The 57671-nt window shown below is 56.4% G+C and carries 45 protein-coding genes, 1 tRNA gene and 4 pseudogenes (1 of these 50 running past the window's edge); 27 read left to right on the forward strand and 23 right to left on the reverse strand.

Annotated features, from left to right (window positions below; translation table 11 throughout):
* Positions 1 to 316: 316 nt before the first annotated feature.
* Complete coding sequence (locus GHO42_RS07120) at positions 317 to 1417, reverse strand: FUSC family protein (RefSeq protein WP_153326105.1); 1101 nt, start codon at positions 1415 to 1417, stop codon at positions 317 to 319.
* 315 nt (positions 1418 to 1732) lie between these two features.
* Here GHO42_RS07120 and GHO42_RS07125 point away from each other — a divergent pair, with 315 nt between their 5' ends.
* The 8 genes and pseudogenes from GHO42_RS07125 to GHO42_RS07160 all read left to right on the forward strand — a co-directional run.
* A complete protein-coding gene (locus tag GHO42_RS07125) occupies positions 1733 to 2641 on the forward strand; it encodes a LysR family transcriptional regulator (protein ID WP_095018077.1) in 909 nt (302 codons plus the stop codon).
* 218 nt (positions 2642 to 2859) lie between these two features.
* Complete coding sequence (locus GHO42_RS07130; protein WP_095039068.1) at positions 2860 to 4398, forward strand: MFS transporter; 1539 nt, start codon at positions 2860 to 2862, stop codon at positions 4396 to 4398.
* On the forward strand, positions 4395 to 5459 hold the full coding sequence (locus tag GHO42_RS07135) for an HlyD family secretion protein (RefSeq protein ID WP_095000473.1): 1065 nt from the start codon (positions 4395 to 4397) through the stop codon (positions 5457 to 5459). Before GHO42_RS07130 ends, GHO42_RS07135 begins: the two co-directional genes overlap by 4 nt.
* Positions 5456 to 6886 carry an efflux transporter outer membrane subunit gene (locus tag GHO42_RS07140; protein WP_095000472.1) on the forward strand — a complete coding sequence of 477 codons (1431 nt, stop codon included), beginning with the start codon at positions 5456 to 5458 and terminating at the stop codon, positions 6884 to 6886. The genes GHO42_RS07135 and GHO42_RS07140 overlap by 4 nt, the downstream gene beginning before the upstream one ends.
* Before the next feature lie 182 nt (positions 6887 to 7068).
* Positions 7069 to 8388: an MFS transporter gene (locus GHO42_RS07145; protein WP_095018075.1), complete on the forward strand. Its 1320-nt coding sequence runs from the start codon at positions 7069 to 7071 to the stop codon at positions 8386 to 8388.
* 84 nt (positions 8389 to 8472) lie between these two features.
* Positions 8473 to 8967 (forward strand): sigma-70 family RNA polymerase sigma factor, encoded by a 495-nt coding sequence (locus tag GHO42_RS07150; protein ID WP_095000470.1) that lies wholly within the window; start codon positions 8473 to 8475, stop codon positions 8965 to 8967.
* Between the two features lie 23 nt (positions 8968 to 8990).
* On the forward strand, positions 8991 to 9968 hold the full coding sequence (locus GHO42_RS07155; RefSeq protein WP_095018074.1) for a FecR family protein: 978 nt from the start codon (positions 8991 to 8993) through the stop codon (positions 9966 to 9968).
* 228 nt (positions 9969 to 10196) lie between these two features.
* Positions 10197 to 10865, forward strand: a pseudogene (locus tag GHO42_RS07160) (secretin and TonB N-terminal domain-containing protein); the annotation flags it as partial.
* 336 nt (positions 10866 to 11201) lie between these two features.
* Here GHO42_RS07160 and GHO42_RS07165 read toward each other — a convergent pair.
* Both GHO42_RS07165 and GHO42_RS07170 read right to left on the reverse strand, forming a co-directional pair.
* Positions 11202 to 11585, reverse strand: a complete 384-nt coding sequence (locus GHO42_RS07165; protein ID WP_043864217.1) for a hypothetical protein — start codon at positions 11583 to 11585, stop codon at positions 11202 to 11204.
* Positions 11586 to 12526: 941 nt separating this feature from the next.
* Positions 12527 to 13441 carry a replication initiation protein gene (locus GHO42_RS07170; protein ID WP_048365704.1) on the reverse strand — a complete coding sequence of 305 codons (915 nt, stop codon included), beginning with the start codon at positions 13439 to 13441 and terminating at the stop codon, positions 12527 to 12529.
* A 442-nt stretch (positions 13442 to 13883) separates the two neighbouring features.
* On the opposite strand from GHO42_RS07170, the gene GHO42_RS07175 reads away from it, so the two are divergent.
* Positions 13884 to 15512, forward strand: coding sequence for a methyl-accepting chemotaxis protein (locus tag GHO42_RS07175; RefSeq protein WP_153326107.1), 1629 nt, complete (start codon positions 13884 to 13886; stop codon positions 15510 to 15512).
* 58 nt (positions 15513 to 15570) lie between these two features.
* Here the strand turns inward: GHO42_RS07175 and GHO42_RS07180 are convergent, their stop codons facing one another.
* Together GHO42_RS07180 and GHO42_RS07185 are read right to left on the reverse strand one after the other, a co-directional pair.
* The gene (locus GHO42_RS07180) at positions 15571 to 17409 is read right to left on the reverse strand and encodes a hypothetical protein (protein WP_153326109.1); all 1839 of its coding nucleotides are present in this window, start codon (positions 17407 to 17409) and stop codon (positions 15571 to 15573) included.
* A gap of 522 nt (positions 17410 to 17931) precedes the next feature.
* Positions 17932 to 19605 carry a recombinase family protein gene (locus GHO42_RS07185; RefSeq protein ID WP_017736445.1) on the reverse strand — a complete coding sequence of 558 codons (1674 nt, stop codon included), beginning with the start codon at positions 19603 to 19605 and terminating at the stop codon, positions 17932 to 17934.
* A gap of 46 nt (positions 19606 to 19651) precedes the next feature.
* On the opposite strand from GHO42_RS07185, the pseudogene GHO42_RS07190 reads away from it, so the two are divergent.
* Positions 19652 to 21391, forward strand: a pseudogene (locus GHO42_RS07190) (TonB-dependent receptor family protein); the annotation flags it as partial.
* A gap of 114 nt (positions 21392 to 21505) precedes the next feature.
* On the opposite strand, the gene GHO42_RS07195 reads toward GHO42_RS07190, so the two are convergent.
* Positions 21506 to 22657 (reverse strand): MFS transporter, encoded by a 1152-nt coding sequence (locus tag GHO42_RS07195; RefSeq protein WP_153384140.1) that lies wholly within the window; start codon positions 22655 to 22657, stop codon positions 21506 to 21508.
* Positions 22658 to 22803: 146 nt separating this feature from the next.
* On the opposite strand from GHO42_RS07195, the gene GHO42_RS07200 reads away from it, so the two are divergent.
* The gene (locus GHO42_RS07200) at positions 22804 to 23226 is read left to right on the forward strand and encodes a RidA family protein (protein WP_095024768.1); all 423 of its coding nucleotides are present in this window, start codon (positions 22804 to 22806) and stop codon (positions 23224 to 23226) included.
* Positions 23227 to 23339: 113 nt separating this feature from the next.
* On the opposite strand, the gene uvrB is transcribed toward GHO42_RS07200, so the two are convergent.
* Positions 23340 to 25355, reverse strand: a complete 2016-nt coding sequence (gene uvrB, locus GHO42_RS07205) for an excinuclease ABC subunit UvrB (protein WP_153326111.1) — start codon at positions 25353 to 25355, stop codon at positions 23340 to 23342.
* A gap of 323 nt (positions 25356 to 25678) precedes the next feature.
* Between uvrB and GHO42_RS07210 the strand changes: the two genes are divergently transcribed.
* The 3 genes from GHO42_RS07210 to GHO42_RS07220 all read left to right on the forward strand — a co-directional run bounded on the left by GHO42_RS07210 (position 25679) and on the right by GHO42_RS07220 (position 27764).
* Positions 25679 to 26875, forward strand: coding sequence for an amino acid aminotransferase (locus GHO42_RS07210; protein WP_095023547.1), 1197 nt, complete (start codon positions 25679 to 25681; stop codon positions 26873 to 26875).
* A 65-nt stretch (positions 26876 to 26940) separates the two neighbouring features.
* Positions 26941 to 27016, forward strand: a tRNA-Asn gene (locus tag GHO42_RS07215).
* Between the two features lie 73 nt (positions 27017 to 27089).
* Positions 27090 to 27764, forward strand: coding sequence for a hypothetical protein (locus GHO42_RS07220; protein ID WP_153326113.1), 675 nt, complete (start codon positions 27090 to 27092; stop codon positions 27762 to 27764).
* A gap of 74 nt (positions 27765 to 27838) precedes the next feature.
* Here the strand turns inward: GHO42_RS07220 and GHO42_RS07225 are convergent, their stop codons facing one another.
* From GHO42_RS07225 to GHO42_RS07235, 3 genes are read right to left on the reverse strand one after another with little or no spacing between them, the layout of a single operon-like run.
* Complete coding sequence (locus tag GHO42_RS07225) at positions 27839 to 30001, reverse strand: DEAD/DEAH box helicase (protein WP_368668062.1); 2163 nt, start codon at positions 29999 to 30001, stop codon at positions 27839 to 27841.
* A gap of 43 nt (positions 30002 to 30044) precedes the next feature.
* Complete coding sequence (locus tag GHO42_RS07230) at positions 30045 to 31340, reverse strand: ATP-binding protein (RefSeq protein WP_153326118.1); 1296 nt, start codon at positions 31338 to 31340, stop codon at positions 30045 to 30047.
* A complete protein-coding gene (locus tag GHO42_RS07235; protein ID WP_153326120.1) occupies positions 31337 to 33535 on the reverse strand; it encodes a TerB N-terminal domain-containing protein in 2199 nt (732 codons plus the stop codon). The genes GHO42_RS07230 and GHO42_RS07235 overlap by 4 nt, the downstream gene beginning before the upstream one ends.
* Positions 33536 to 33945: 410 nt before the next feature.
* On the opposite strand from GHO42_RS07235, the gene GHO42_RS07240 reads away from it, so the two are divergent.
* From GHO42_RS07240 to GHO42_RS26035, 9 genes and pseudogenes are all read left to right on the forward strand, one after another.
* Positions 33946 to 34713, forward strand: a complete 768-nt coding sequence (locus GHO42_RS07240; protein WP_165446477.1) for an aldolase/citrate lyase family protein — start codon at positions 33946 to 33948, stop codon at positions 34711 to 34713.
* A gap of 17 nt (positions 34714 to 34730) precedes the next feature.
* Entirely contained in the window at positions 34731 to 36818 is a 2088-nt protein-coding gene (locus GHO42_RS07245) for a TonB-dependent siderophore receptor (RefSeq protein WP_153326122.1), read from the forward strand.
* Positions 36819 to 36892: 74 nt separating this feature from the next.
* Complete coding sequence (locus GHO42_RS07250; protein WP_153326125.1) at positions 36893 to 38092, forward strand: acetyl-CoA carboxylase biotin carboxylase subunit family protein; 1200 nt, start codon at positions 36893 to 36895, stop codon at positions 38090 to 38092.
* Positions 38089 to 39201: pseudogene (locus tag GHO42_RS26025) on the forward strand (IucA/IucC family protein); the annotation flags it as partial. The gene GHO42_RS07250 and the pseudogene GHO42_RS26025, both read left to right, overlap by 4 nt.
* On the forward strand, positions 39199 to 39870 hold the full coding sequence (locus GHO42_RS26030) for an IucA/IucC family C-terminal-domain containing protein (RefSeq protein ID WP_371926128.1): 672 nt from the start codon (positions 39199 to 39201) through the stop codon (positions 39868 to 39870). The pseudogene GHO42_RS26025 and the gene GHO42_RS26030, both read left to right, overlap by 3 nt.
* On the forward strand, positions 39855 to 40997 hold the full coding sequence (locus GHO42_RS07260) for an MFS transporter (protein WP_095020058.1): 1143 nt from the start codon (positions 39855 to 39857) through the stop codon (positions 40995 to 40997). The genes GHO42_RS26030 and GHO42_RS07260 overlap by 16 nt, the downstream gene beginning before the upstream one ends.
* A complete protein-coding gene (locus GHO42_RS07265; protein ID WP_150628392.1) occupies positions 40994 to 42754 on the forward strand; it encodes an IucA/IucC family siderophore biosynthesis protein in 1761 nt (586 codons plus the stop codon). Before GHO42_RS07260 ends, GHO42_RS07265 begins: the two co-directional genes overlap by 4 nt.
* Positions 42751 to 43935 carry a type III PLP-dependent enzyme gene (locus tag GHO42_RS07270; RefSeq protein ID WP_153326126.1) on the forward strand — a complete coding sequence of 395 codons (1185 nt, stop codon included), beginning with the start codon at positions 42751 to 42753 and terminating at the stop codon, positions 43933 to 43935. The genes GHO42_RS07265 and GHO42_RS07270 overlap by 4 nt, the downstream gene beginning before the upstream one ends.
* Before the next feature lie 95 nt (positions 43936 to 44030).
* Positions 44031 to 44138 (forward strand): annotated as a pseudogene (locus GHO42_RS26035) (GNAT family N-acetyltransferase); the annotation flags it as partial.
* Between the two features lie 58 nt (positions 44139 to 44196).
* Here the strand turns inward: GHO42_RS26035 and GHO42_RS07275 are convergent.
* The 3 genes from GHO42_RS07275 to aroE all read right to left on the reverse strand — a co-directional run bounded on the left by GHO42_RS07275 (position 44197) and on the right by aroE (position 47151).
* Complete coding sequence (locus GHO42_RS07275; RefSeq protein ID WP_095000458.1) at positions 44197 to 44574, reverse strand: DUF1640 domain-containing protein; 378 nt, start codon at positions 44572 to 44574, stop codon at positions 44197 to 44199.
* Positions 44575 to 44831: 257 nt separating this feature from the next.
* Positions 44832 to 46274, reverse strand: a complete 1443-nt coding sequence (locus tag GHO42_RS07280) for an MFS transporter (RefSeq protein ID WP_095000457.1) — start codon at positions 46272 to 46274, stop codon at positions 44832 to 44834.
* 61 nt (positions 46275 to 46335) lie between these two features.
* Complete coding sequence (aroE, locus tag GHO42_RS07285; protein ID WP_153326128.1) at positions 46336 to 47151, reverse strand: shikimate dehydrogenase; 816 nt, start codon at positions 47149 to 47151, stop codon at positions 46336 to 46338.
* 204 nt (positions 47152 to 47355) lie between these two features.
* On the opposite strand from aroE, the gene GHO42_RS07290 reads away from it, so the two are divergent.
* Positions 47356 to 48045: an HAD-IA family hydrolase gene (locus GHO42_RS07290; protein ID WP_095000455.1), complete on the forward strand. Its 690-nt coding sequence runs from the start codon at positions 47356 to 47358 to the stop codon at positions 48043 to 48045.
* A gap of 26 nt (positions 48046 to 48071) precedes the next feature.
* Here GHO42_RS07290 and GHO42_RS07295 read toward each other — a convergent pair whose 3' ends face one another.
* The gene (locus GHO42_RS07295) at positions 48072 to 48542 is read right to left on the reverse strand and encodes an FAD/FMN-containing dehydrogenase (RefSeq protein ID WP_095000454.1); all 471 of its coding nucleotides are present in this window, start codon (positions 48540 to 48542) and stop codon (positions 48072 to 48074) included.
* Positions 48543 to 48692: 150 nt separating this feature from the next.
* On the opposite strand from GHO42_RS07295, the gene yghX reads away from it, so the two are divergent.
* On the forward strand, positions 48693 to 49577 hold the full coding sequence (gene yghX / locus GHO42_RS07300) for a YghX family hydrolase (protein ID WP_095000453.1): 885 nt from the start codon (positions 48693 to 48695) through the stop codon (positions 49575 to 49577).
* A gap of 5 nt (positions 49578 to 49582) precedes the next feature.
* Here yghX and GHO42_RS07305 read toward each other — a convergent pair whose 3' ends face one another.
* Both GHO42_RS07305 and GHO42_RS07310 read right to left on the reverse strand, forming a co-directional pair.
* Positions 49583 to 49765, reverse strand: a complete 183-nt coding sequence (locus tag GHO42_RS07305; protein ID WP_095018063.1) for a DUF1289 domain-containing protein — start codon at positions 49763 to 49765, stop codon at positions 49583 to 49585.
* A 3-nt stretch (positions 49766 to 49768) separates the two neighbouring features.
* Positions 49769 to 50140 (reverse strand): hypothetical protein, encoded by a 372-nt coding sequence (locus tag GHO42_RS07310; protein WP_095000451.1) that lies wholly within the window; start codon positions 50138 to 50140, stop codon positions 49769 to 49771.
* A 411-nt stretch (positions 50141 to 50551) separates the two neighbouring features.
* On the opposite strand from GHO42_RS07310, the gene mqo reads away from it, so the two are divergent.
* Positions 50552 to 52198 carry a malate dehydrogenase (quinone) gene (gene mqo, locus GHO42_RS07315; RefSeq protein WP_153326130.1) on the forward strand — a complete coding sequence of 549 codons (1647 nt, stop codon included), beginning with the start codon at positions 50552 to 50554 and terminating at the stop codon, positions 52196 to 52198.
* A gap of 80 nt (positions 52199 to 52278) precedes the next feature.
* Here mqo and GHO42_RS07320 read toward each other — a convergent pair whose 3' ends face one another.
* The 7 genes from GHO42_RS07320 to GHO42_RS07350 form a co-directional block, all read right to left on the reverse strand.
* Positions 52279 to 53130: a CAP domain-containing protein gene (locus GHO42_RS07320; protein ID WP_153326132.1), complete on the reverse strand. Its 852-nt coding sequence runs from the start codon at positions 53128 to 53130 to the stop codon at positions 52279 to 52281.
* 49 nt (positions 53131 to 53179) lie between these two features.
* A complete protein-coding gene (locus GHO42_RS07325) occupies positions 53180 to 53860 on the reverse strand; it encodes a GNAT family N-acetyltransferase (RefSeq protein ID WP_138738058.1) in 681 nt (226 codons plus the stop codon).
* A 191-nt stretch (positions 53861 to 54051) separates the two neighbouring features.
* A complete protein-coding gene (locus GHO42_RS07330) occupies positions 54052 to 54606 on the reverse strand; it encodes a UPF0149 family protein (RefSeq protein WP_095000447.1) in 555 nt (184 codons plus the stop codon).
* Positions 54607 to 54653: 47 nt separating this feature from the next.
* Entirely contained in the window at positions 54654 to 54998 is a 345-nt protein-coding gene (locus GHO42_RS07335) for a hypothetical protein (protein WP_095000446.1), read from the reverse strand.
* A 126-nt stretch (positions 54999 to 55124) separates the two neighbouring features.
* Positions 55125 to 55526 (reverse strand): hypothetical protein, encoded by a 402-nt coding sequence (locus GHO42_RS07340; RefSeq protein ID WP_095000642.1) that lies wholly within the window; start codon positions 55524 to 55526, stop codon positions 55125 to 55127.
* 26 nt (positions 55527 to 55552) lie between these two features.
* Positions 55553 to 56008 (reverse strand): GNAT family N-acetyltransferase, encoded by a 456-nt coding sequence (locus GHO42_RS07345; protein ID WP_095023559.1) that lies wholly within the window; start codon positions 56006 to 56008, stop codon positions 55553 to 55555.
* 15 nt (positions 56009 to 56023) lie between these two features.
* Positions 56024 to 56989: a threonine dehydratase gene (locus GHO42_RS07350; RefSeq protein ID WP_153326134.1), complete on the reverse strand. Its 966-nt coding sequence runs from the start codon at positions 56987 to 56989 to the stop codon at positions 56024 to 56026.
* An 85-nt stretch (positions 56990 to 57074) separates the two neighbouring features.
* Here GHO42_RS07350 and GHO42_RS07355 point away from each other — a divergent pair, with 85 nt between their 5' ends.
* Positions 57075 to 57671, forward strand: the start of a protein-coding gene (locus GHO42_RS07355) for a PLP-dependent aminotransferase family protein (RefSeq protein ID WP_095000443.1). Its footprint extends 777 nt past the window's final position; the window shows 597 of its 1374 coding nt (coding positions 1–597); its start codon is at positions 57075 to 57077; its stop codon lies off the right edge, out of view.

Below are 57671 nucleotides of genomic sequence, written 5' to 3' on the forward strand. Positions count from 1 at the left end.
CAACAAGTTTTGCGGCGATGGTCTCATTGGCCTGCGCTATGCGGTGCTTGCGACAATACTTTACGTACAGAGCCTAGACCATAATTTCAGGCAGGCCAGGTGTTGCAGGCGTGCGGGTCAGAGGCTGTTGACACGAAATGAAATCCAAGGATTTGTTAAAAACTTCATATAAAACAATTTGTTATATGTTTTGAGTTTGCGGTTTAAGCATCGTTAATCGCTGAAAATTCCATGTTTATGTACGAAGAATCTTCATCTTTAGTGCGATAAGTCATCTAAATGAGTCGGAAGTAACTTTTTTGCTGTGGGTGTTACGTTATTTTTCGTCGGGCAACTTGTCGTTTTTAAACAAATGCCGATGGCCGCAGTGGTACAGCGCGGCATGCAACTGGTCATTGAGTTCGGTCAATTGCCTGAGCATCTCCAGGCTTAGCCAGACATAGGCATAAAAGGGTGTCTCGGTGATCTTGCTGTCCAGGCTCTTGAGCACAAGCTCCTTGAGATCGTGGGCTTTCTGGCGCAGTTCGCCGCTGATCTGGTTGTTGGAAATGCCCATACACAGCTTGTTCTGCAGCGATTCGAGCGCTTGCGGGATCAACTGGTGCAGACCGTTCAAGGCGGGCTCGCTTTCGATCAGCAGGTGGCTTTCCCGTGATGACCAATACGCATCGATCATCAGGCTCATGGTGGCCAGCAGGTTGCGGTGCAGGGTTTGCAGGGACTCGAACACTTGTGGCTTGAGGTTGCTTTCGTTGCTGGCAGGGGTGATGTAGTTGCGCAACTTGATGACCGCGTCCAGTTCGTTCTTCAGTTGATCATCCAGATTGGGGCGTTCGGGGATTCGCGGGGAGAAGTATTGCGAGTACAGGGTATTGATCTTGCCCAGGCTCTCGCTGAACTTGATCCGCAGGTCGGTATAGGCCCGCTGTGGGTAAATGCTGGTGTAGAGCATGGCCAACAAAGAACCTGCCAGCACATAGCCGCTGCGGGTGAGTGCCGACTCCATGTCATTGGGCGGGGCGCAGCTGACCACCGCCAGGGTTGCTCCGATCAGCAGGGCCATATAGGGGTGTTTGCCCAGGGTCAGGTAGCCGGCAATAAACATCATCACCGCGCACCAGAGCAGCATCAGGCTAAAAGAGTGCATCTCCAGATACAGCGCCACCAGCCCGGACAGCGCGCCCAGTACTGTGCCGCCGGTACGCTGCAGGGCCCGGGAGAATACGTTGCCCCAGTAGGGCTGTGGTCCCATGACAATGAGCATGGTGATCAGGGCATAGGAGGCGCCGTCGAGCTTGAAGAAGCGGATGACAACAAAGGTAATCAGGAACGCCAGGCTGATGCGGGTGGCGTGGATCCAGCGGTAATTTTTGCAGACCAACTGTTCCAGATTCGAAATCTTTTTACCCAGCCGCATAAAGTCCCCAATTGCTGTAGTGGATTGGGCTGGCAGCGTAGTTCAGGTCTGGCGGGTCCACCACTGGGGATGGCTCTATCGTGGGGCAGGAAAAGCGGCAGGCGTAAAAAAGGCCATTACCATCATGGGGATCCGGTAATGGCCAAAAATCTCAACCAAAGAGAGCGTCAGGCGCAAACCTGACGAGCGGCAATGTATCAATGCCACTCTTAGTTAGCTAGCTAAGAGTGAGCGAAACTGTTTTACCTGCTGCGCAACAATGGTGCATTGCTGGTTGGCTAGGCAGGGGGAGCGTTAGCCGATACCCTTTGCTCCATGCAAATACCTGACTTGAATCTACTGGTTACCTTGAATGTCTTGCTCGAAGAGGGCTCTGTGGTGGGTGCTGCCCGACGCATGAACCTGAGTGCCCCGGCCATGAGCCGCACCCTGACCCGGATTCGCGAGGTCTTGAACGACCCCATTCTGGTGCGTTCAGGGCGTGGCCTGGTGCCCACGCCCCGTGCACTGGAGTTGCGTGAACAGGTGCGCGGTGTGGTGGAGCTGGCGCACGGGGTGTTCACCCAGAGCCAGAACAGTGATTTGCGTGAGCTGGAGCGTACGTTCAGCATTCGCGCCAATGACGTGTTTTTTGGTGTGTATGGCGCAGCACTGCGCCAGCAAATGGCCCTGGAGATGCCCAAGGCTACGTTGCGGGTGGTACCTGAGGGTTTTACTGATGACGAGGCACTGAATGAAGGTCGCATTGACCTGACTATCTGCGCCACTAACCGCTTCAGCCCGGATATCAAGGTCCAGAGGCTGTTTACCTGTCCGTTTGTGGGGTTGGCACGGGAAGGGCATCCGATTTTCGATGAGCCTGTTACGGCCCGGCGCTTTGCCAGTTTTGACCACATCAGTGTGTCCCGCAGGGGCCATGCCCGCGGGCCGATTGATGCGCTGCTGGCCGAACTGGGGCTGGAGCGTCGGGTGTCGTTTACCACGCCGACGTTCTACTCGGCGATTTTTGCCCTGGCAGGGGAGGATCTGATCCTGCCGCTGATGCCCCAGGTGCTGCTCAAAAACCTGGAGCCACTGGGCCTCAAACTGCGCCCGTTCGAGCTGCCGATCACCCTGCAGCCGGTGGATATTGTCCAGGCCTGGCATCCGCGGCTGGACAACGACCATGCCCACCGCTGGCTGCGTCGTACCCTCAAGACCTTTTGCGACAACGCGGTGATTTGACCGCAACCTCTGTAGCCGCTGCCGAAGGAACGAGGCAGCTGCTACGGGGAGGGAGTCAACATTACAATGGTTGCGTCTGACGCACTCCACAGTTAGTTATTTATCAATTTTTATAGCTATGCCGGCTGATTAAACTTTCTGTCATCTATCAAGACGACGGAGTCAGCCATGTATTGGCGGTTTGACCATGGGCGCAGTCTGGCGCCTGGAGCTGCGCTGTGACGGCGCTGGTTGCGGGTGCTGTGGCTCCCACCCCGGCCCCGGCCAGCAGTGCGGCGTTTGGCCTGCGGATTTTTACCGGTCTGCTGGGCGTTTTGCTCGCCGTGCTGGTGTCGGGGTTCAACGAGAATGTCACCAAGGTGGCCATGCCCGATATCCGCGGGGCGATGGGTATCGGCTATGACGAAAGCACCTGGCTGCTGGCGGTGTATTCGGCCACGTCCATCAGTGCCATGGCCTTTGCGCCGTGGTGTGCAGCCACCTTTTCCCTGCGCCGTTTTACCCTGTGTGCCATCGGCGCCTTTTTACTGTTGGGCATTCTTTGCCCTCTGGCCCCGAATGTTGATGCGCTGATGCTGCTGCGCACCTTGCAAGGCTTTGCCGGTGGGGCCTTGCCGCCGATGTTGATGTCAGTGGCGTTGCGCTTCCTGCCGCCGGGCATTCGCCTGTATGGCCTGGGCAGTTATGCGCTGACGGCCACTTTCGGGCCCAGCTTCGGCACGCCGTTATCGGCCTGGTGGGTGGAGTACGCCGGGTGGCAATGGGCGTTCTGGCAAATCATCCCCCTGGGCCTGTTGTCGATGGCCTGCGTGGCCTGGGGCTTGCCGCAAGACCCGTTGCGTCTGGAGCGTTTCAAGCAGTTTGACTGGCGCGGCCTGCTCCTGGGTTTGCCGGGGTTGATCATGCTGGTACTGGCGCTGGAGCTGGGTCAGCGCCTGAACTGGTTCGAGTCGCCGATGATCCGTTTTTTTATCGTCGCCGGCACGGCCCTGATGGTGCTGTTCTTTATCAATGAGTGGTCCCATCCGCTGCCGTTTTTCAAGCTGCAACTGCTGAAAATCCGCAATCTTGCCCATGCATTGTTGACGCTGGGCGGGGTGTTGTTTGTGTTGCTGGCAGTGATCAAGATTCCGTCCAGTTACCTCGCTCAGGTGCAGGGCTATCGCCCCCTCGAAACCGCGCCGGTGATGTTGCTGGTGGCCTTGCCGCAATTGATTGCGCTGCCACTGGTCGTTGCGTTGTGCAATCTGCGCTGGGTCGATTGTCGCTGGGTGCTGGCCATTGGTCTGGGGTTGCTGGCGCTGGCCTGCGGCATCGGTTCGCAAGTTACCTCGGTGTGGAACCGGGAAAATTTTTACAGCTTGCAGGCGATACAGATCATCGCCCAGCCCATGGCAGTGATTCCTCTGCTGATGCTCGCCACCGGCGGCCTGAACCCGGCGGATGGCCCGTTTGCATCGGCCTGGTTCAACACCGTCAAAGGGTTTTCGGCGGTGGCAGCAAGCAGTGTGCTGGGGGTGCTGACGCTCAATCGCGAGCACTACCACTCAACCATGTTGCTCGATCGGCTGGGCAACTCGCCGCTGGTCAATTCCGGCACAGACCTGGCGCGCCGGGTTCATCAGCAGGCCGTGGTGCTGACCAGTTCCGATCTTTATCTGTACATGGCCGTCCTGGCGCTTTTTCTGATTGTGTTAATTCCTTTTGGCCCCACGCGGATCTACGCGCCGGGCACAGCTGCTGGAGTTGTGAAATGAGTACAACAAACGGGCGCAAGCCCTGGGTTCTGGTCGGCGCAGTCGCGTTGGCAGTGATCGTGCTGTACGGGTTGTGGCGGTTGGTCTTTGCCACGGGCACCGTGCAGAACACCAATGATGCCTTTGTCAGCGCCGATTACACCTTGATTGCGCCAAAAGTGGCGGGGTTTATCGACGAGGTGCTGGTGCAGGATAACCAGCCGGTCAAGGCCGGTCAGTTGCTGGCGCGGATCGATCCGCAGGACTACCGCGCTGCCGTGCAGGCCGCGCAAGCCAGCGTGGCGACGGCACAGGCACAACGGGTCAATGCCCTGGCGATGCTGGAACGCCAGCGTTCGTTGATCGAGCAGGCCAAGGCCACGGTCGATGCGGATCTGGCGCAGGTCGAATTTGCCGAGCATGAGTTGCAGCGTTATCAGCATCTGGCCGGGCAGGGCGCAGGCACGCTGCAGAACTCCCAGCAGGCGAAAAACCGTTCGCTCACCGCGCGTGCCGAGTTGGCACAGCACAAGGCTGCACTGGAAGCTGCTCGCCAGCAAACCCGGGTACTGGCCGCCCGGGCTACGGCCGCGCAAGCCTCGGTGCAGTATGCCGAGGCCTTACTGGCACGGGCCGATCTGGACTTGTCGCATACACAACTGCTGGCACCGTTTGACGGTGTGGTGGGGCGTCGCAGTGTGCGCCTTGGCGCTTACGTCAAACCCGGCGACACCGTGCTGGCGGTGGTGCCGCTGGCCGACGCCTATGTGGTGGCCAACTTTCTCGAGCACCAGCTCACCAACATGCAGGCAGGGCAGCGTGTGACGATCAAGGTCGACAGTTTTCCGGGGCAGACCCTGCAAGGCACCGTGGACAGCATCGCCCCGGCCACGGGGGTGACGTTCTCGGCGATTGCTCCGGATAACGCCACGGGCAACTTCACCAAAGTGGCGCAACGTATTGCGGTGAAAGTCACTCTGGATCACGGGCAGTTACTGGCCAGCCAATTGCGCCTGGGGATGTCGGTGGATGCCTCCATCGACACGGCAATGGCTCACGATCAGCAGGTCAGCACTCGATGAACAAAACTGCAGTGGCCCTGGCTGTGGCCTGTTACAGCGTACTGAGCCTGAGTGGTTGCGTGGTCGGCCCGGACTTCAAGGCTCCCGTGCCCAAGTTGCCTGCGAACTGGGCGTCGGTACCCACTGAGGCGGGGCACAACCATGCGCTGCAAACAGCGGTGGACCTGCACTGGTGGGACCGTTTCGGCGACAGGCAATTGTCGGCGCTGGTGCGCGAGGCGCAGCAGCGCAACTTTGATGTGCAACTGGCTGCAAGCCGCTTGCAACAAAGCCTGGCTATCCGCCGTCAGATCAACGCCGACACCTTGCCCGAGGTCGGTGCAACGGCGGCTTACAGTCGGAGCCGTAACAGCCAGAAAGGTTTGAGTGACCCTTCCGGGCACAGTGGCAAGCAGGCTTTCAACCTGTGGAATGGTGGCCTTGGGTTCAGTTGGGAGGCTGACCTCTGGGGCCGGGTCAAGCGTTCGGTGGAAGCGGCTGATGCCTCGGTACAAGTGGCGGTGCAGGACCGCAACGCGGTGCAACTGTTGGTGATCGTGCAGACCGCGCAGCACTATATTCAGTTGCGCGGCACTCAGCAGGCATTGGCCGTGGTGGAGCAAAACCTGCAAATCGCCCGCCGCAGCCTGGAACTGACCCGGTTGCAGCTGCGGGAGGGCGTGGCTACGGATTTGCAGGTGTCTGAAGCTGGCGCCCAAGTGGCCGAGATTGAAGCACGTCAGGCCCCCTTGCAGCAACGCAGTGCACAGTTGATCAATGCTCTCGGCTTGCTGCTGGCCCGCGAGCCAAGAGCCTTGCAGGCGCAATTGAGCGCAGCGGCAGGGGTGCCGGCCTATGGCGCCGATGTGCCGATCGGTCTGCCCAGCGAATTGGCGCAACGGCGGCCCGATATTCGTCGTGCCGAGGCCCGATTGCATGCAGCCACTGCAGCGATCGGCATGGCCGAGGCGGACTTCTATCCGCGGATTACCCTGTCCGGCAGTATCGGTTTTCAAGCCACGCAGCTGTCGGATCTGGGCAGTTGGGGCTCGCGCAATTTTGCATTCGGCCCGGGCTTGAGCGTACCGGTGTTCGAGGGCGGGCGTTTGCAGGGGGCCTTGCAGTTGCAGGAAGGGCGCCAGCAGGAGGCGGGCATTGCCTACCAGCAAACCGTATTGCGCGCCTGGCATGAGGTGGACGATACGCTGGTGGCGTATCAGGCCAGCCAGCGCCGGCGCGACAGCCTGCAGCAGGCGGTGATGCATAGCCAGCGGGCGCTGGACAGCGTGCACCAGCAATATGCCCAGGGTACGGTGGACTTTCTCAACGTACTCACGGTGCAAAACGCGTTGCTGGCCAACGAAGCGGCGCTGGTGGACAGCACTGCGCAGGTCTCGTTGTCCCTGGTGGATGTGTTTGCGGCGCTGGGTGGGGGGTGGCAGGGGTAGTTGCTTGCAGATTCTGGTGGGAGCGGGCGCATCGACCAAGTTATCCCGGCAAACCGCAGTGCCGGCATCGCAGGCAAGCCAGCTCCCGCAGGTAATGAGTGATTGCCCACAGGTTTTGCTATGCTCGCGCCTTCGATCGCAAACGCCAATATAGGCGTGCCCCGTTCATATTGAGCCTATTTATGTCTGCCGATACCCAAGCCACAACGGTGCGTTTTTCCCGTTCCGACTACAGAACCCTGGGCCTTGCTGCCCTGGGCGGGGCGCTGGAGATCTACGATTTTATCATTTTCGTGTTCTTTGCCCTGACTCTCAGCCAGCTGTTTTTTCCCCCGGACATGCCCGAATGGCTGCGTCTGCTGCAAAGCTTCGGGATTTTTGTGACCGGCTATCTGGCGCGTCCGCTGGGCGGGATTCTGATGGCGCATTTTGCCGATCACCTGGGGCGCAAACGGGTATTCAGCCTGAGCATCCTGATGATGGCGCTGCCCTGCCTGCTGATCGGCATCATGCCCACTTACGCCGAAATCGGTTACTTCGCCCCGCTGATCCTGCTGGCTCTGCGCATCCTGCAGGGCGCAGCGGTCGGTGGCGAAGTACCCAGTGCCTGGGTGTTTGTGGCCGAACATGCGCCGGCCGGTCGCCGCGGCTTTGCCCTTGGTTTTTTGCAGGCCGGGCTGACTTTTGGCTACTTGATCGGGGCCTTGACCGCCACACTGCTGGCACAGCTGTTTACCCCGGCAGAAATCCTCGATTACGCCTGGCGCTTTCCGTTCCTGCTCGGTGGCGTGTTCGGCGTGATTGGCGTGTGGTTGCGCCGTTGGCTCAGTGAAACGCCGGTGTTTCTGGCCCTGCGTGAACGCAAAGAGGGCCGGGCCGAGTTCCCCTTACGCACAGTATTGCGCGAGCACCGGGCTTCATTGCTGCCGGCAGCGCTGCTGACCTGCGTGCTCACCAGTGCCGTTGTGGTGTTTGTGGTTATCACGCCGACCGTGATGCAGCAGCGCTTCGGCATGACTGCCAGCCATACCTTTGCGTTGAGCAGCCTGGGTATCGTATTTTTGAATATAGGCTGTGTGCTGGCCGGGTTGATCGTTGACCGTATCGGCGTATGGCGCAGCATCGCACTGTACAGTCTGCTGCTGCCGCTGGGCATTGGCGTGTTGTATGCCAGCCTGGTCGGGGAGTGGGTTTTGCCCGGCCTGGCCTATGCGTTCGCCGGCTTGACCTGCGGGATTGTCGGGGTGGTGCCGTCGGTGATGGTCGGACTGTTCCCGGCCCCGATCCGGGTTTCGGGGATTTCCTTTACCTATAATATCGCCTATGCGCTTTGGGCCAGTACCACGCCGTTGCTGCTGATCGCGCTGATGCCGTGGAGTCCCTGGGTGTGCCTGGGGTTTTGTGCGCTGATGGGGCTGGTGGGCCTGTCAACTGCATGGCGTTACGGTTTCAGCGGTGTTACAGCGGTTGAGAGGCGTTTGCTGGCCAAGGCCGAAATGTAGTGCGAAGACCTTCTGTCATCCGGGTGATTGCTGGCTCTAATAGGAAGCATTACTATTCGCGCCCCACCTGTGCAGTCCTGTGCGATGACTCAGAAAGTGCCCCGCAGAACGGGCTTCTTTGAACACTACGAAGAGTTGATCGGCACCTGGACCCGGCGCCTGCGCAATCGGCAGCAGGCGCAAGACCTGGCCCATGACACCTTTGTCCGCGTGCTTGAATCCAACCCGGATGCGGTTGAGCAGCCACGCGCCTATTTGCATCAGACTGCACGCAATATTGCGGTAGACGGTTTTCGCCGCCAGGAGTTACGCGACGCCAAGGAGCTGGCTGCCGTTCCCCCAAGTTCGTCGCAAACCGGCGATCCGGAGCAGTATATGCGCGCTATCCAGTTGGCTGAGTCGGTCGAAAGGGCTTTGCAGGAACTGCCGCTCAATTGTCGCAAGGTTTTCGTCTGGCAGAAAATCGAAGGCCTGACCCAGGCCGAGATTGCCGAACGCCTGGGGCTGTCCAGGAACATGGTGGAAAAGTATATGATCCGCACCCTGCGCCATCTGCGTGAACGGGTGGAGGCGCCGTGATGACATCGGTAAAGGATTGCAGGATGGATACACGAGACTGTACCTGTGGCAGCGCCAACGTGCGTGATGCGGCGGCCACCTGGTTTACCCGCGTGCAAGCACAAACCCTGGGTGCGTGCGAGCAGGCCGAGTTTGAAGCCTGGCGTACGCAGCATGCCAGCCATGAGGCGGAGTATCAGTGGCTGGCCAGCCTGTGGTCAGCCGCCGATCTCTTGCCCCGGGCCCGCATGCGGGCGCTGTGTGAAGTGCCGGTGGCGAAGCCGACACGCCTTTCGTTACTGGCTTGCGGGCTGGCCGCAGGTATTGTGGCCGTGGCGGCGGGGGCGGGTGTATGGATGCAACTGCAGTCGTCGGCGGGTTATCACGCCGAATTTGCCACGGTGTTGGGAGAGCACCGCACCCTTGATTTGCCTGATGGCTCGAGCATTGAACTCAATGGTCGCAGCCGTGTGCGCGTCAGCTTTGCGCGTGAGCAGCGCAATGTTGAACTGGAGCAGGGCGAAGCCATGTTCAGTGTGGCCCATGATCCGGAGCGGCCATTTGTGGTGCAGGCCGGGGCCGGCAGGGTAACGGTGACCGGTACCCGTTTTGATGTGCTGCGCGAAGCCGAGCAGACGCGGGTTGCGGTGGAATCAGGGCATGTGCGGGTCCAGGGAGGCAATCCGGATGCACAGGTCAACCTGACTGCCGGGTTGGGTACCGTGGTCGATGCCCGGGGCCATGTAGCGGCCGCGCAGGCAGTTAATACCGGGGCGCTGACGGCCTGGCGCAAGGGGCAACTGGTATTTGAAGATGCCAGTCTGGGCGAGGTGGCCGCCGAGGTCTCGCGCTATCGCGACAAGCCGCTGCACGTCAGCACCCCAGCGCTGGCGCAAATGCGGCTTTCCAGCGTATTCAAAACCGATGACACCGATGCCCTGCTCAAGGCGTTGCCGCAGATCCTGCCGGTGGCTATCAAAACCCGCGCAGATGGCAGCCAGGAGATCATTGCCAGAAAATAATTGCGCTGGGGATTCAGGTTTTTTTCGAGTTCTTCGTCTTCTTGATCAACTGCAACTGGTTTGTATTAACAGTTGCACTCAAGTGCGATCCATAGGGCAAGACTCGACGTGAAAAACAACAATCTTCGTGGGCGACTATCCTCGCTTGAAACACCCCTGAGCATTCCATCTTCTGTCGCCCGGACGCGCCTGCTACCGCTGGCGTTGGCCCTGGCGGTGAGCGCGGCAATGCCCTGTGCTTTTGCTGGCGAATCTGCGCCGGCTGTGATCCATATTCAATCTCAGCCCCTGGGCTCGGCCCTGAGCCAACTGGCGCAGCAAACGGCATTGCAAGTGTTTTTCAGCCCGCAGCTGGTGGCTGGCAAGCAGGCTCCGGCGGTGAATGGCAACCTGTCGCCAGAACAGGCGCTGGCCCGACTGCTGCAGGACAGTGGCTTGAGCTACGAGCTTGACGGTGATGCTGTAACCCTGCGTGCGGCGCCCACGGTCAGTGCAGCTGCGCCAGCGTCCGGGCCGCTGGAACTGGGGCCGGTGGATGTAAAGGTGGTCGGCAACTGGCTGAGCGATGCCAATGACGCGGTGGTGCAGAACCACCCGGGGGCGCGGACAGTGGTGCGTCGCGAAGCGATGGTCGAGCAGGGCACGATGAACGTCAGTGATGCCCTCAAGCGTATCCCGGGTGTTCAGGTGCAGGAGTCCAACGGCACGGGCGGCAGTGATATCTCGCTGAACGTGGGGGTGCGGGGTTTGACGTCGCGTCTGTCACCGCGCTCCACCGTCCTGATTGACGGTATTCCGGCAGCGTTTGCACCCTACGGCCAGCCACAATTGTCGATGGCACCGATTTCACAGGGTCTAGCTGTTTCTAATAATTGTGATCTAGGTCGCCAAGCGGGTGGAGGCTCTGCATCCGCCTGATTGGGGGCCGGATACGGAAATAGCCAACGGAGTGATAATGGAAGGGGGGGTGAGGCTGTGGGTGATAGCTAATGGTTTGGAGATATATCCTTGAACCTATGGCTGCTTAGCTCAACGAAAAGATAGGCGGTATTTTCTACTCTGTGTGAGTAGGATATATGTCCGTGAAGGTCATTATTTGGTTTAAAGATACAAGTATGTATCGTGGCAGGATACATAGTGGTTGTAAATTCCTACGGTGTAGGAATGTGTATATCCGCAAAGCGAAAAATAGCTTCACGGGTATAAGTATGTAAAGTGGGGCTTTACATGTGTTTATAGTTTAATGTCCAGCTTTTCGATAATAGATTGCTTGTATTCGTCGGCTTCAATGTCTATTTTTATTTTTGCTTCTTTCCACTGTTCTTCATAAAGGTCTTGCCATCGTGCTACTAATGAATGGACAATCATATCAAGGTTTTGTTGTTTTACACTGTTCCCGCTTCTTGCAAACTCCTTGATTAGAACATCATTGGATATTGATTTGCAGCCTGAAAATGCTGCTATTAGCTTTTTAGCGAGGTTTGAGGTCATTCGGATATCATGAAGCTCATCCATTTCTACTATCTTTACGAACATGATTAAAAATTTTTGACGCTCACGTCTTTTAAATCCACCAACCATACCGCCTATTTTTCCTGCATATTCCATCCTGTTCATAATTAGAACTCCTATGTTGTTATAATACCAATACCATAGGGTTTTGATATGTCAATGCTTCAAGGTCATATCTCCGAACCTTCAACTATTTCAGGTTTTGCTTCCGGGATATGTATTGTAGGAAATTGGCTACTTTCGATTTTTTTGAAATTTTAACGTCACCAATCCCCCACATTTTTTTGTGAAATTAATTTGAGAGCGATTTTTGAGTTTTTGCAGTGTCGTTTTTTGTTCTGCTTTGTGGCAAATTTCAACTAAGTGATTTGCTTAGGGTTGAACCCTATTTGCTCATTAACGTCCGACCTTATATTTATTTTCGTTTTGCTATTGACAAGGTTTTTTGCTGCAAATAAGCCATAATTCAATGGTTAAAAAATTAAATATCTAAAAAAATTCGATGAAAACGTTAAATTTTCACGGCAATTTTTTCAAGAAAATAATTTTTGTAAAAAGTCGATTTTTGGTTACTGCCCCAAATCGCTTTCGGGATATTTAGGCTTATCAGCCCAGTGAATGATATTCACCCATGTTGATGAATTTTGAAAAGTGTGAAATTTTCATCAGGAGAGAAATTTGATATGTATGTATACATACATATAGGTTGGGGGGCATATCTCCGAACCTATGGAAGTATTGGGTTGAGTGGTTAACGCTGTTTTGGACTGTTTTTGATATAGGCTTTTTACACTACCCATAATGCTGCGAGGTATAACGCATTTGGCTATTTTAGGCGTGTAGTGGTGTGGCTTGGTGTCGTTGTATCAACGGAGTGGAAGAATGCCGATTTTGACCAATTCCGTGCGTTATATCGATATCGGTGGGGCGGTGTATGTATATGTGGGGCATACGGGGAGGAAAGGGAGGGGATGGGCGGGAAAGGAAGAAGAAACACCCTCACCGGGTGCTATTATCTGATATAGGCTTTTGCACTAATTATAATGCTAGGGTTGCTTTCTCCAATAAAATACAGTTCTACGGCTTACATTTAACTCCTTCATGACTTCCTTAATGGTTGCTCCTGCTTCAAGTAAGATAATACCTCGTTCTCTCTTGGTCTTGCCCTTCTGTTTACCCCTGAAAGCCTGTATCTCGCTTGTATGGGTTCTTGCGACATAATCGTCAAAGGTGCCCCGGTTAAAGTTTCTATGCGTCCACTTCGCCACGCTTTTGGCCGTGTGCTTTACTTCGGAAATGTCCAACGGCGTAGTAAAATTAACGTTGTAGCCGGTGGCACGGTCTAGGCAAGCGTTTAGCCATTGTTCATAGGTCGGCCAACCCTGACGAATCGCCTTGTATGCCCACGCTCTTAATTGGTCAAAAAGCATACAGTTACGACCCAAGCCATAATCCTCTATGGGCTTTTCTTTGGCCTTTTCAGGGGTTAGGTCGATGTAGTCGGCCAAGTCGTCCAACGTGTATGGATCGGCCTGCCATTGGTGGACGATCCAGTGGGAATTGATCGGGTTCTTGCAGATCAACCCGGAATAGCCTCTGTCGGCTCCCAGACGACTACGCAAGCCTGCCTCAACGGCTGCAGCGTATCGTAAAGCGGCGGTTTTGCCGTCGATTGCGGTTCGGACAGGTGTTTGTAGGAGGTAAAGCAAATGAGCGTGCCCATTGGCCGGATTTCGAGCTATTAGGTTTGGGGCTGGTGCTCCCACGTCATCCCAGTGCATCCCTGCATTAGATTTATCGAGGTCAAAAACCATCCAATATCTATGTGTAGGCCCATTGGGCTGAACTAGTCTTGCAAGTTTAGCTTTTTCTTTTTTGTTGATTTTTAAGCCGCTGATTAAATCATCGGTGTGATAAGGTCTCTTTGGTAAGTAGTCCTCAAATAGTTTTATACATCCCATTGTTTTCCTCTTCTAATTGGTTGTTTAGAAAAAGAAAACCTTGGAAGATGACTTGACAATAAACTTTTTGATGATTAAATGAGTGTGTTGATTAAAGTTTTTTAAAATTTTATTGTAGTATCCTTAGCCACCTTGCCGGGTGGTTTTCTTTTTCTGCTCCTTTCAAGTTGCCACACTTTCGAAGTTTGTCAAACTTAGATGGTAAAAAACCCGCTTAGTCGCGGGTTTTTTATTGGCATAAAAAAGCCTGCACGATGCAGGCAAAGGGAAATGGAAATTACACTACCGCCTGTAAGTGGTGAGTTTGTACTGTGGTTTGTGTTGAAAATCAATGCTGCCTATCAATTAGACTGAAGGATATGAGTTTTTTCATTCAAGAAATTATTTTTTTTGCCGATACAGCAAGTACTGATTTATTACGTCTTGGGTTTAGGAGCGGTCGATGAATATTAGAAGTATGAACATTGGTAGTCGAGCCGGTATTGGGTTCACAATTATCGCATTACTCGTTTTGGTTATGGGAGGGATCGCTTTATTCCAAGCATACCAAATGGACGATGCAGCTGCCGAAATTCGTAATGAGTGGTTGCCAGCAGTCGAGGCTGTGGGAGAGGTTGGGAGTAGTTTAGGGCGAGCCAGAGCACTGACTTTACGAACGTTGATGTTGGAGGAGAAATCCGAACTAAATACTACCGTTGATCTGGTTAGAAGTATAAACCAAGATGTTGCTATGAGCTTGAAAGGTTATGAAAAGGAAATAGATGACTCTGAGGATCGTCAGATTTTCGAGAAATTTAAAACCTCATACGAAAAGTACCTTTCTGTTCAGCGTCAGATTTTAGAAGGAGTTTTGTCTTCACCTGAAAGGGCTGACGAAATTAAGATGGCAAATGGACCTTTGGCTGATGATGCTGATCAAATGATGGTTTTTTTAAATCAGTTGATTAAGTTTAATAAGAAAGGTGCTGTTTATGCTGCTGATCAAACAAATAAAGTATTTAATGCTGCTGTTTTCATGATTGTTGTCGCGTTGATTATTATTTTGATACTGATGATTGTAATCGCGGTGGTTCTTACTCGGAGTATCGTTTCTCCTTTGGCTGAAGCGGTGGTAGTTGCAGATAGAATTGCCGATGGTGATTTAACTCAACGAATCAAGATAAATGGTTCTGACGAGCCTGCACACCTGCTAATTGCATTGAAAAAAATGCAGATTAGCTTGCATGATACGATTAAAAGAATCTCCGAATCATCAAATATGCTGGCTTCTGCTTCTGAAGAGTTACATGCGGTGACGGAGGATACTAATCGAGGACTCAACCAGCAAAGTGCAGAAATCGACCAAGCCGCTACAGCGGTAAATGAGATGACAGCGGCGGTTGAGGAAGTGGCTCGTAACGCTGTAAATACTGCCGATGATTCTAAAGCTGCTGATAAAAGCACCTATCAAGGCCGTGAAAAGGTTAGTCAGACTTTGGAGTCCATTAATAAACTCGTTGGTAATATCTCTGATACTTCGTCTGAAGTTAAAATTTTGGCACAGAGTGCCGGTGAAATTAGTCAAGTACTGGTAGTAATTCGCTCAATTGCTGAGCAAACAAACTTGCTGGCACTTAATGCTGCCATCGAAGCTGCTAGGGCTGGCGATGCTGGTCGTGGCTTTGCTGTTGTAGCGGATGAGGTACGTGCGTTGGCTCATAGAACCCAACAATCGACAGCTGAAATAGAACAAATGATTGAAGGTATTCAATCAGGTACAGGCCGTGCAGTTGATGCTATGAATGAGAGCCAAGACCGTGCTAATGGCACGTTAGTGGTTGCTCGGGAAGCTAATGATGCTCTTGAGGTAATTAGTGAAGCAATTACCTCAATCAACCAGAAAAACTTGGTTATTGCCAGTGCTTCGGAAGAGCAGGCACAGGTTGCCCGTGAAGTTGACAGAAATTTGGTTAATATTAGGGATTTGTCAATGCAAACGTCTGCGGGGGCTAACCAAACCAATGCGGCTAGTCAAGAGCTTTCGCGTCTTGCGGTAGATTTGCATTCTATGGTTTCAAAATTTAGGCTTTAAAAGCAAGATGACGCTCGCAAATTATTTATAAGCCCCTTTTAGGGGCTTTTTTTATGAATTAGCTATATGGGTCATAAGGGTCTTGAAATGGGCTTGGTGGCTTGAGTTTTAGCAGTCTTCTCTTTCTGGCTTCTTTCGCCTGCAGGGCTTCCTCCTTGTCGAACTCAACAACTTGTTTTCTTGTGAACGTGTCGGATGCCAAAAGTTTCACTTTATCTGTAAATCCTAACTCCACTTTGGCATGGTCTAATCCTTGTTCTTTTAGTTGTTCCCCAACGTTAAATAGGTAATCCTTTCGTTTCTCTGAATCCAAGCGGCTTGCCATTTTATATGTGTTTTCTCTTAATCTCTTATAGAATTGCTCTGGATTTTCATCAAGCCTTTTGGCTTCAAGTATTCGATCAACCAGAATGTCAAATTTTTTGATTAATGGTTCAAGCTCTTCCTCGTAGACCTTAATCGCTTTTTCTAATACTGATTTTCTTTCGGTATCCTCTTCTATTTTCTTCCTTAGCTCGCGTAGTTCTTTGGTCATTTTTTCTTTGGTGGATTTGAAATTTATCTTTAGCTGTTCGGTTTTGTTCGTCTTCTCGGTTATGTCCTCGGACAGTATTTGCCTATGGTGGTCGAGCTTCGCATTTTCTTTTTGCTGCTCTGTGGCGTGCATCTCTAAGTTTTGGATTTTATTCTGGTATGTTGAAACAGTATTTTGAAGCTCGCTTATCGTGGTGTTAAGAGTGACGACATTCGTTTTTTGCTCGGTCAGCTCTTCTTTCTTCTGTGTAAGCTCCTGCTCAAGTTTCTCTACTTGTCTGGTGTAATAGTTATGGCTTCGCTCGCTCTTGGGCTTCTTGGCCTCCTGCTCAATCTTGCTTAGGAATTCTTTGTTATCCTTGGTTTTAGGTAGGAATTTGGCTTGTAAGCCATATGGAGCGGCTAAGCTGTTAAAGTGCTCGTAAAAGGCCGCCTGCATTACTTTTGACTTCCATGACTCGCGTTCTCGGATAAACCTATGGTTTTGCTTTTCTTCGCTACGGTTGGGAAGTTTGAAGTCTTCTAATGTTGGCGGTTCGGATATATTATCAAGGTGAGCTTTATTCTTCGCGTAGTATTGTGATGCGAATTCAAATTCTTGGGCTGAAAAATCATATTTTCCGGTCTTTGTGTTTTGAAGGTCAAGGAAGGCGTGAACGTGGTTGGTTGTCTCGTCCAAGTGGCTGAATGAAAAAAGCATCTTGTTGTTGGGGAAATTCTTTTGATAGAACTGGTGCATGGCTTTCTGCAAAAGGTCTGTGTATCCCTTTGTGATTGCCAATTTATTGGGTTCAGGTATCACAAGGATGATTTCTTTAACCCTGTTGACCGTCCTTGATACGGCTCGATCTGGTGCGTTTTGCTCGATCTCTCGCTTTTTGGTGGTGTAGTTCTCTAGAAGGTCGATACGCTGAGCTACACGGCTGATTTTGTGCTGATTGAGTAGGGCGGCGTAGTCTCCGACTACCAACGGCCTTTCTCCCTCCATTACCGATGTGACGTATTCTTTTATTTGGGTGGGTTCGGTTGCGTTGATGAATTTGACCAGCTTCGATTTTAGTTTTCGGAGCTTTTCTTTTTCTGCTGCTATCTCGTCAGTCGCTTCTGTTGCTTTGAGTTTGGTTTGTAGTTGGTCGTTGAAGTCGGCCAGCAATTGCTCTGCCAGTTCCCTTGTTAATACCTGTTCAACACCACCAATAATGGCTATATTGGGGTGCGGTGGGTTGGGGTTGAATTCAAAGTCGTCATACTCGTTTTGGTCCAGCCTAAGCGAGTGTTTCAACGAGCTATCCAGCCCATTCAGGTTGGAATAGTTTCTGTCTCTTTTAGTCAGCGTAATTATCTGCAAATTGGTATCATTCATTTTATCCTCAGTGGTGGGTTGGTTTTTGCTCTTGGCTTTTGCTTCTGTCCTGCCGACTAGGCACCTGCGTTAACCGTCACATCTTTTGCGTAGCAAAAGTGGGATGGTTAACATAGCTGGTATGTTTCTAAGGGCTTCTTTGAAAACTTGAACCATATGCATATATTGAACCACATAAAAAATGTATATCAAGCATGATGGTGTGGGTGGTTTTGTATAGTGGTGTTGGTTGGGTATGTGCGTGCGGTGTAGTAATCTTTATTATAGTTATCTAGTGTATATGATATCTATATATAGATAACTAAAGACGTGTGTGGGTGCGTGCGTATACATGAGGCGTGTGCGGGGGAGTGCATTATGCGAGAGATTTTTTTAAAAAAGTTTTTTTTGAAGAAAGTCAAAAGCTATTCTGGTGATTAAGAGCGTGGTGCCTTTTGTTTTTGCTCTGGTTTTTAACGTGTAACGCCTTGGATTGTTAATGTGTAACCCCTCCAATTTTCGGTTTATTAGAGGGGCTTAATTTTATTTTATGATGTGGGAAAGGTCTGGTATTCCAAATGGCGTTAGTGGAGCTTTTTGTTTGAAAAATTGATGGGTATAAAGATTAAAGTCTTTTTCACCTTTTATACGAATGTCCATGCCGACGAGGTTTGTTTCTTTGTCAATTTTAACGTCGAAGGTGATTCCTCTGGTGATGAAAAATGTGTTGAGTTTCAATCGGCCTTCTTCTGTTTCGTATAGGGCTATTATGTCTTCGTAGGTGGTGATTTCGAGCGTTTCCGCTTCGATTGCTAACGTGCCTTCAAGTTTTTGGATCTCGCTTTCTAACACGGTGATCCGTGCTTCGCTATCGGCCACACGCCTGATAAATGTATTTGGAATTATTCCGTCAAACTGAGCTAGCGAAGCCTCTAACATCTCCAATGTGGATTTTTCGGTTGTTAGCTTGGCTTTCTTGGCTCGTATTTCTTCTTTTGGTGCCGAAGTATCACGAACGGAAAAGAAACGGCTGAATGCGTCGTTTACGGTGTCCATTTGCTTGTATTGGTCTTGGCTGAACCAAGTGAAGTCTTTTCGCTTCTTGTCTGTCCGCTCGTCAATGTAACGATTTTCCGATAATTGCCTAACGAAAGCGAGGAATGTGCCGAAAACAAGCTCAAATCTAATTCTGTTACTACATTCGCATACTCGTTCGGCTCTGTTAGAGCAAACAAGGTAGGCGTAGCGTTTTTTCTCGGTTCCTAATATTTGTAAGTTGAAAATCATCCCGCATTTATGTTCTTCGCATTGGATGCAGTGCCGGAAAATATTGTAATGGTGGGGTGTTCTACGTCCGTAATTTCGCCCATTTAATCGGGTTTTCATCGCAGCAACGGCTGCACTGAATTCTATTTCATCAATGATTTTTGGAAAATAATTGGGAACATAACGATCAAACGCTTTGGTGCCGTTCTCGTTGCGTCGTTGCAAACGTAGCACGCCAATTGGGCTTTTGCTGTTTATAAGTTGAAGGACTGCTGTTCTAGTCCAACGGCGTTTTGAATGTTTATTTACTTGCTTAACGCTCTCCAATACTCCAACGTGTTTGAGTAGGTCGAAAATCTGGCGAATTTCTTGGGCTTCATCTTCAACGATGATAAAAGATTGACTTTGTTCATCAAAGCGAAAGCCGTAGGGGCATCGTTTACCTATAACGTTGGTTTCTGCAGTGTCTCGCTTCTTTACCCACACGGATTTCAGGCGTTTGCTCTTGGTGTCGCTTTCTTCGTGTGCCCGTTTTGCGATTACACCTACTAGGATCAAGGTTTCGAGGTCGCGGCTTGGATCGTCGTAGGAATATGTCTTGTTGTCGAAAACGGTGTGTAGTCGCACGCCTTTTTTGAGAATTGATTGGATTAGATCAACGGAGTCGGTGAGTTTCTGGCGGGTTAGTCGGTCGATTGATTCGACAATGATGTAGTCGCCATGCTCAATTTCTCCACTCTCTATCCTGTCCAACAACCCTTTTAACTGGCCGATCCGGGCGTTTGCACCACGGAATGCACTGATCCCCTTGTCGATAACGGTTTCGACCACGGGGACGCCTGTGACCTCTGTAAATGCTTGGAGTGGGGTGGTTTGACGGTCGTGGCTGTCTCGGCCTTCTTCGCCTTGCGAGGCGGTTGACCATCTGACGTATGCGTATGCCTTGGGCATTGAATCGGCTCCGGGTAGGTTCTATCTCATTTTATTAGAAAATAGCTTACCGTGGTCATCGGGCAACCTGGACAGCATCGACGTGGTGCGGGGTGCCGGCTCGGTGCGCTACGGGCCGCAAAACGTGGGCGGGGTGATCAACTTTGTGACCCGGGCCATCCCCGAGACCTTCCAGGGCGAGGTCGGCACAACCCTGGAAACCTCCGAGCGTGGTGGCTGGAAACATATTGAATCGGCATTTCTCGGCGGCACGGCGGACAACGGTATCGGTGCTGCATTGCTGTATTCCGGAGTCAAGGGTGATGGCTATCGCGCGCGCAACAACGACAACGATATCGATGACGTCTTGCTCAAGACCCACTGGGCACCCACCGACCAGGATGATTTCACCCTCAATTTCCACTACTACGACGCCACCGCGGACATGCCCGGTGGCCTGACCCAAAAGCAGTTTGACGCTGACCCGTACCAGTCGCTGCGTGACTACGACAACTTTACCGGGCGACGCAAGGATGTGTCCTTCAAGTACCTGCGTCAGATCGACGACCAGACCCAGTTTGAAGTCCTGACCTATTACACCGACAGCTTCCGTGGCAGCAACATTGCAGCCCGCAATCTGCAAACCCTGGCTTCGTATCCGCGCAGTTACCACACCTTCGGTATCGAGCCGCGGGTGTCCCATGTGTTCACCCTGGGGCCGGTCACGCAGGAAGTGGGGCTGGGCTATCGCTACCTCAAAGAGGCGATGCATGAAGAGGCCAGCCAGGTGTACCTGGTCAATAACGTGCCTGTGCCGGGGCCCGGGGCAGACGGTCATGTGTATCAGGATCGCACAGGTGGCACCGAGGCCAACGCGTTCTATATCGATGACAAGATCGATGTGGGCAACTGGACGGTCACCCCGGGTATCCGCTTTGAGCGGATCAGCACCAACTGGCACGACCGCCCGGTACTGGGCAATAACGGCAAACCAGTGCAGGAAAAAAACCGCAGCATCGACAGCAGCGAAGCACTGCCGGCCCTGAGCGTGATGTATCACCTGTCGGACGCGTGGAAACTGTTTGCCAACTACGAGACCTCGTTCGGCAGCCTGCAGTACTTCCAGCTGGGCCAGGGCGGTGTCGGCGATGCGACCGCAGCGGGTTTGCGTCCTGAAAAGGCCAAGACCTATGAGCTGGGTACGCGTTACGACAATGGTGTGTGGGGCGGTGAAGTGACGCTGTTCTACATCGACTTTGCCGACGAGTTGCAATATGTGAGCAACGATGTGGGCTGGACCAACCTGGGCGCGACCAGGCACCAGGGTATCGAGACCTCGGTTCACTACGATATGTCGGCACTGGACGCACGCCTTGACGGCCTGTCGGTCAATGCGGGCTTTACCTACACCAAGGCGACGTCCGAGGGTGACATTCCCAACTTCAAAGGGCGTGATCTGCCGCTATATTCGCGCCAGGTGGTCAACCTCGGGGCGCGTTACGTGGTCAACCGCTGGACCTACAACCTGGACATGTTTGCCCAGTCCCAGCAGCACGCGCCGGGCACTGGCGGGGTGTACATCACTGATCCGACCCCGGATGGCCAGTACGGCGATATTCCTGGGTATGCGACCTGGAGCACCCGAGTCGGTTACGACTTCGGCCCTGAAGCGTCAAACCTGAAAGTGGGAGCGGGGATCAAGAACCTGTTCAACCACGAGTACTACACCCGCTCCAGCGACAACAACGCGGGGATTTACCTGGGCGAGCCGCGTACGTTCTTTGTGCAGGCGAGTGTGGGTTTTTAAGCCAAAAGCCCCCTCACCCGGAGGGAGAGGGGACTAAAAGCAGAAGCAAATTTGTGCAACACCACCCATCGGCCCCCTCTACCGCCGGGAGAGGGCTGGGGTGAGGGGCTCGCTCTAAACCCGCAAAATCCGCCCGCTGATGGCTACGGCTATGAGCATGGCGGTGATCAGCAAAAAGGCCGCGCCCAGGCTGCTGGCATGGGCAATAAAGCCGATGGCCGCAGGCCCTGCCAGAATCCCCGCATACCCCAGGGTGGTAATGGCTGGCACGGCGATATGTTCCGGCATTACGGTCTGTTTGCCCACGGCGGTGTACAGCACCGGCACGATATTCGAACACCCTGCGCCCACCAGCGCATAACCGAGCAATGCTGACTCCCAGTTCGGTGCCAGGGTTGCCAGGGCCATGCCCGCGGCGGCAAACAACCCACCCAGGACAATCACCAGCCGCGCACCCAGACGCTTGACGATGGTATCGCCCATCAGTCGGCCCGCGGTCATGGTCAAGGCAAACGCGGCATAACCCAGACCGGCATAGGCATCGCCAATGCCTTTCTCGGAGGTCAGGAATACGGCGCTCCAGTCGAGCATTGCGCCTTCGGCCAGGAACACGGTAAAGCACAGCAAGCCGATAAAGAGCACCACGCCGTGGGGCACGGCAAACGCCGGGCCGTTGCTTTCGCTGCCATAAGGCAGCAGGTGCGGAGCAGCCTTGAGCAGGGCTGCGAGGATCAATGCAATCACCACCACAATCGCCCACAGCGGCGTCAGGCCCAGCGCCAGCAGGGCGCTGACCCCGGCCGCGACGGCAATCCCGCCGACGCTGAACAGCCCGTGAAAACCCGACATCATGGTGCGCCCGCTGGCACGCTCGACGATCACGGCCTGCAAGTTGACGGTGGAGTCGACGGCGCCGAGCCCAGCGCCAAACAAGAAGAGTGTGGCGATCAGTAGCGGTATGGCACTGACCGTCGCCAGCAGTGGCAGCGCGAGGCAGATCAACAGCGTGCCGCCCACCAGCACCCGGCGGCAGCCATAACGGCTGGCGAGGATGCCGGCAATGGGCATCGCCAGGATTGAGCCCGCGCCCAGGCACAGCAATAACAAGCCCAAAGTGGCCTCGTCCAGTCCCGCACGGGCTTTGGCGTAGGGCACCAGTGGCGCCCAGGCGGCGAGGCCAAAACCGGCGATGAAAAAGGCAATGCGGGTCGACATTTGTTCGAGGCGCCCCGGCACAAGGGGCATTTGGGTGGTGATGGCAGTCATGGTCATCCTTGGAAAACGGCTTTGGTGCGCTGCGGCGTAACATCCTTGCATATTTGCGGCCTGTGTCGCGAGGGCGCTGGCGTACGGCTTGGCGAGAGTGGTTGAATAGCGCGCTTGCTTATCCCACTGCCACTGGTGCGTATTTTATGGACAAGAATTCTGACTCCGCAGTGCTGTTGCTCAACCCCGTCGGGCTGTATGACCCTGCGCCCAACGGTTACTCCCATGTTGCCCGTGTGGCCGCGAATGTGCGGCTGGTGTACACCGCCGGCCAGGGCGGCGAGAACGCCGACAGTGAGCTGTCGACGGACTTCGCCGAGCAGGTGCGCCAGGCCTTTGCCAACCTGCAGATCGCCCTGGCAGCGGCCGATGCACAGATCAAGGACGTGGCCAAGATCACCGTATTGATCGTGGATCACAGCCTGGAGCGCTTACAGATTTTGGGCGCCGAAGTGAAGCGGGTATGGGGGGAGCTGCCGGCCCCGGCCTGCACCTTGATCCCGGTGCCGCGCCTGGCGCTGGATGAGATGTTGTTTGAGGTCGAGGCGGTAGCGGCGGTTGCCGTCTGAGAGATTGCCCTGTGGGAGCGGGCTTGCTCGCGATAGAAACGGCGCGGTTTACCTGATACACCGCATCGATCCAATCGCGAGCAAGCCCGCTCCCACAGGGACAATGTGGGGCGTTAAACCTGCAATAACCGCTCGCGCAGTTTGCCGATTTCGTCGCGCATTTGCGCCGCCGCCTCGAACTCGAGATCGCGGGCCAGGGCGTACATTTTTTCTTCCAGTTGGCGAATGCGCTTGCTGATCTCGCTGGGCGAGCGCAGCTCGTTCTCGTACTTGGCGTTTTCTTCCGCGGCCTTGGCCATGCCTTTGCGCTTTTTGCTGCGCGAACCCGGCACTACCGCACCCTCCATGATATCCGCGACATCCTTGAGCACGCCTTTGGGCGTAATGCCGTTGGCGAGGTTGAAAGCGATCTGTTTCTCGCGCCGGCGTTCGGTCTCGCCGATGGCACGCTCCATCGAGCCGGTGATACGGTCAGCGTAGAGAATCGCCCGGCCATTGAGGTTACGTGCCGCCCGGCCAATGGTCTGGATCAACGAGCGTTCGGAGCGCAGGAAGCCCTCCTTGTCGGCGTCCAGGATCGCCACCAGCGACACCTCGGGCATGTCCAGCCCTTCACGCAGCAGGTTGATCCCCACCAGCACGTCAAATACGCCCAGGCGCAGATCGCGGATGATTTCGACGCGCTCCACGGTGTCGATATCCGAGTGCAGATAGCGTACCCGCACGCCATGGTCGGCCAGGTAATCGGTGAGGTCTTCGGACATGCGTTTGGTCAGGGTGGTGACCAGCACACGCTCTTCCAGCGCCACGCGCTTGGCAATCTCGGAGAGCAAATCGTCGACCTGGGTGAGGGCCGGACGCACTTCGATCTGCGGATCGACCAGGCCGGTGGGGCGCACCACCTGCTCGACCACGCGGCCCGAATGTTCGGCTTCGTAGTTGCCAGGGGTGGCGGAAACAAAAATGGTCTGCGGGCTGATGCGTTCCCATTCGTCAAAACGCATCGGCCGGTTGTCCAGTGCCGAGGGCAGGCGGAAGCCATATTCCACCAGGGTCTCTTTACGTGAACGGTCGCCTTTGTACATGGCGCCCACTTGCGGCACGCTGACGTGAGACTCGTCGATCACCAGCAGCGCGTCGGCCGGCAGGTAGTCGAACAGGGTCGGTGGCGGGGCCCCGGACTCGCGGCCCGAAAGGTAGCGCGAGTAGTTTTCGATGCCGTTGCAGTAACCCAGCTCCATGATCATTTCCAGATCGAAGCGGGTGCGCTGTTCCAGGCGCTGGGCCTCGACCAGCTTGTTATTGGCCCGCAGGTACTCCAGCCGCTCCTTGAGTTCTTCCTTGATCCCTTCCACGGCGTCGAGCAGGGTTTCGCGCGGAGTCACATAGTGGCTCTTGGGGTAGAAGGTAAAGCGTGGCATCTTGCGGATGACTTCGCCGGTCAGCGGGTCAAAGGCACTGATGCTTTCGACTTCATCATCGAACAGTTCGATGCGCACCGCCTCCAGATCCGATTCGGCAGGATAGATGTCGATCACATCGCCGCGCACGCGGAAGGTGGCGCGGGCAAAGTCCATATCGTTGCGGGTGTATTGCAGATCGGCCAGGCGGCGCAGCAACTCGCGCTGGTCGAGCTTGTCGCCACGGTCGACGTGCAACACCATCTTCAGATAGGTCTCGGGGCTGCCCAGGCCATAAATGCACGACACCGTGGTAACGATGATCGCGTCCTTGCGCTCCAGCAGGGCCTTGGTTGCGGACAGGCGCATCTGCTCGATATGGTCGTTGATCGAGGCATCCTTCTCGATAAAGGTATCGGAGGAGGGCACGTACGCTTCGGGCTGGTAGTAGTCATAGTACGAGACGAAGTACTCCACCGCGTTGTTCGGGAAGAATGACTTGAACTCGCCGTACAGCTGGGCAGCCAGGGTTTTATTGGGCGCCAGCACCAGGGTGGGGCGGTTCACATGGGCGATCACGTTGGCAATGCTGAACGTCTTGCCCGAACCGGTTACCCCGAGCAGGGTCTGGTGCGACAGGCCGGCTTCGATGCCTTCAATCATCTGGCGAATGGCTTCGGGTTGATCGCCTGCGGGCTTGAAGCGGGTAACAAGCTGAAAATCGGGCATGAAGGACCTCAGGGTTTGCTTCTATAAAAGCAGTAGCCTTTATAAGTGCATGCGACTCAGGCCGCAGGAAAAAACAGGATACGGCTAAATATGGAGGTCATGTCCGACTGTTTCAAGGTACAGCTCTGATACGGGCATATCGGCAAAGATTGCAATTAGACCAGTGGCCTGAAAATAAACTCAAATACTTGGGTAAAACCGGCAATAGGCTGTTGCCCGAATCCTGATCGGGCTTATACTTGCTCCCCGTTTGTGCACCGCTCTAGTGCAATCGGCTGGAGCGTTGTCACCCCCTCCATTCCCCATTCAGAGCCGCCGTAATAATGAGCCTGTTCTCCGCTGTCGAAATGGCACCACGCGATCCTATCCTGGGCCTCAACGAAGCATTCAACGCCGATACCCGTACCAGCAAAGTGAACCTGGGGGTTGGTGTTTACTGCAACGAAGAGGGACGAATTCCGCTCTTGCGTGCCGTTGTCGAAGCCGAAACGATCCGGGTTGCCCAGCACGCGTCGCGCGGTTATTTGCCGATCGATGGTATTGCCGCCTACGACCAGGCCGTGCAAAAGCTGTTGTTCGGTGCCGAGTCGCCGTTGCTGGCAGCTGGCCGGGTGATCACCACTCAAGCCGTTGGCGGTACGGGCGCGCTGAAAATCGGTGCTGACTTCCTTAAGCAACTGCAGCCAGGCGCAGTAGTCGCGATCAGCGATCCAAGCTGGGAAAACCACCGTGCACTGTTTGAAGCCGCCGGTTTTCCGGTGCAGAACTACCGTTACTACGACGCCGCCAGCCATGACGTCAACCGTTCCGGCATGCTCGAAGATCTGAATGCCTTGCCCGCCGGCTCCATTGTTGTGCTGCACGCTTGCTGCCACAACCCGACCGGTGTCGACCTGACCCCGGCCGACTGGCAGAACGTGCTGGACGTGGTCAAGGCCAAAGGCCTGATCCCGTTCCTGGACATGGCCTACCAGGGCTTTGGCGACGGCATCGACGAAGACGCAGCAGCAGTACGCCTGTTCGCCGGCTCGGGCCTGAGCTTCTTTGTTTCCAGCTCGTTCTCCAAGTCGTTTTCTCTGTACGGCGAGCGTGTCGGTGCACTGTCGATCATCACCGAATCGAAGGAAGAGAGCGCCCGTGTGCTGTCCCAGGTCAAGCGCGTGATCCGTACCAACTACTCCAACCCGCCGACTCACGGTGCAACCATTGCTGCAGCCGTGCTTAACAGCCCTGAGCTGCGTGCGATGTGGGAAGACGAGCTGGCAGAAATGCGCCTGCGCATTCGTGGCATGCGTCTGCAAATGGTTGAGCTGCTGTCGAAAAAGGCTCCTGGGCATGACTTCAGCTTTGTTGCACGTCAGCGTGGCATGTTCTCGTACTCCGGTCTGACCGTTGAACAAGTAACGCGTCTGCGTACCGAATTCGGTATTTATGCCCTTGATACCGGCCGAATCTGCGTGGCTTCTTTGAACCAGCGCAACATTGAGGCGGTAACCGACGCCATTGTTCAGGTCATCTGAATAATGCAGGGAGAAGTCAGCAAAAGTGTTGACTTCTCTTTTTATATCAGTAAGATAGACGCAATTCCGCGATAGCTCAGTTGGTAGAGCAAATGACTGTTAATCATTGGGTCCCTGGTTCGAGTCCAGGTCGTGGAGCCAGATAGTAAAAAAGCCGCTAGCGATAGCGGCTTTTTTTTGCCTGAAATTTGGCAATGGGCGGGTGGAGGGGTGTATGTATTACAAACTCAAGTATTTCCTTTTAGGCAGTCTGTTGGCTGCGGCTTTAGTCTGTTTGACCCCGTACCTTGTGAGCAGCGATGAGGACTCCAGCCTGTATGCCGGGTGGGCAAGCGGGTTTGCGGCATTGGTGATTATTTTTGGCTTGCTGCATTTGGGGATCGAAAGAGATAACAGGATTTTTCTCGAGACTATTCGCAGGCATGAGAAATGCCTGATTTCTCATCGGCTGTCTGGCAAAAGATTGCTTCACAAGTTGGCCCGTCGACAGTTACTGCCCTATCCGCCCGTGAGAAGTGGACTTCCCAAGTTTCTGGTTGATTTGATGGACGGAAAGGAGAAATCAATTTGGGTATCTCCCGGGGCACCCGCAGACGTGCAGCAGTTGCTTTTGGGAACTTTTTCCACAAAAGAGTGGGTCATGGCTTTGTCTTTCGAGGTTTCGAGCGCCGATATTGTCATGCCGCCGACGCTCATCAAGAGGCTTTTCGGTACTTCTCAGCAACGGATTTTAAAGACTGTAGATATACCGGATGACGCGGATATTTATACTCGTGTTTCTGGGAGATGGGAAAAGCTGGAAGGCAAAGAGCGTGATCAATGGTTTGATTTGGCAGATCGTATTGCCAGCAACAAGAGGATGCTGAGACGGGCCCTGAAGCAGTTTTAGTATGATGTTTTGGCGTTTAAAAGCCCCATGTCCGGCTTTGTGTGCAGGCCGCTAACGGCCTGCTGATGTGCCAGTCAAAGAGTTTGAGCCTTTGCAAAGGCTATGGCCGTCCCGATATCCAGAGAGATGGAAGCATAAGACTTTACCAGCAGCGACTCAGGCAGTGCCCAGTCCCATTTTTCTCGTCGCATATTCTCAACATCGGCCAGCAACGTTTTCAGGTCGCTGGCGTCCAGCGCTGCAACCTGTTCAAGTGCCCACATCATCTTGTCGCTCTTGGCGTTGGTCGAAATCAATAAACCGTCCCCCTCACAACGCAGCCCTACGTGATTAAGCAGCAAGCACAGGGCGTCATTGGCGTGATCACCCAGCCAGCTTACGATCTGGCATGTGTCGCCTGTCAGCAGGATATGTCGCTGCGACAGCCCAAGCGCAGCAAAAGTCTGGCGTGCTTCGTCCAGTAACGCCTGGGCCGTGCGATCAATAAAAGGGCACGGGGTGCTTTCAGCCAGCAGTGCGCGCATTTCTTGGCGCACCCGATCATGAATCATTGCACCCAGCCCTTCAAAATAGGGGGGAGCACCACCCCGTGAGGGCGAAACGGTAATGATCTTGGCCTCAAGGTCAACGTCCTGAACTTGCCAGCGACGCCCGCCGAAGATGATTCGCTGATCCTTGGCCAGCGGACGGCTCACCGGTAACGCACCCAAAGGCTTGCCTGCACACACCAGACGAAACTCCTCATCACTGCTGAAGGCGCTGTAAAACTCATAATGGTTGATCAATCGCTCGCCAATGACTCCCGGCAGCAACAGGCCTGAACTTTCCTGGGTGATAAGTTCTTTTGCACCAAGGTTTTTCAGCAGTTCAACAAAGTCTGCCTTTTCAATCCGGGTGAACGCACCGTCTGCAACCAGGCGCCTCCATAGCTCGGGGGCAGTGGCCCCCCCGCATTGAGCAATGATGGAAAGGCATTGCTGAACGAATGTGGACGCATGCACACCTTGAGTACGCGGAGGTTCGAACCATGATTGTGTGAGCAGGCGAATCATGGCAATGGTCTGTACAAGCCCCTGGCGTAATCGATCTGAAAGGTCGGAGCTGGCTGTTAACGGCTGTTCTTTGCAGTAAGCCCGCAAAATAGCAGGTTCGCCCGGGCGCCTGCCGGAGCGCCCCAGGCGTTGACGCAGGCTGGCTACAGAGGGCGGGCAGCCAATCTGCACGACATTCTTGATTGAGCCAATATCGATGCCCAGCTCAAGGGTCGATGTGCAGATCCCTGTTGCGGGAAACTCCCCGGATTTCAAAGCGTGCTCGGCTTGTTCGCGCAGATCTTTGGACAGGCTGCCGTGGTGAGGCCAGAACTCATTGGGTACGGCATCGCGCTCACAACATCGTCTAAGTCGATCAGCGAAAGACTCAACCTGGGTACGGCTATTGGGGAATACCAAGTTGTTACTGCCCCTGAGCACCTTGTAAAGATGCTCGGCGATTGCGAAGTCAGGGGAGTGCTGATCTTCAGGCTCATCATCAGAGGCCGATTCAAGTTTATCCCGGCCTTCGAGCAACTTGCACATGGGTAGCTGGATATAGCCTTTAACCTGGATCTGCAGCGTCTGCCCCGCGTTTTTGGATTCAATGACCGTGACCCCCTCGGCACGCCGAGGGCAAAGAAAGTTGCTGGCCATCTTCATATCACCCAGCGTTGCCGACAGGCCCACTCTCGGCAAGTGTCGACCGACGACAAGTTCTACACGGTGCATCAGTGATTGCAGTTGTTTGCCGCGCTCACTGCCTATAAACGCATGTAATTCGTCAACGACGATGTAACGCAGATTTTTGAATAGGGCGCCCATGTTGGAACCACGGTTCACGAAAAGAGCTTCCAGCGATTCTGGCGTGATGAGCAAAACACCTTCAGGCGATTTCAGGAATCGATGTTTCTTGTTCGCCGAAATGTCTCCGTGCCAGGCAGTTACCGGGATGTCCAGTTGCTCGCACAGACGACCCAGGCGCTCCCATTGATCGTTAATCAGGGCTTTGAGGGGGCTGATATACAGCACGGCTCCGGGTATATCGGGATGATTGAGCAGGTGCGTCAGAATAGGTAGGAAAGCAGCCTCGGTTTTACCCGCCGCAGTGGCTGCAGCAATGATGACATCTTGATCAGCGCCTACCAGAGCAGCTATAGCTTGCTCTTGGGCATCCCTTAGCGATGTCCAGCCTTCAGCCCAGATCCAGCGTTTAATCCTGGAGTCGAGAAGGCTGAAAGAGGAGGACTCAGAGCTCGAAGGTGGCAAGTTCATCATCCTGCTCCACAGTCAGGTCTGACGCTCCACCGGTGTCTTTTGCCACGTCAACACTGCCAATCAGTTCGCGCCAATCAGAACCAGGGTTCTGCTCAAGGATTGCCAGCAGGTTGATAAATGCAGTGATCGTTGTGCGTGGGGTACGAAAGTAAGCTTCCCCAAGACGCTGATTACAGTGTGTCATGAATTTTGGCAGTGCTTCGTCGGGGAGCAAGTACTTCTGCGGATCTCCCGAGGCATAGACGTGCCGTAGCTTTTGCAGTAACACGTAAAAGTCTTCAGGCGTCAGACTGGTGAGGCGGATTACCGGGCCTGAGAGGTCAATCAGTCCGCTTTTGGCAAAGGAGTTCTCCGCCAGCCGTGACTGCAGGGCAGGGTAGCTGAACAACCCGCGACGAGTATCCATCAGGAACTCAGGAGTGCCTCCCAGAACAAAACCCAACCCTTGTGAAGCTCCTTGCAAGGAGTCGTTGAGAATACGCAGGATTTGTTCATAGTTGGCGTTACGGGCTTGGGTGTTTGCCAGCTTGTAGAGATTGACCAGTTCATCAAGGCAAACCATCAGCCCGGCATACCCGGCCAGGCGTACGAATCTGGAAAGCAGTTTGAGCTGATCATAGACCGAGGCGTCGTCAATAATGGTCCGAACGCCGAGCGCTGCTCGCGCATCGGTCTTTGTTGTAAATTCACCCCTTAACCAGCGAATGGCATCGGCCTTGAGTTGCTCGTTGCCCTCGTCAAAGCCCCGGCAGTAAGCTGCGATCACGTGCGCAAAGTCATACCCGTTGACCATTTCAGTCAGCTCATTGAGGCGTACCTGGATTACGTTTTCGGTACTTTTACCCGATGTCTTAGCCTCTGCTTTCGCCTGGGATATGAATTTTTCGACGATACCTTGCATTGCTCCACCGTCAGGCTTTGTACGTGTGGACATGTTTTTCGCCAACTCGGCATAAAGCGACCGGGCCTGCCCGCCGCTGGCATGCAAGCGGCGGTCCGGGTTCAAGTCTGCATGCATCGTGACCAGCTTGCGCTCCATGGCAATTGCACGAACCAGGTTCAAGAAAAAGGTCTTGCCCGCACCGTATTCGCCTATCACAACACGAAATGCAGCACCACCGTCTGCCAAGCGATCCACATCTTTGAGCAGCGCATCCAGTTCGCCTGCGCGGCCAACCTGGATAAGGTGTTGGCCCACACGCGGCACAACCCCTGCGCGCAGTGATTGAATAAGCGCATCGCGATCTTTTGTTCGAATAGTGCTCATAGGGCCAATTTTTCCAAAATGTCCGGGTTGATTTCGACGGGCTCTTCACCTTCGGTAACGGGCATGTCGAAGTGTTCAAAGGCAAGTTCGTTGATGTGTTCCAAAGCCCCGTCGAGCATCAGATCCATGTCGCTCGCGGTGTCTTGCAGCTCAGAACGACTCCACTGGGGGCGCGAGAGCAACAGCCTTAGAAAGGCGAGATGCTCACCCTCCAACCCGGGGATAATTGCAACAGCATCAGCCTGCACTTCGATCACAAGGGCAGTGGGCTCTGGTTCAGGTTCGAGGGCAGAGTCTTCAATAAACACTTTAGCCAGTAATGCTGAGACTGCTTCGGTTTCCCGCTGCAGCAGAGCAATACGATCCAGATTAAGCACTATGCCGCCGACTTCAGGCATCGATTCAAGTACAGGCGTGGTCAAAGGAACGCCGAAGTGCTCCGAGAACGCTCGTGGTGCAGTGGCAACATGCAGGTTGCCGTAAAGCGTCATTGGATCTAGCTGAAGTGTTTTGTAAATGCGCTCCAGCAGTTTGACTTCTTCGCAACTGACAGACCCGTCTGCTTGCGCAAGGCTGGCAAGGAAGTGAGCAATGGTCTCCTTCTCAGTGATGGATAAAGGCTCGAGCCTGCTCTTGAGGCTTGCTAGTGTGGGGGGTTGATGCAGTTGAATGCCAAGATGGGCTTTAAGGCGTTTGCGCTGAGCAATACTCAAGTGTTGCCAGGCATCAATCTGGCTCAACAGCAGTGAGACTTCTTCTGCCGATATCTCTCCGTCTGCAACGGTTACTGCGCTAGCCAGATCAAGTGTCAGGCATGCAGCGTTAAAAGCAGGTGTCGCCCGGAGCACGCCATCGTCAGGTTGCGTGACAAAGAGGGCAATACAATCATCGGGTTTGGGCATTCTGCTGCCAGCCAACACGTCTGGTTCCATGCCTATTTGCAGTGATTCTAATGCCCGAGCCATGGCCATAAGCAGGGGGCGGGACAAAACACCGTTACTATTGAAGCGTTTACCCAGCTCTATAAAGGTCATGACCTCGAGGTCATCCTCTATCCTGGTTTTTAGGCTTCCCAGCTCATCGCGCAAGGTTGCTGGCCACAGTGAAACGGGTAATTGCAGCAAGCCCTCCAGCTTTTGCGTGTGGTCGGGGTAACGCCCAATAAAACGGCTATAGGCGTCCAGGTCGCTGGAACAGCGATCGAGCAAAAACTGAAGTTTCTTGCGATTCAGCGCGCTGGCCGAGACGTCGGGAATATCACCCATGCTTATCACCGCTGCACCCACCACTCTAGAAGCTGCCCGGTAAGCATGTTTGAGCCTGGTTTTGTTGTGGCTCAGCAGAATGCCCTGCGGGTATATCCGTTCATATTCCGTTATAAAAAGTTTGCTCAGTAAATCGGGGCAACGCGTTGCCGGTGTGCGCCTGATGATGTCGGGGTCTGACAGTGCCCAGGCAATAGCCCATTGCGCATTAACGGGATGTTGATGCATAGCCATTTGCCCTAAACCGGCTCTCAGGCCAATCGACATACTGGATCGTATTGCCGTGGTCACCGCAGGGGGCTTTAAATACAGGTTGTCGTCGATGCTTGAAGAGCAAAGATAATCGAGAAAACCTTCTGCATAGCCTCGCAGTGAGCTATTTGAACCGTAGATACCGAGAAGTCGCTCGACTTCTTCAACGATATCCGACAGATCGGCAATGGCGTCTTGATCTTCGCCCGCGTCGATCAGGGCGCGCCGCTCCAGGCCGTAGAAAAATAAAAACACATAACCGATATCAGCGCGCGGATCACAACGGCCGCCTGCCAACCATTGCACATATCCCCGGCGCGCTTGTGCAGAAATGGACTTGTAATCAGGCCAATAGGTCATCAGTGATAAGGAGGAGTCGACCTCGTCAGATGAAAGCTTGAGCAAGGTATTTATTAGAGAAGGCTCATACAGCCCCGCACGGGGATCAACGCATAAGGTGGTGTAGATCAGTCCTCCGGGGATCAGGAACTTGCCTACCGAAAGTGTTTGCCCTTTCTTTAACCAGCGTGCGGCGACGTTAGGCCCAGCAAGGCCGGGAGGGAGCTGGATTGAGCAATCCTGCGCTTCTTGAATCGGTGGCGGGGGGATTCTGAATGCCTTGTCAGGGCGAGTGCCTAGATTGATTGTGAAGAAATCAGAGCTGGAAGTGCTTGCCATTGGGATGTTCTCAAATGGGCTGCTGGTAACTGTCCAGAGAGCAATTGAATCTTGAGGCCAGGATGATGGCTTATCGGCAGTATCTCTATTTATTCGACTATGACCAAGTGTTCAAGGCTGGGGTGGGGTAGATCTCAGAGCTGGCGTGGGCAGAAAACTGATGATTTTCGATATTTTGCCCTGCGGTGGCCTGGGCAATAAGTGCGGCAGCCAATGGCTAATGGCGTCTAGCACAGCGGCTGCAGAGCGATTCATATTGCGAATCTAATACTAAAAAAAATACACCGGGCAAAACTGTTTTTTATGCGGTGCATCACGAATATCGCTATTCGATAATAATAATTGTTTACCCGTATCTGAGAATGATTATTATTGGCGCCAGTGTTGCCTCGCTAAAAGGACCTGTGTCAGTGATAAAAACTTCTCCGGTTTTTTCCCGGCTACAAGACGGGAAAGTTGTTTACGGCATGCTCAACTCCCTGCCTTCACCCATGCTTTGCGAGATGCTCGCGTTTGCCGGCTACGACTTTGTAATTCTTGATCTGGAGCACTTGCTGCGCTCCGAAGAAGACATCATGCATTGCGTTCGGGCGTGTGAGGCCGCAGGTATTTCGCCCTGGCTGCGCATGGCGCAAGTGGACGAGAAACTGATCGGCAGGGCGCTGGACGCCGGTATCGAAGCCATCGTGCTGTCACGCACCGAAAGCGCCGTACAGGTTCAGCGCGCCATTGAGGCGGCCTTTTTTCCGCCCCTGGGCAAGCGCGGCATGACCGGTGGGCGCATAACCGGCTTCGGTCGCCTGCCACTGCCCGAATACATCGATCTGGCCAACCGCCAGACCCCCATTATTCCCATGATCGAAAGCCGCGCCGGTGTTGACGCGCTGGGCGACATCCTGCAACTGGACGGGGTCGGCATGATCATGGAAGGCGCCCTGGACCTGGCCCTCGATCTTGGCCTGGGGCCTGATCCTCTCAATCCTCGGGTCTGGCAAACCCTGCAAGGCATGGCCGACGCCTGTCTTGGCGCCGGCGTCGCTTTTTGCGCCAACCCCCGCACCGTCGAACAGAACGCGCTATGGCGCGCCCGCGGCGTGCGCAGTTTTCTGGCCGGTGAAGACCGTGGCTTGCTGCATAACGCACTCAAAGCCCGCCTGCATTCTCTCCAACAGCAATAATGAGTCGACGTAGTCCAATGAAAACAATATCCCTACACTTTTCACTGAGCCTCATGACACTGGGTATTTGCCAGGCTGCCATGGCCGCCGATCAACAACCCCCCGGCCACAGCGTTGAGCTGGCGCCCATGACGATTGAGGGCGATGTACTGGGTGCCGCCAGCGATCAGGAAGTGCGTACCTATGCCGGGAGTCGCAGCGTCATCGATTCCAGCGACCTGAAAAAAGCCAGCACCCGTGGCCTGGATGATGCGCTGCAACGGGTTCCGGGTATCAAGATTTTCGACGAGACCGGTACCGGTGCGCTGCCCCAGATTTCGGTACGCGGCCTGTACGAGAGCCGCAGCGGACGCATCCAGGCCTTGTCGGACGGCATCCCGCTCGCGTTGGCACCCTATGGCCAGACCGGCCTGTCGCTGTTCCCAATGACCATGGCCACGGTCGACCGGGTTGATATCGTGCGCGGGGGCGCAGCGGTGCAATACGGTCCGAACAACGTCGGCGGGGTGATCAACTTCATCAGCAAGCCGATTCCCCGCGAATGGGAAACCACCCTGCAGGAGAAAACCACGTTCAATGCTGGCAGGCGCCAGTTGTGGGATACCTATCTGGGCACCGGCGGCTACCTGACTGACAACTTCGGGCTGCAACTGGACATCAATACCCTGAGCGGCGAATACGGGCGCGAACACTCTGATACCGATGTGCAGAACTACCGCCTGCGCGGCCAATGGAACATCGATGATGACCGGGATCTGAGTTTCGGCGTTCAGCATTACAAGGCCGACATGGACCTGGCCGGTGCCCTCAGCGTCAAGGACTACAAGGACGACCCGCGTCAGTCAACGCGCCCGCTGGACCGCTTCGAGGGTGACACGGATCGTGTGTGGGGCACTTACACCCAGCGTCTTGGCGCCATGGGGCCGTTCGATTCGGTGGAGTTCAGCTGGACCAACTTTGCCCACAACAGCTACCGCAATTTCGTCGTAGGCCTGCCGTTCACTCCGGACGGTACGGCCGTGACCAAGCAGGACGGCCCGCGTGACTTCAAGGTTTGGGGTTCGGAGCCGCGCATCAGCGCCACCATCGATGGCGCCACCGTCGGCCAGACCTGGCTACTCGGTGCCCGCTATGTCAGCGAAGACATCAGTTACAAGGTCAACCGGCAGAGTCTGGCTACGGGTGTGACTGCACCGTTTCGCGACTGGAAATTCGATGACAGCGCCCGTGCCTTCTACATTAGCAACGCCATCAGCCTGCTTGATCATCGCCTGACCATCACCCCCGGCGCGCGCTATGAAAACGCGCGCATGAACTACAGCGATGGCATCACCGGGTTCGAGCGCGAGAACAAGTCTGAAGAATGGCTGCCGGGCCTGACCGTGGGTTACCAGGCCAACGACGCCTGGTATGTCTATGCCAACGCGCAGAAGTCCCTGCGTCCGCCTCAGGTTACGCAGATCGTCAAGGAAGGCGCGGTCGGTGCCGAGCTGGCCTGGAACTACGAGACCGGCGTGCGTTACACCCCGTGGGAGGGCATGCGTGTCGACTTCAACTTGTACCGCATCGACTTTGATGACCAGATTGTCTACAACGCCACCACCGACCGTTTCGACAACCTTGGCAGCACACGTCATCAGGGTTTCGAGACTGATATTTTCTGGACCCCGCAGGCCATGCGTGATCTGGACCTGCATGCCGGTTATGCCTATCTCGATGCCAAACAACGCAACGGCACTTACAAAGACAACGAAGTGCCGTACTCCTCGCGAAACCAGTTTATGGTGGATGCCCGCTACCGTTTTGCCGAGCACTGGACCTACAACCTCGACGGTCTGTACATCAGCAAGGCCTACACCGACGCTGCCAATACCCGCGAAGAAAACGCCTCTGCCAGCGTGGGTGAACTGCCTTCTTACTGGGTGTGGAACACGGCTATCGAACGTGAGTTCCCGCTGGCCGACAAGAGCATCCTGACCGCCTCGGCGGGCATCAGTAACCTGTTCAACCGCGAATACTATTTCCGAGGTATCGACACCAGCCCTTGGGGTCGTCAACCCGCGCCAGAGCGTTCGCTCACCTTAGGCGTCAATTACCGCTTCTAAACCGCGCACACGCGCTTTTGTAAATCAGTTGCCCATCCTGCGGGACGGGCAACTGTTGCCCCCAGGAAAGTGCCATGCAACGTCCATTCGTCATCCTTGCTCACGTCGCACACCCAGCCATTCTCGAGGGCTTTATGCCAGCCGCGCAGCAGCGCGGGCTGCCAATTGTGCTGATCACCGATCATGCTCAGGAACATCGTCGCCTGCTTGCCGGCTCGTCTCTTTCGCCGGACCGGCTGCAGGTGATCGAATGTGATGTATTCAACCCGCTGGCGGTCATCGAAACACTCAATGGCCAGGGTTTACGCCCGGTTGCCGTATTTTCCAACAGCGATCACCTGCAAACCGCGACAGCAGTCGTGGCGGAGGCGTTCGAGTGCCCCGGCAAGAACTGGCGGTTGTGCCATGCCGCCAAGAACAAGGCCGCCATGCGTGAGCGCATGCAGCGTCTGGGTCTGCCCGGGCCGTGGTTCCAGGTGCTTGCCTCGGGCTGCGCGTTGCCTGCTGATGCGCCATGGCCAGTGGTGGCCAAGCCCCGTGAAGGGGTGGCCAGCCTGGACGTGCGCTTGTGTCACAACGCCGCTGAACTGAGTGCTTACTGTGAACGGTTCTGGGAGCAGCAACCGGACCGTGCACTGCTGCTGGAGGCTTACCTGGAAGGGCCACTGTTCACCCTTGAAACCCTCGGTGACGGTCGTAGCCTGCAAGCCATTGGCGGCTTTGACGTAAGCCTTTCTGCGCCGCCCCATTTTGTCGAACTCGCTGCCCGCTGGAATGGCCCGCTAAGCAGCGCACAGCGTACCGCGGCGCTGGCGCAAGTGGCGGCATTCGGGGTCAATTTTGGCGTTTGCCACAGCGAATTCATCCTCACCGCACAAGGACCGGTGCTGGTCGAGATCAACTATCGCAGTATCGGTGACGGCCGCGAGTTTTTGCTGGACCGGCTGCTGCCACAGGGCTGGTTTGACCGAATCGTTGCCCTGCATCTGGGGCAGGCGCTGGTCGACGCACAACCGGCTCGGGCCCAGGCAACCGTGCACTATCTGGTGGCCGAGCGTTCGGGGCGGCTGGATCAGGCCAGTGCCAGTTTCAATGTCGAATCCGCAGACCACTGGTGCGATTACCGGGCGCTGCAACATCCCGGCGACACGGTGACCATCAGCCACTCCAACAAGGACTACGTCGGCGTATTGCGCCTGATTGCCTCGGATGACGTGAGCCTGGATGCGCAATTGCATTCGACCCTCAACGACCTGAAATGGGTGGTGGCATGAACCTGCAACCAGAAGCTGCCGATCAGGCCTACATCACCCGCCGCATCATCGATTGCTGCCTGCGTGAAGATATCCGCGGAGTTGTCAGTCAGGGCCGGATCTGTCCGCTGCCCGAGGCGTTGCATCAGCTGCTTGCGCATCAACCCAGTGGCATCTGGCTGCGGATCACCGATCTGGCGGCTGACGAGTTGTGGCTGCCAGTGGTCAAGGCGTATCCGTTGCAGGATTGGAGTGTTACCGGCGATGCCTGGATCCGGGTATCGCGACAGCACCCGCCTGAGGTCCAGCGTGGCTACTCACTCTGGCTTGGCCACCTGAGCCAGGGGCTCGACACTGAAAGCCTGGGGTTGTTCGAGGCGTATCTGAAAGAGGCCGATTGCGCCACGCAACACCGGACCCTGTGCAAGCAGGCCGGTCAACGCAATGCCGCCGCGCTCGGCGATGTGATCGGGCTCCAGCACTGGTCGCAGCGCCTGTTGAAGATTGACCAGCTGGCCAGCTATCTGGACCACCCGTACTACCCGACTGCACGGGCCAAAAGCGGCTTCGATGGCGCAGCCCTTGAACGCTATGCGCCGGAGTTTGCACCGCGTTTCGAACTCAACTGGCTGGCGATCCCCTAGCAGGCCATGACCCTCACCAGTGTGCAGCCGCCGCACTGGCCGGGTTTCGAGGAAGTAGGCTTGCCAGGCACTTTGCACAACAGCCACTCACTGCTGCCGGTGCATCCGTTGACCTGGGCTGTGCTTGAACAGTATGGCTTGCCTGAGGGCGCACTCAAGGCGCCACGCACGGCCATGCAGGTTGAGCCGACGCTGTCCGTGCGTACGGTGGTGTGCATTGATCAGCCCCATTGGCATATCAAATTACCGTTGCTGGTCACTACCCTGGGCGCGCGCAATCTGCGTCTGATCAAGCCGAGCACCCTGTACGACGGCCACTGGTTTGAAACCACCTTGCAGGCGCTCGCCAGGCGAGATCCGGAGTTGGGATCACGCTATTTGCACGTAGATGAACAACACGGCGGTCATGTCGCCCAAAGCCGTCATCTGGCCTATATCGTGCGCCGCTATCCGGCGGGGCTGGAGCACACCACACTGGTGCCGGTGGCTGCACTGGCCAGCCCTATTGCGGGTGGGCGCCTGTTCCTCGAACAGCTGGTCGAGGGTTTTTATGCCGGCTCCCTGCAACACTGGCTCGACGACTACCTTGACCTGTTACTGCAGGTTCATCTACGGCTGTGGCTGCGATACGGCATCGCGCTTGAGGCCAACCAGCAGAACGCCGTGCTGATATTCGAACACGGCCGGCCAATGCGCCTGTTGATGAAGGACAACGACGCCGCGCGCCTTTGGCCGCAACGTTTCGCTGCAGCTTTTGCGGATCTGGCCGGGCTGCCAGCCGCCTTGCAGGATGAGCGCATTCGTGTCAACAGCAGTCAGCCTTTGGCCGAGATGTTCTGCACCATCACACTGCAACTGAATATCGTCGCTATTTTGCAGGCCATTGCGGCAGCGGGGCTGGCGCCTCAAGCCAGCCTGTACGACACACTGCGCCGGCGCTTGAGCGGTTGTCTGCAGCAGCTCGAAGCCGAAGGCATCAACTGTGACGACGCACGCCGCTGGTTGCTCGACAGCCCAAGGTTGCCGGTCAAGTACCTGCTCAGCGCCGGCAGCCTGTTCAGCAAGGCGCATTCCGGTGCCAGTGATATCAACAAGTTCTATGGCTACAGCGCGGCGAATTTCCTGCTGGAGGAGGCACCATGCAGCGCCGGTTGATTGCCAGCGTCTTGCTGGGGCATTACCTGTCGGCCTTTACGGCGCTGGGGATTCCGCTGTATCTACCGCGCATCCTGGGCGACCTTGCGCCCGGCACGCCGGGATGGGCCATCGGCGTGCTGTTTGTCCTGCCAACCCTGTGCACCGCCCTGGCCGCACCAGTATGGGGGCGCTGGGCCGATCGCAACGGCTGTCGTCTGTCGTTGCTGCGCGCCCATGCCGGGTTGTTCGCGGGTTTTCTGCTGGCAGGCTTGAGCCCCAATCTGACCGTGTTCGTGCTGGCATTGGTTATCCAGGGCACCTTCGGCGGAGCAATGGCGGCCTCCAACGCCTACCTGTCGACCCAGCTCAAGGGCTCCGGGCTGTCCCGCGCCCTGAACTGGACTCAGTATTCGGCACGGCTGGCAATGATCAGCGGCCCGATCCTGCTGGGGCTGCTGACCTCCCGGGGCTTGGGCATCAACCTTTACAGCTGGCTGGCGTGGTTGCCGCTGCTGGCATTTGTTCTGGTGTTGGCGCTGCCCAACGACAAGCCCGGGCATGCCCTGGACAGCAAACAAAAACCGCCGCCAGGCCAACTGCCAGCCGACATGGCGCGCCTGCTGGCGGTGCAGTTTCTGTTCAGCTTCGCCATGGTGGTCACCTTTCCCTACTTCATGCCATACGGTGAACAATTGGGGATAGGTAACGACACCTTGATCGGTGTGCTCTACAGCCTGCCGCATTTGGTTTATCTGCTGGCCTTGCCCTGGGTCCACAAGTATCAGGGCAACGTCCTGTTGCCGGGGCTGGCGCTGCTGGCGATCAGCAATGCGCTGCAATTCTGGAGCGTGCAGGCAGAGCCGTTGTTCGCCCTGCGTCTGCTCAGTGGCGCGGGCATGCTGCTCAGCTTTGTCGGGCTGCACCGCTGCCTTAGTCAGCGCAGCCGGCAAGGCAGTGCAGGGCGCCTGTTCGGCTGGTTTGACTCCAGCGGCAAATGGGCCGGTACCGCTGCCGGTGTTACGGCTGCTCTGGTCACTCAGACCTGCGGCATTGCATCCCCCTTTCTGGTTGCCTGCCTGGCTGCCATGGCCGCCATGGTCATGGCGCGCCCTCTAATGATCACTTCCCGGGAGATTCCGGCATGACGTTCGTTCCCAATACCTTGTCCCTGAATGACCATGCCCTTGATGGTGAAGCCCAGCGCCATGCCATCGAGTGCCTGCTCAATTGCTATTTGCGCGAATATGCATTGCCGCGCAACGAAGCCGATCTGAACTACCAGGCACAGGATGTGCCGATGAGTCTGCGTCAGGCCGGCGCTCGTTGCATCAGCATCAACCTGCCGGGCGGCCGTTTGGTGGTGCGCATCGACAGCGCCAGCCTGTTGGGCCGCTGTCATTACATCGGCGCGCCTTATTTCAAGGGCAACCAGCAGGGCTGGCGGCCACTGGAGGCCCAGGAACTGGCCAGCCTTCTGTGTACGCCACTGAGCGGTGCCGGGCGTGTCGGCGAGATGCTGCAACAGTTCGCCAACAGCCTGCAGATCACCCGGGCCTTTTTGCGTCATTCCCGTCCGGCCAACGAAGCTGCCGACAGCCTGCTCGCATCCGAGCAGCATCAGCTCTGGGGGCATGCCCTGCACCCGACACCGAAAAGCCGCGAGGGTATTTCCCAGAACGATTTGCTGGCCTGCTCGCCTGAGGTCGGGGCGTGTTTTCAGTTGCACTGGTTCAAGATCGACCCGGCGCTGTTTCGCCATCAGGGTGAGGACCCGCGCAGTACCCTGCAGCAACTGTCGGGGCGCGACGACGCCTATCCGTGTCACCCCTGGGAAGTCGCCCGCATACTGGCCGATCCGCTGGTGCAGCGGGCGCAACAGCAGGGTCTGATCGAATACCTCGGCCCTCTGGGTCAGGCCATGTTCCCGACCTCGTCGGTGCGTACGCTCTACCACCCGCAACTGGCTTATTTCATGAAGTTCTCGATGCATGTGCGGCTGACCAATTGCGTACGCAAGAATGCCTGGTATGAGCTGGACAGTGCCGTGGCCCTGACTCATCTGCTCCGGCCGGTCATGAGCGAGCTGGCAATCCGGCAGCCGGGCTTTTTGCTGATGCCCGAGCCCGCAGCCTCCAGCCTTGATCTCGGTGCTTTGGGTACGCTGGAGCAGGCCCGCGAAGTCACCGAATGCTTCGGTATCGTTTACCGGGAAAACCTGTCCATGGCCGATCGCGGGGCGTATCAGCCGCAGGTGGCAATGGCGCTGTTTACCTGGGACTTGCAAGGTCGCAGTGTCTGTCGTCACCAGGTTCGACGTTATGCCGACATCACCGGCCTGGGCATTGAGCAGGCCACGCTCAACTGGCTGGATGCCTATGCCGCGAAAATGCTCGGCGGCGTGCTGCACTGCCTGTTCCGTCAGGGGGTGGCGCTGGAGCCGCATTTACAAAACACGGTTGTCGGCTTTGCTCAGGACGGCTTGCCGAACCGGGTGTGGATCCGCGATCTGGAGGGCACCAAGCTGGTTCCTGAAATCTGGCCGGCAGAACGCTTGAGCGCGCTCGACGAGCGTACCCGCAACTCGGTGTACTACAGCGCGCAAAAGGCCTGGCAGCGGGTGGCTTACTGTGCGCTGGTGAATAATCTGGGCGAGGCGATTTTTCATCTGGCCAATGGTAGCGATGCTCTGGAACAACAGTTGTGGACGCGCACCGGCGAGCTGTTGCACGAACAGTGCGCGCTTCTCGGTCATCCGCAGCAGCTGCGCGAGTTGTGCGCCGGTGCGCCATTCCCCGGCAAGGAAAACTTTATGACCCGTCTGATGATGCGCGCCGATCGCGAAGCGGGTTACACCCAGCTGCCCAGCCCGTTGGCGTTTATTGCAAAGAGTAAGTGCGCATGACTCTTCCTGTCGCTGTCACCCGCTGTATCGATCAGCTCAAGGCTGAACACGAGGGGCCATTGTGTGCCTATGTCTACGACTTGCCTGCCCTTGAACAGCATATAAAGGCAATGCGCGAGGTGCTGCCCGTTAACTGCGAATTGTTCTATGCCGCCAAGGCCAACCCGGAGGCGCGGGTGTTGAAAACCCTTGCACCGTGGGTAGACGGTTTCGAAGCGGCCTCGGGCGGGGAGCTGGCCTGGCTGCATGAGCAGTGCCCCGACGAGCCACTGATCTTTGGCGGCCCGGGCAAGCTTGATCGTGAACTGGATATCGCCATGCAGTACAGCGTCTCGGCGTTTCATGTAGAGAGCGTGACCGAGCTTCGCAGTCTGGCGCGCATCGCTCGCCAGCGTGGCGTGAGGGCTGCGCTGATGTTGCGCTTGAACCTCAAGCTGACGCAGGCACCGCAGAGCAGGCTGGTCATGGGCGGCAAGCCCACGCCGTTCGGGCTGGACGAGCAGGGGCTGGCAAGTGCACTGCAATTGTTGCGCGAAGAGCCGTCTCTGGAGCTCAAGGGGCTGCACTTTCATATGCTGTCACACCAGCTGGATGTCGATGCGCACCTTGAGTTGATACGCAGCTACTTCCTGACTTTCCGCCAGTTGTGTGTCGACCACGACCTGCAACTGCCCGTGCTGAATGTCGGAGGCGGCATGGGCATCAACTACCAGAACCCGGCGCAGTCGTTCGACTGGCCAAGGTTTTGTCAGGGGCTCAAGGGGCTGGTTGATGAGTTCGGCATGGGCGCGACCCGAATCCGCTTCGAAATTGGTCGCTTTATCAGCGCAGCCTGCGGCTATTACGTCATGCAGGTGCTGGATATCAAAAGCAGCCACGGCGAGTTTTTTGCCATTGGTCGAGGCGGCACTCATCATTTCCGCACGCCTGCAGCGCAAGACCATAACCATCCGTTCACGGTTATGCGGGGCACAAATCCCCCGCAGATAAGCGGTCAGGACGTCACCCTGGTAGGCCAGTTGTGCACGCCCAAGGATGTGCTGGCCAGGCAGCAACCTGTTGCGCAACTGGCGATTGGTGACCTGCTGGTGTTTAGCCTGGCGGGTGCCTATGCCTGGAATATCTCGCACCAGAACTTCCTGATGCACGAACCGCCTCTGAAGGTGTTTATCGACGGGTGATGCCATGGAGTTGCCAGCCAGGGTGCCGGCAACTCCATCCTTGGCAATCAGCCATCCACGCTGGATGCTGGCTGACACGCTGATTCCTGGTATGCATCGAAATCTATAAAAAGCACGGTTATCAGGAAACCCACAGGGCCACGCAATACGGCTTTGCCCGGGTTTTCATGCGCAAGCTGCTTCAAGCCCAAGCTGGATACTGAACAGCCCATAATGATGCAGGCTGTTCAGTTGAAGTCATCACCCAGGTCAGCCAGGGCTTTACTCCCCCAGTAAAGCCCTGTTGAGAAAGTCATATCCCAATTTGATCGATGGCACGCTGATGCAAATGAAGATGATGCCGAACTGCCAGTGAACAATCTTGCCCTGGGCCTCCAGCGCAGTAATTGACGAGCGCAGTTCGAGGCCTTGTTCCTTGACGGATGACCTGAGCTCTACACCTTGCTCCCTTATCAGAACGCGCAGTTCAGCGCCCAATTCTGAAATGGAGGCTTTCAGGTGCCGTTCGGTTTGCCCCAGGTCTGATTTGGAGGCGAGATCTTTCACTTCATTCTCCCAGGCTTCGACAACGGCTTTAGTTTTACCTGAAGGCATACTGATGGATGTCAGCGCGTCGTAAAGGGTAATGGATGATTTCATATTGTCTCCTGCGATTGGCAAGTGACGTCGGGCCGCCATCTGACGCCTGACTCCTGTCACTGTGAGGGCGATTCACTCCTTGCCTGAGATTCTACTTTTATCCCGAATCAATACAGTCAGACCTTTCTTAGCGTTGCGTCAGTCGCGGTGGTATTTCTGGTGACCGATTATGATTACGAGTAGAGCAGCATCGTGCTGGCGCAAAAAAGCCTGCAGTCAGCAGGCTCTTTGCATGAGTCAGGTTGCAGCACGCAGCATCAGCGTGGCGTCGGTTGCACCACCGGCTGTGGCGTCATCTGCGGAGCGTTGTGAGCAGGCAGCATTTCCCAGGCATCACGGGGCTCGTCCAGATCTCGGTTGAGGGTTTCCGGGGTCTTGAAGGTGGTGTACAGGGTGATCAGCGTCAGCAGCGACAGGTAGCAGGCAATCGGCAACCAGGCGCCGATACCGGCGCTGGCATCGCCATCGTGACTGGCCACGACCAGAGCGATCAGCCCGGCGCCAATCAAGGGCGCAATACCGCCAGCAATCACCGCCGAGGCTTCCCGGGCAATGGATACGCCCATATAGCGGTGGCGCGAGCCGAACAGTTCAGGCATCAGCGCCGCCTGGGTGCCGAACATGCCCCAGGTGCCGATGCCCAGCGCGATAGAGATAGCAATAATGCTCGCGATCACATTGCCCTGGCTCAGTATCCACCATACCGGGAACGCCAGTGCCAGTTGCAGCAACGCAAAGGCCCGGTACACCACTACACGGCCAAAACGGTCGCTGAGTTTACCGGCAATCGGCACGGTCAGAGCACCCAGGCTGGCGGCGCAGATCAAGGTGAGCACGCCCACCGGCCCTTGCAGGCCGACCACACCAACGATGTAACTCACCGCCAGGGCCTGATAAATCGAAGACCCGCCGTTTTCTCCCAGGCGTAGGCCAATGCCCAGCAGCAGCGTCGGTTTTGAGTGTTTCATCGCACTTTTTAGCGGATTGTCGCAGACCCGCTTGAGGGCCTTGAGGCGGATAAAGGTCGGCGACTCCTTGAGCGACAGGCGCATGTAAAGGCCCAGGGCGACGATCACCACGCTGCTGAAGAACGGTATGCGCCACAACCCGCTTTCGAGCACGTTGTCACTGCTGCTGATAACCATGAAGTACACCAGAGCGGCAAGGATGGTGCCCAGTTGAATGCCAAGGAAGGGCAGGGCAGCGTAAAAACCGCGTCGACCCGGGGGTGCATACTCGGTCATCATCACTGCCGCGCCGGCCTGTTCGGCACCTGCACCGAGGCCCTGGAGCAAACGCAGCACCACCAGCAGCACCGGGGCCAGGTAGCCGACTTGATCAAACGTGGGCAGGGCACCGATCAGGGTGCTGGAAATACCCATCAGCAACACCGTGGACGTGAGCACGAACTTGCGTCCCACGCGGTCGCCGATCATGCCGAACAGCACACCACCCAATGGCCTTATCGCGAAGCCCAGGAAGTAGGTGCCGAAGCTGGCAATCAGACTCATGGTGCGGGTTTGTTCAGGAAAGAACAGCGGCCCGAAAATCAGCGCCGCTGCCAGGGTGTAGAGGGCAAAGTCGTAGTATTCCAGCGCACTGCCCAGGGAGCAGGCCCAGGCAGCGCGGTGCAGGTCTTTTTTGTGTTCCGGGCTTTCGGGGACCAATTCAATATCAGATGAAGCATGATCGTGAGTCATGTTGGTACCTTCTGGTAGGCGCCTTGACGGCATCTTGTTATCGATAGGCAGCAGGGGGGGCTTACAATTTGAGTCGATGTATCTCCTCGAGCATGGCCTGCTCCATGATGTCGATGGGGGCCTCCATGCCGGTGTACAACTCGATTTGCCGGCAGGCCTGCTGCACCAGCATGCGTGTGCCGGACACGGTGCGGCAGCCCAGCGCGGCGGCTTGCAGAAGCAAGGCGGTACGCACGGGCATAAAGGCTACATCCATGACGATCAGATGGCTGGCAAGCATCCCGTCCAGCGGGTTGCTGTCGGGCTGCTTGAAGCCCACGCTGGTGGCATTGATCACGATGTCGAAATCCCGGGCTGCGAAGGCCCCGACACTGCCGCCCCAGTGCGCGCCCAGGTCTGTGCTCAGGGCCTTACCCCGTTCGCTGCTGCGGTTAAACACCGTGACCTGGGCTGCTGCTTGCAGGCAGCCAAAGACCACGGCCCGCGCTGCGCCTCCGGCGCCAATTACAGCAATGCGCTGGTTGTTGAGTTCGCAGACTTCCTGCAGGGCGCGTACTGCACCGAGGTAGTCGGTGTTGTAGCCGGTGAGAACGCCGTCGATGTTATTGATGGTGTTGACCGCGCCAATGACCAGCGCGGATTCATCGATCGCGTCCAGATGCTCCATCACGACGGTTTTGTAGGGCATGGACACGTTCATGCCGCGCACACCCAATGTGCGGATGGCCGCGACGCCCGCCACCGGGTCCTCGATGCCGAAGCAGACGAAGGTGTAGTCCAGGCCCAGGGCCGCGTAGGCCGCATTGTGGATTTTCGCAGAGAGAGAAAAGGGCGAGCCCATGATCGAACCGCACAGGGTTGGCAGGGACTGGGGCATGCGTGCCTCCTAGTATTGGATTTATGAGTGGGGCAATAAGCCCACTTTCAACCCCTGCAGCGCAGTGTGCCAATCGTATATGGTGATGCCGTGATCACGGATGCTGATCACCAGCTGAGACTTGATGATTGGCGATGACTGCAGCACATTGTGCTTCTCCCGGTGTTATGGTGCTGAATCCTTCCTGCCAACGGATTTGTTGTGATGACTACACCGCGTGCTGCTGTCGGCCCGATCAAGGCCGTGATTTTCGATATGGACGGGTTATTGCTGGATACTGAGGGTATTTACACCGAAGTCACGCAGATCATCGCCGAACGCTACGGTCGCACCTATGACTGGAGCATCAAGCAGCACATCATCGGCCGTGGCGCCCTGGACCTGGCAGAATTTCTGGTCAAGGCGCTGGAATTGCCGATCACCGCGCAGGAATTTCTGGTTGTCCGCGAGCCGTTGCTAAAAGAACGCTTCCCCAAAGCCACGGGCATGCCGGGTGCCGAGGCGCTGGTGCGCCATCTCAAGGCCCACAAGGTGCCAATTGCCGTGGGCACCAGTTCATCGCAACATTCCTTTGCCCACAAAACCACCTTGCATGGTGAGTGGTTTGAGCTGTTCGACACCATTGTCACCGCTGACGACCCTGAAGTGGGGGCAGCCAAGCCTGCACCGGATATCTTCCTGACGGCGGCACGGCGCCTGGGTGTTGCGCCCGAGCACTGCCTGGTATTCGAAGATTCGCCTTTCGGAGTAACGGCTGCCAAAGCCGCCAACATGACTGCGATTGCCGTACCTGATGTAGCCATGGCCGACAGCAAGTACACGCATGCCGACCTGATCATCCGCCAGCTGGCCGACTTTGATCTGGCGGCTTATGGTTTGCCGCCGATGCGATAAGTGCTAGCCAGATCCCTTACACGCGATTATTGCACCGGCAGTTTTTCCAGTGCCGCACGCAATTCGTCGGCGCTGGAAAACTCTTGCTGTGACATTAGTTTGCCACTCTCCAGTTGCAGCCACAGTACCTTGTCTTCGGCACCGGGGTACTGGGCGGCAACAGTCCCGTCGCGGTCAAGCACAACACGGTAGCTGTAGTCACGCATGGCCGGGATGGCGATAAATTTGCCGATCAGCGAGGGCATGCGCTGCACATCGGCGAGAAACACCACATTGCGTGCTTCCAGGTAGCCCTTGGCCTGGTTTTCCAGCGCAGCCTTGACCAGCTTGGAGCCGTCCATGTTGCGCGCTACCAGCAGCACCTGGGTTTTTTCGTCCAGCGTGTAGGGTTGGTCATGCTGGTCGTTCAGGGTCCATGGCGTCAGGCGCTCACCGATATTCGCGGCCTGGGCCAGCATGGAAAACGCGCTCAACAACAGCACAAGTGCAATTCTCACCGTTTGATACCCCTTCAGTTAATGGTTCTGGCCTGACAGGTTTCAGGCATGGCCGGTATGGTATCCCACAGCACAAGGTAAAAGGTCTGAGACGCATTTAGCTACAAATTGCTCTATGGTTAAGCGCTACCGGCCCAAGGAAACGCCAAGATGACGCGTCTGACAGCGAAAGACTTTGCCCCTGAATTGCTTGAGCTTTATGACTACTACGCCCACGGCAAGATCAACCGTCGCGAGTTTCTTGACCGTGCTGCTGTATTCGCCCTGGGCACCACTGCGTTATCGGTGCTGACGGCGTTGAGCCCAGACTACGCACTCGCCGAGCAGGTCTCCTTTACCGACCCGGATATTATTGCCGAGTACATCATGTACCCATCGCCCAGGGGCAACGGCCAGGTGCGCGGTTATCTGGTGCGGCCAGCCAAGGCAGCGGGCAAGCTGCCGGCCGTGGTGGTGGTGCATGAGAACCGCGGGCTGAATCCTTACATCGAAGATGTTGCCCGGCGCCTGGGCAAGGCGGGATATATCGCTCTGGCACCCGATGGCCTGACGTCAGTGGGCGGATATCCCGGCAATGATGAGCAAGGCCTGGCGTTGCAGCAAAAAGTCGACCCTGCCAGGCTGATGAATGACTTCTTCGCGGCGGTGGAGTGGTTGATGCAGCATGATGCCAGTACCGGCAAAGTTGGGATTACCGGGTTCTGCTATGGCGGCGGGGTGGCCAATGCGGCGGCAGTGGCCTACCCGGAGCTGGGAGCTGCAGTGTCGTTTTACGGGCGCCAGCCCGGTGCAGACGAGGTCGCCCGTATCCAGGCACCGTTGATGCTGCACTACGCCGGGCTGGATACACGGATCAATGACGGCTGGCCAGCTTTTGAGCAGGCGTTGAACAGCAACGGTAAAGTCCATGAAGCGCATATCTACCCGGGAGTGAATCACGGCTTTCATAACGACTCGACGCCTCGCTACGATGAAACCGCGGCTACTCTGGCCTGGAACAGGACCCTGGGCTGGTTCGGCAAGTATCTGGCGTAGCGGGCTTAGCCGTTCTTCTTGCGCAGGCTCTTGAGGCGAGCGCTGGCGCGCTGCACGGCGGCCATTTTTTCCGGGCGCTTCATGCCCCGCCACTTGCGGATATCTTCCCGGGTTCGACCGCAGCTCACGCATAGCTCACCACTTAACTGGCAAACTGCAATGCACGGGTTTTCAATGTCTTTTGCCACGGTTCAACTGCGTCCGGTCTGTTTTTGCGCCAGGCGCTTGGGCCAGTTGCCGCCACAACTGCGCTGGCACTCTTCTTCTGAATCGAAGAATACATGGGCCGAGCCGTTACGCACCTTTACGCCGGCATCCGCCAGCGCCTGGGCCGTCAGCTCACCCATATAGCGCGCCTCGCCATCGGCCAGGGCGAAGTCTTTGCTGGCTTGCGTATCGAACACCCAGACCACCTTCAGGCTGGCCGGGAAGGCCTCGTAGTCAACAACATGGGTCAACCAGGCAAACCCCGGGATCTGTGATTTGGCCGTTTCACAGGCCTCGGTCAGGGAGGTGATCAGGCGACGTTCGATCTGTGCCTGGGTGCGTTTGCTTAAAGACATGGGTGAATCCTGTTGATAGGCGGGGCAAAGACACGATTATACCTGAGCGCGGGGCTTGGCTACTGCTGCTTCGCCCAGAGTGCCACCTGAGGTAGAATGTCGCGGTAAGTCGGCTGGCCGCCCTGGAGCGTCATGCCCACGCAGGTTCCCCGGAAGGAGCCGCGAGCAGGCCGGACATCAAGGGAGTCACATCCGCTGTACCCAAAATGTTACCCAAGTAGCTGAAGCCAAGACCAACAAGAGATCAGCGCCCAAGGTACATGAAGTGAGGTCTGTAACGTGCACAGGCCTTATATGTCTGCCCGTTCGGGGCTTGAAGCTGGCTCGATTGCAGGTGACCGTCTGTAGTGGGTCAGGCAAATTCAGGCACTGAGTGCCGGGCAGATGGCGTTTTATCTTAGGTACTACAACATGTTAAAAAAAATGAACAAGGGGCTACTGGGCCTGGCGCTGACCATGGGGATTACCTCCGTGCATGCGGCAAAACCTAAACACGTGGATGTACTGCTGATCGGCGGCGGCATCATGAGCGCTACTCTGGGTGTATGGCTCAACGAGCTGGAACCCGGCATGTCCATGGAGATGATTGAACGTCTCGATGGCGTTGCCCTGGAAAGCTCCAACGGCTGGAACAACGCAGGTACCGGTCACTCCGCCCTGGCTGAGCTGAACTACACGCCGGAAGACAAGAACGGCAACGTTGAAATCCCGAAGGCCATTGAAATCAATGAGGCTTTCCAGGTATCGCGTCAGTTCTGGTCGTGGCAGGTCAAGAACGGCGTACTGAAAGATCCGCGCTCGTTTATCAACTCCACGCCGCACATGAGTTTTGTGTGGGGCGATGACAACATCAAGTTCTTGAAAAAGCGCTATGAAGCCCTGCAGGCCAGCCCTCTGTTCGCGGGCATGCAGTACTCCGAAGATCCAGTGCAGATCAAGAAGTGGGTTCCGCTGATGATGGAAGGGCGCGATCCCAACCAGAAAGTCGCGGCCACCTGGTCTCCGATCGGTACTGACGTGAATTTCGGCGAAATCACACGCCAGTTCGCGGCTTACCTGCAAACCAAGCCTAACTTCTCGCTGAAACTGTCGAGCGAAGTTGAAGACATCAAGCGCAATGAAGATGGTTCGTGGCGCGTGGTGTACAAAAACCTGAAAGATGGCAGCAAAACCGAAACTGACGCCAAGTTCGTCTTTATCGGCGCTGGCGGCGGTGCCCTGCACCTGCTGCAGAAGTCCGGTATTCCTGAAGCCAAGGAATACGCAGGCTTCCCGGTTGGCGGCTCGTTCCTGGTAACCGATAACCCGACTGTTGCCGAGCAGCATCTGGCCAAGGCCTACGGCAAGGCTTCGGTTGGTGCGCCACCGATGTCGGTTCCGCACCTGGACACCCGCGTGCTGGATGGCAAGCGCGTTATCCTGTTTGGCCCGTTCGCGACTTTCTCGACCAAGTTCCTGAAAGAAGGTTCGTACTTCGACCTGCTGACCAGCACCACCCCGCACAACATCTGGCCAATGACCAAAGTGGGTATCGAACAGTACCCACTGGTTGAATACCTGGCCGGCCAGCTGATGCTGTCGGACGAAGACCGCTTCAATGCGTTGAAAGAGTACTTCCCGAACGCCAAGTCCGAAGACTGGCGCCTGTGGCAGGCCGGTCAGCGCGTGCAGATCATCAAGCGTGACGAAGAGAAGGGCGGCGTGCTGAAACTCGGTACCGAGATTGTCAGCGCCAAAGATGGCAGCATCGCCGGTCTGCTGGGCGCATCCCCGGGTGCCTCCACGGCTGCACCGATCATGCTCACCGTGCTTGAAACCGTGTTCAAGGACAAGGTTGCAACACCGGAGTGGCAAGCGAAGCTGCACCAGATCGTGCCGAGCTATGGCACCAAGCTGAACGGCGATCCTGATCGCGTTGCCCAAGAGTGGGCCTACACGGCTGAAGTCCTGCAATTGACTCCACCACCGGCAATCCCGGCGGCAACTCACACTGCAACGCCTGCTACGGAGCCGGCAAAGCCTGCTCCAAGCAACCCAGCGGCTGACATGGCGCTGTAAAAAAACGGCCCCACCCGACGCTGCTCGGGTGGGGCTGCTTTATCTTGCGTTACCGCCTCGCTCAACCCCTTCGCAATACCTCACTGCGTCCCGAACAGGGCCGTCCAGTAAATCCCTGCATCACTTTTTGGGTCTACCGCGTAGGCTGCGCCCAGCTCGCGAAACCCGGGATTCATCACGTTGGCGCAATGACCAGGGCTGGCCAGCCAGCCGTCGACCAGCTTGCGCGTGGTGTCCTGCCCGGCGGCGATATTTTCACCGATCTGCTGCGCGATATAGCCCGCCAGTTCAGCGCGATCCCCCGGGGTGCTGCCATCGCGGCCCTTGTGATCGAAGTAGTTATTGTTGGCCATGTCCCGTGAATGACTCTCGGCAGCGCTAGCCAGGGTGGTGTTCCAGGTCAGGGGCGCGGCAGGGCCGAAGGCCTGGGTGCCGCATTGGCGGGGTTGGTTACGGGCGCTGTTGAGCATCTCGAGGACTTTCTGGCCTTCGGCCTGCCAGTCTCCCAGGCGTGCCGCCAGCAGCGGACGGGCCAGAACGATGCGCCAGTCACGCTGGTCGTGGCTGACGCCGATATCGACAAATTGCGGGTCCAGCACCACGCGGCAAAAGCTTTCCTGCACGGCTTTCATGGCGGCCTGGGCGTCACGGGGGCCTGACAGGTTGATCGCCTGTACGTTGACCATCGGGTATGCCGCCTGTGCCAGGGCTTGCTGCAAATCGCCAAAACTGCTGGCCGGCAGCACCAGGCGGGTGTCGGCCGACAGTGGCGGCAACTCTTGCGAGGCCTGCCCTGCGCACAATTGAATCTGGCTGCGGTAAGCATTGATCGAGTCGATCAGTTGCGATTCTTCGCTGGCCACGGTGCCAGCGCTGAACACCAGACTCAGTGTCAAGGCGCCGAGACGGGGCAGGGTGAAGTGAGCGCGCATACGGGTTCCCTCTTAACGGAGTGCAACCATGATGCGTTATTTCGCCCCTTTAGTCTTTTGCCAGGGCCACAAAGGCTTTGGCCCGGGCGGTCAGTTGATCGATCTGGCGATCACGTTTCTTCTCGGCGTCGAGCATGGCCTTTTTGCCGTTGCGTTGCAGCAGGTAGGTATGGATCTGGCGCACTTCGGTGGACTGGTAGATCGCGGCGACGTCGAGCACGGCCATCAGGCCGTCGCTGCTATGGTCACGGGTGTTCATCAGCACTTGCGGTCCGCGGGTACCGATGACTTGCAGCCCCATTGCCTCGAATTCCGCAACCTTGGTCACACTGCAAGTCAGCTCGGTGTGAGGGTAGCGGCGCACGACTTCCTCGAGCATCGAACGGCTCACCCCCAGATGGCGGTGGCTGGCCAGCTCGGCCATATAGGCAATGCCGCAGGCCTGGGGGTCGTCCTTGAAAGGCAGGTACAAGGCGAAGCCCGTTACTTTTTCCGGGTCCTGGGCATCGGTGGCGACAATCAGCTCGACCGCAATGCCTTTGGTGCCGTCGAGTGCCTGCAGGTACAGATGCACTTCAAAGCCGATGGCGTACTGATAAATGCTGTACAGCAGATTGCTCGGGGCGATTTCCATCGCACTGATATCGCTCAGGTGATCGACCACGAGCTGCAGGATCTGGCTGTTGATCGGTTCGCTGACCGGGGAATCGAAATGGCTGAGGGTGGTCATGGGGATGGTTTCTATAGTGTGCCGCAGCACAATTCGTAGCAGCTGCCGAAGGCTGCGTCCGATTGCGAAGCGATCGTAAATGCGCAGTGCAAGGTTTATCTGGATAATCGCGGTGGCTGATTTTACGACGGCTTCGCCGCCGGACGCAGCCTTCGGCAGCTGCTACAAAATCAAAATCAGCTTCGCCGAGCTCAGCGCTGGCTCAACCAGAAGTCATGCAGCGCCCGGGCCGCAGGGGCAATGGCGGCAACGCTTTGCTGGTGGGCGGCAACGTCGAGGTCGTCGGGCAGTTCGAAGTTGTCCTGCTCGGCGCAGTCGGCGATGGCCTGGAGCAAGCGTGCTTGCGGCGCCGGAAGTGCTGGCCAGTTGCTGATGGCCACCGCACGGGTGTAACCAAAACACCATTCTTCCGCCAGGGTTACATCCTGGCCCAGATGTTCGGTCTGCTCGAAACGCGGAACAAATGCGCTGCTGTCCTCAGCCAGTTGCCGGGCCAGGGTATTGATATGGCGAACGCTCAGTTCGATGAACTGTTTGGCTTCCTCAGGGTTTTCCCAGGCCGGGTTCTGACCGCCCCAGATTGCCGGGAACCAGTCGGCGATATCGACCTGAGTCGGGCTTGAAACCAGTGCGGTGAAATAACCGTCGAGCTCCGAAGGGTTGAGCACGGAGTGATCGTCGCCGTATTTGAGCAGCGTGTTTTCGATCACGTCAAAGTCGCTGGCGTTCAGGGGTTGCGATTGCATGTTCGGGCTCCTTGGTGTGGCGGCAAAACGGGCAGTCTGCGGCAGACTCAGTCCACCGAAACAATAGACTCGAGTTCAAAGTATTTAAAGCCAGCCTTGGCCAGGGCTTTTTTCGCCTCTTGCTCGGCGTTGAATCGGCTCAAATCCTTGGAGTCATGGACAAACAGGCTTTCATCGCCGTCAAACACCTTGGTCACCCGCATGGTGACGCGCAGGACAGGCCCGCTGCGCTTTTTCGGCACAGGTGATGGCGCTTTGGCAGGTGCCGCAGCTTTTTTCGGAGCAGGGATGGTTTTGGCAGGAGCCGGTTCAACTTCAGGTTGAACCGGGGCAGCAGGCAGATCAAGGCCGAGCGCTCTGCGCATGTCGTCCTCGGTGAATCCGGCACTCATTGGTATGACTCAGTTAATTTAAAAGACGCGCTTATAGGGCAGAGATTCGGGTTATGGCAAGCGAATTTGTTCATATGCCGCAAAATATGACCTTTTCCGGGGTTAAAGCCCTTGTTCAGAGCCGATTCAGGGGTCGCTAAACAAGCCGTGACCATCCAGCAGTTTCCAGGCAATTTCTGGTCGTTTCTCCAGCGCCCGGCGGATGGCGGCCGGGATTGCCTGTCGGGTTTTTCGGCACAGGCCCGGTTGCTCGGCGAGGTGTATCGCAATGCCTCGCATGGTACGCACTTCTGTGACGCCGGGGTCGATCAGCACTTCAATGCCCAGTTGCTCGTGCATGCGGCGCTGCATATGTTCAAGATCGTCGAAGCTTTTCAGGTTTTCCAGCCGCTCGATCAGCACTTTCTCGGCCTGACGCGTGAGGTTGAGGATGCGCAGGTCGGTGCCAGGTGTCGCCAACAGTTGCTCCCGCTCGCAGATGCAGGCGCCGGGTGGGCAGGGTGAGCGCAGCGACGCAGAAGAAGTCATCAGGCTCAGCATAGCTGCCCCGGGATTTAGTCGTCCAGACGCAGGGCCATGATCACGGTGCGCTCGTCCCCATGGAACTCGTCGCGTACTTTCGCAAAGCCCAGTTGCGCGTAGAAGGACTCGGCCGTAAGCGAGGAGGGTACCCGCAGCTCTTGAATCTGCGCAACAATGGCCGCCTCCTTGATGCGTGCCATCAATTGCTGGCCTATGCCTCGGCCCTGATGGCCCGGATTGACGAACACACTGCGCACCACCGCGTGATCCAGGCTGGCAGTTCCCACTACATGGTGTTCGTGTACGGCCACGTACATCTGGCGCTGCTGCATCAACTTCAGAATCTCGGCCGGGCAGAAGTTCTGCCCGATCCGGGCGATCACCTCGGGGGAATAGTCCCGGGCATTGGATTCGCGCAAGGCGGCAATCACCACCTTGCTGATGGCCTGGGCATCGCCCGGTGTGGCGCGGCGAATCAGGTACTGCATACACACTCCTTTAGGTTATGCGTCAGCGCTGTTGGCCAGAATGGCGGCATACAGCAGGCGGTCAATGTTGGCGCCGCTCAGGATCAGTGCAACCCGGCGCCCTTTTTGCCTTGAGCGCTCGCTGATCAGGCCGGCCAGCGCGGCGGCGCCTGCGCCTTCAGCGGTGTTATGGGTGGTTTCATGGTAGACCCGAATCGCATGGGCGATCTGCTGGTCGGACACCCGAATCACCCGCGCCGCGCCCTTGGCAATAATTTCCAGCGCCTCGGGCAGCGGTTGGCGACAAGCCAGCCCGTCAGCAAACGTGTGGGCCGACTCGGTGCAGACCACACGGCCCTGCTCGACACTTTGCGCATAAGCATCGGCGTGCGCAGACACCACACCGACAATCTCGGTCTTCAGGCCCAGCAAGTCGCGCGCCTGGATCAGCCCGCAAATGCCCGAGCCCATGCCGATGGGGACATACACTGTGTCCAGTTCTTCCACTGCTTCTAGCAACTCCAGCGCATAAGTGGCCACGCCGCGAATCAGGTCGGGATGGAAGGCGGGGACCAGGTGCAATTTATAAGTGTGCGCCAGCACCGCCGCATGGGTGCGGGCCTCGTCAAAATCCTTGCCGCATTCAATCACGGTAGCGCCGAGGGCACGCATGGCGGCATTCTTTTCCACCGAGTTGCCTTCCGGCACCACGATCCGGATTGGAAGGCCTACGCTGCGCGCTGCCAGTGCGAGGCTCTGGCCGTGATTGCCGCGTGTGGCTGTGACCAGGCCTTTGGTGCCCGGTTCGCGGGCCAGCAACCCCTGCACATACAACAGGCCGCCGCGCACTTTGAAGGCACCGGTGGGCGTGTGGTTTTCATGCTTGACCCATACCGTGCAACCCATGAGTTCGGTCAGCAAAGGCCAGGCCAGTTGCGGTGTGGGCGCCAGGGTCTGGTGCACGGTATGGGCTGCAAGGCGAAGGGCATTCAAATCAAACATGGCACACCGTCATCGAGGGATTTGACTCGATTCTAGGCACGACGCATTGTATGGGCCGACCCTTATATTGCATGGCCAACAATAAATGTGGATGCCAACCCTCAATGACACAGACCAGCCGCGCTATCTTGCGCTGGTCGATGCAATCACCCGGGCCATCGCCTGCGGCGAACTGCAACCCGGTGCACGTTTGCCACCCCAGCGGCGTCTGGCCTGGGCGCTGGGCTGGAACCCCAGTACCACGATGCAGGCTTATCGCGAGGCGGCCAGGCGGCATCTGGTTTCGGGTGAGGTAGGGCGTGGTACCTATGTGCTGGCCAGCAGCCAGGAGGCGACGCTGTTCAGGCTGCAACACGCCGATGAGCAGACACCCCGTATCGACCTGCGAACCAACCTGCCCGCCATTGACCATCTTGGCGAAGAGGATGGGTTGGCCTTGTCCTGGTTGCTCGACAGTAACCAGGCGATCCGCTTGCAGGGTTATTTGAGCGCTGCGGATCTGTTGCAGGCACGGGCACAGGGCGCGGCCTGGCTCAAGGGCCGCGGGCTGGACTTGAGCGTGGACAACATCATGCTCTGCACCGGCGCCCAGCAAGGGCTGTTTACGGTGCTGCTGTCGTTATGCCAGGCAGGCGATGCGGTACTGGTTGAAGCCTTTACTGCGCCGGGAATCAAGGCTGCC

This window comes from Pseudomonas sp. FSL R10-0056 (genome assembly GCF_009600105.1).
In the GTDB taxonomy this organism is placed as follows: domain Bacteria; phylum Pseudomonadota; class Gammaproteobacteria; order Pseudomonadales; family Pseudomonadaceae; genus Aquipseudomonas; species Aquipseudomonas bubulae.

What these genes read in the sequence shown, in the direction of transcription:
- GHO42_RS07120 (WP_153326105.1), bottom strand. Translation starts at nt 1,417, where the DNA reads ATGCGGCTGGGTAAAAAGATTTCGAATCTGGAACAGTTGGTCTGCAAA.
- GHO42_RS07125 (WP_095018077.1), top strand. Translation starts at nt 1,733, where the DNA reads ATGCAAATACCTGACTTGAATCTACTGGTTACCTTGAATGTCTTGCTC.
- GHO42_RS07135 (WP_095000473.1), top strand. Translation starts at nt 4,395, where the DNA reads ATGAGTACAACAAACGGGCGCAAGCCCTGGGTTCTGGTCGGCGCAGTC.
- GHO42_RS07140 (WP_095000472.1), top strand. Translation starts at nt 5,456, where the DNA reads ATGAACAAAACTGCAGTGGCCCTGGCTGTGGCCTGTTACAGCGTACTG.
- GHO42_RS07145 (WP_095018075.1), top strand. Translation starts at nt 7,069, where the DNA reads ATGTCTGCCGATACCCAAGCCACAACGGTGCGTTTTTCCCGTTCCGAC.
- GHO42_RS07150 (WP_095000470.1), top strand. Translation starts at nt 8,473, where the DNA reads ATGACTCAGAAAGTGCCCCGCAGAACGGGCTTCTTTGAACACTACGAA.
- GHO42_RS07155 (WP_095018074.1), top strand. Translation starts at nt 8,991, where the DNA reads ATGGATACACGAGACTGTACCTGTGGCAGCGCCAACGTGCGTGATGCG.
- GHO42_RS07165 (WP_043864217.1), bottom strand. Translation starts at nt 11,585, where the DNA reads ATGAACAGGATGGAATATGCAGGAAAAATAGGCGGTATGGTTGGTGGA.
- GHO42_RS07170 (WP_048365704.1), bottom strand. Translation starts at nt 13,441, where the DNA reads ATGGGATGTATAAAACTATTTGAGGACTACTTACCAAAGAGACCTTAT.
- GHO42_RS07175 (WP_153326107.1), top strand. Translation starts at nt 13,884, where the DNA reads ATGAATATTAGAAGTATGAACATTGGTAGTCGAGCCGGTATTGGGTTC.
- GHO42_RS07180 (WP_153326109.1), bottom strand. Translation starts at nt 17,409, where the DNA reads ATGAATGATACCAATTTGCAGATAATTACGCTGACTAAAAGAGACAGA.
- GHO42_RS07185 (WP_017736445.1), bottom strand. Translation starts at nt 19,605, where the DNA reads ATGCCCAAGGCATACGCATACGTCAGATGGTCAACCGCCTCGCAAGGC.
- GHO42_RS07195 (WP_153384140.1), bottom strand. Translation starts at nt 22,657, where the DNA reads ATGACTGCCATCACCACCCAAATGCCCCTTGTGCCGGGGCGCCTCGAA.
- GHO42_RS07200 (WP_095024768.1), top strand. Translation starts at nt 22,804, where the DNA reads ATGGACAAGAATTCTGACTCCGCAGTGCTGTTGCTCAACCCCGTCGGG.
- uvrB (WP_153326111.1), bottom strand. Translation starts at nt 25,355, where the DNA reads ATGCCCGATTTTCAGCTTGTTACCCGCTTCAAGCCCGCAGGCGATCAA.
- GHO42_RS07210 (WP_095023547.1), top strand. Translation starts at nt 25,679, where the DNA reads ATGAGCCTGTTCTCCGCTGTCGAAATGGCACCACGCGATCCTATCCTG.
- GHO42_RS07220 (WP_153326113.1), top strand. Translation starts at nt 27,090, where the DNA reads ATGTATTACAAACTCAAGTATTTCCTTTTAGGCAGTCTGTTGGCTGCG.
- GHO42_RS07230 (WP_153326118.1), bottom strand. Translation starts at nt 31,340, where the DNA reads ATGAGCACTATTCGAACAAAAGATCGCGATGCGCTTATTCAATCACTG.
- GHO42_RS07235 (WP_153326120.1), bottom strand. Translation starts at nt 33,535, where the DNA reads ATGGCAAGCACTTCCAGCTCTGATTTCTTCACAATCAATCTAGGCACT.
- GHO42_RS07245 (WP_153326122.1), top strand. Translation starts at nt 34,731, where the DNA reads ATGAAAACAATATCCCTACACTTTTCACTGAGCCTCATGACACTGGGT.
- GHO42_RS07250 (WP_153326125.1), top strand. Translation starts at nt 36,893, where the DNA reads ATGCAACGTCCATTCGTCATCCTTGCTCACGTCGCACACCCAGCCATT.
- GHO42_RS07260 (WP_095020058.1), top strand. Translation starts at nt 39,855, where the DNA reads ATGCAGCGCCGGTTGATTGCCAGCGTCTTGCTGGGGCATTACCTGTCG.
- GHO42_RS07265 (WP_150628392.1), top strand. Translation starts at nt 40,994, where the DNA reads ATGACGTTCGTTCCCAATACCTTGTCCCTGAATGACCATGCCCTTGAT.
- GHO42_RS07270 (WP_153326126.1), top strand. Translation starts at nt 42,751, where the DNA reads ATGACTCTTCCTGTCGCTGTCACCCGCTGTATCGATCAGCTCAAGGCT.
- GHO42_RS07275 (WP_095000458.1), bottom strand. Translation starts at nt 44,574, where the DNA reads ATGAAATCATCCATTACCCTTTACGACGCGCTGACATCCATCAGTATG.
- GHO42_RS07280 (WP_095000457.1), bottom strand. Translation starts at nt 46,274, where the DNA reads ATGACTCACGATCATGCTTCATCTGATATTGAATTGGTCCCCGAAAGC.
- aroE (WP_153326128.1), bottom strand. Translation starts at nt 47,151, where the DNA reads ATGCCCCAGTCCCTGCCAACCCTGTGCGGTTCGATCATGGGCTCGCCC.
- GHO42_RS07290 (WP_095000455.1), top strand. Translation starts at nt 47,356, where the DNA reads ATGACTACACCGCGTGCTGCTGTCGGCCCGATCAAGGCCGTGATTTTC.
- yghX (WP_095000453.1), top strand. Translation starts at nt 48,693, where the DNA reads ATGACGCGTCTGACAGCGAAAGACTTTGCCCCTGAATTGCTTGAGCTT.
- GHO42_RS07310 (WP_095000451.1), bottom strand. Translation starts at nt 50,140, where the DNA reads ATGTCTTTAAGCAAACGCACCCAGGCACAGATCGAACGTCGCCTGATC.
- mqo (WP_153326130.1), top strand. Translation starts at nt 50,552, where the DNA reads ATGTTAAAAAAAATGAACAAGGGGCTACTGGGCCTGGCGCTGACCATG.
- GHO42_RS07320 (WP_153326132.1), bottom strand. Translation starts at nt 53,130, where the DNA reads ATGCGCGCTCACTTCACCCTGCCCCGTCTCGGCGCCTTGACACTGAGT.
- GHO42_RS07325 (WP_138738058.1), bottom strand. Translation starts at nt 53,860, where the DNA reads ATGACCACCCTCAGCCATTTCGATTCCCCGGTCAGCGAACCGATCAAC.
- GHO42_RS07330 (WP_095000447.1), bottom strand. Translation starts at nt 54,606, where the DNA reads ATGCAATCGCAACCCCTGAACGCCAGCGACTTTGACGTGATCGAAAAC.
- GHO42_RS07335 (WP_095000446.1), bottom strand. Translation starts at nt 54,998, where the DNA reads ATGAGTGCCGGATTCACCGAGGACGACATGCGCAGAGCGCTCGGCCTT.
- GHO42_RS07340 (WP_095000642.1), bottom strand. Translation starts at nt 55,526, where the DNA reads ATGACTTCTTCTGCGTCGCTGCGCTCACCCTGCCCACCCGGCGCCTGC.
- GHO42_RS07345 (WP_095023559.1), bottom strand. Translation starts at nt 56,008, where the DNA reads ATGCAGTACCTGATTCGCCGCGCCACACCGGGCGATGCCCAGGCCATC.
- GHO42_RS07350 (WP_153326134.1), bottom strand. Translation starts at nt 56,989, where the DNA reads ATGTTTGATTTGAATGCCCTTCGCCTTGCAGCCCATACCGTGCACCAG.